The 56785-nt window shown below is 66.1% G+C and carries 52 protein-coding genes (2 of these 52 running past the window's edge); 34 read left to right on the top strand and 18 right to left on the bottom strand.

Annotated features, from left to right (window positions below):
- On the bottom strand, nucleotides 1–185 hold the 5' portion of the coding sequence (locus tag ACXAGF_RS17360) for a hypothetical protein (protein ID WP_475018621.1). The gene continues 112 nt to the left of window position 1, outside the view; only the first 185 of its 297 coding nucleotides appear in the window; the start codon lies at nucleotides 183–185; the stop codon falls past the left edge of the window.
- 1142 nt (nucleotides 186–1327) lie between these two features.
- Between ACXAGF_RS17360 and ACXAGF_RS17355 the strand changes: the two genes are divergently transcribed.
- Nucleotides 1328–1456: a hypothetical protein gene (locus tag ACXAGF_RS17355; protein WP_475018620.1), complete on the top strand. Its 129-nt coding sequence runs from the start codon at nucleotides 1328–1330 to the stop codon at nucleotides 1454–1456.
- Between the two features lie 555 nt (nucleotides 1457–2011).
- Nucleotides 2012–4360 (top strand): YecA family protein, encoded by a 2349-nt coding sequence (locus ACXAGF_RS17350; RefSeq protein ID WP_475018619.1) that lies wholly within the window; start codon nucleotides 2012–2014, stop codon nucleotides 4358–4360.
- An 800-nt stretch (nucleotides 4361–5160) separates the two neighbouring features.
- On the opposite strand, the gene ACXAGF_RS17345 is transcribed toward ACXAGF_RS17350, so the two are convergent.
- The gene (locus ACXAGF_RS17345) at nucleotides 5161–5364 is read right to left on the bottom strand and encodes a hypothetical protein (protein WP_475018618.1); all 204 of its coding nucleotides are present in this window, start codon (nucleotides 5362–5364) and stop codon (nucleotides 5161–5163) included.
- A gap of 305 nt (nucleotides 5365–5669) precedes the next feature.
- On the opposite strand from ACXAGF_RS17345, the gene ACXAGF_RS17340 reads away from it, so the two are divergent.
- Entirely contained in the window at nucleotides 5670–6107 is a 438-nt protein-coding gene (locus tag ACXAGF_RS17340) for a DUF262 domain-containing protein (RefSeq protein ID WP_475018617.1), read from the top strand.
- A gap of 15 nt (nucleotides 6108–6122) precedes the next feature.
- On the opposite strand, the gene ACXAGF_RS17335 is transcribed toward ACXAGF_RS17340, so the two are convergent.
- Nucleotides 6123–7064 (bottom strand): IS3 family transposase, encoded by a 942-nt coding sequence (locus ACXAGF_RS17335; RefSeq protein WP_475018616.1) that lies wholly within the window; start codon nucleotides 7062–7064, stop codon nucleotides 6123–6125.
- Nucleotides 7065–7409: 345 nt separating this feature from the next.
- Here ACXAGF_RS17335 and ACXAGF_RS17330 point away from each other — a divergent pair, with 345 nt between their 5' ends.
- The 7 genes from ACXAGF_RS17330 (at nucleotide 7410) to ACXAGF_RS17300 (ending at nucleotide 13144) form a co-directional block, all read left to right on the top strand.
- Nucleotides 7410–7751: a hypothetical protein gene (locus ACXAGF_RS17330; RefSeq protein WP_475018615.1), complete on the top strand. Its 342-nt coding sequence runs from the start codon at nucleotides 7410–7412 to the stop codon at nucleotides 7749–7751.
- A gap of 91 nt (nucleotides 7752–7842) precedes the next feature.
- Nucleotides 7843–8070 (top strand): hypothetical protein, encoded by a 228-nt coding sequence (locus ACXAGF_RS17325; RefSeq protein ID WP_475018614.1) that lies wholly within the window; start codon nucleotides 7843–7845, stop codon nucleotides 8068–8070.
- Entirely contained in the window at nucleotides 8067–9530 is a 1464-nt protein-coding gene (locus tag ACXAGF_RS17320; protein ID WP_475018613.1) for a TolC family protein, read from the top strand. Before ACXAGF_RS17325 ends, ACXAGF_RS17320 begins: the two co-directional genes overlap by 4 nt.
- Before the next feature lie 14 nt (nucleotides 9531–9544).
- Nucleotides 9545–10894, top strand: coding sequence for a multicopper oxidase family protein (locus ACXAGF_RS17315; protein ID WP_475018612.1), 1350 nt, complete (start codon nucleotides 9545–9547; stop codon nucleotides 10892–10894).
- Between the two features lie 38 nt (nucleotides 10895–10932).
- Nucleotides 10933–11412: a cupredoxin domain-containing protein gene (locus ACXAGF_RS17310; RefSeq protein WP_475018611.1), complete on the top strand. Its 480-nt coding sequence runs from the start codon at nucleotides 10933–10935 to the stop codon at nucleotides 11410–11412.
- 17 nt (nucleotides 11413–11429) lie between these two features.
- On the top strand, nucleotides 11430–11714 hold the full coding sequence (locus tag ACXAGF_RS17305) for a copper-binding protein (protein WP_475018610.1): 285 nt from the start codon (nucleotides 11430–11432) through the stop codon (nucleotides 11712–11714).
- An 83-nt stretch (nucleotides 11715–11797) separates the two neighbouring features.
- Complete coding sequence (locus ACXAGF_RS17300; RefSeq protein WP_475018609.1) at nucleotides 11798–13144, top strand: adenylate/guanylate cyclase domain-containing protein; 1347 nt, start codon at nucleotides 11798–11800, stop codon at nucleotides 13142–13144.
- Here ACXAGF_RS17300 and ACXAGF_RS17295 read toward each other — a convergent pair.
- The 4 genes from ACXAGF_RS17295 to ACXAGF_RS17280 form a co-directional block, all read right to left on the bottom strand.
- On the bottom strand, nucleotides 13060–13425 hold the full coding sequence (locus ACXAGF_RS17295; protein ID WP_475018608.1) for a hypothetical protein: 366 nt from the start codon (nucleotides 13423–13425) through the stop codon (nucleotides 13060–13062). The genes ACXAGF_RS17300 and ACXAGF_RS17295 overlap by 85 nt on opposite strands.
- A gap of 158 nt (nucleotides 13426–13583) precedes the next feature.
- On the bottom strand, nucleotides 13584–14156 hold the full coding sequence (locus ACXAGF_RS17290; protein ID WP_475018607.1) for a hypothetical protein: 573 nt from the start codon (nucleotides 14154–14156) through the stop codon (nucleotides 13584–13586).
- A 93-nt stretch (nucleotides 14157–14249) separates the two neighbouring features.
- Entirely contained in the window at nucleotides 14250–16727 is a 2478-nt protein-coding gene (locus ACXAGF_RS17285) for a heavy metal translocating P-type ATPase (RefSeq protein ID WP_475018606.1), read from the bottom strand.
- A gap of 146 nt (nucleotides 16728–16873) precedes the next feature.
- Nucleotides 16874–17329 carry a DUF411 domain-containing protein gene (locus ACXAGF_RS17280; protein ID WP_475018605.1) on the bottom strand — a complete coding sequence of 152 codons (456 nt, stop codon included), beginning with the start codon at nucleotides 17327–17329 and terminating at the stop codon, nucleotides 16874–16876.
- Between the two features lie 667 nt (nucleotides 17330–17996).
- Here ACXAGF_RS17280 and ACXAGF_RS17275 point away from each other — a divergent pair.
- Complete coding sequence (locus tag ACXAGF_RS17275) at nucleotides 17997–18218, top strand: heavy-metal-associated domain-containing protein (protein ID WP_475018604.1); 222 nt, start codon at nucleotides 17997–17999, stop codon at nucleotides 18216–18218.
- A gap of 133 nt (nucleotides 18219–18351) precedes the next feature.
- Here ACXAGF_RS17275 and ACXAGF_RS17270 read toward each other — a convergent pair whose 3' ends face one another.
- Nucleotides 18352–18807, bottom strand: coding sequence for a DUF305 domain-containing protein (locus ACXAGF_RS17270; RefSeq protein WP_475018603.1), 456 nt, complete (start codon nucleotides 18805–18807; stop codon nucleotides 18352–18354).
- A gap of 1363 nt (nucleotides 18808–20170) precedes the next feature.
- Between ACXAGF_RS17270 and ACXAGF_RS17265 the strand changes: the two genes are divergently transcribed.
- Nucleotides 20171–20710, top strand: coding sequence for an ion channel (locus tag ACXAGF_RS17265; protein ID WP_475018602.1), 540 nt, complete (start codon nucleotides 20171–20173; stop codon nucleotides 20708–20710).
- 751 nt (nucleotides 20711–21461) lie between these two features.
- Nucleotides 21462–23540, top strand: coding sequence for a right-handed parallel beta-helix repeat-containing protein (locus tag ACXAGF_RS17260; RefSeq protein WP_475018601.1), 2079 nt, complete (start codon nucleotides 21462–21464; stop codon nucleotides 23538–23540).
- A gap of 76 nt (nucleotides 23541–23616) precedes the next feature.
- Here ACXAGF_RS17260 and ACXAGF_RS17255 read toward each other — a convergent pair whose 3' ends face one another.
- The gene (locus ACXAGF_RS17255; protein ID WP_475018600.1) at nucleotides 23617–24822 is read right to left on the bottom strand and encodes an adenylate/guanylate cyclase domain-containing protein; all 1206 of its coding nucleotides are present in this window, start codon (nucleotides 24820–24822) and stop codon (nucleotides 23617–23619) included.
- Nucleotides 24823–24911: 89 nt separating this feature from the next.
- On the opposite strand from ACXAGF_RS17255, the gene ACXAGF_RS17250 reads away from it, so the two are divergent.
- Both ACXAGF_RS17250 and ACXAGF_RS17245 read left to right on the top strand, forming a co-directional pair.
- Nucleotides 24912–25178, top strand: coding sequence for a BON domain-containing protein (locus ACXAGF_RS17250; RefSeq protein ID WP_475018599.1), 267 nt, complete (start codon nucleotides 24912–24914; stop codon nucleotides 25176–25178).
- Nucleotides 25179–25249: 71 nt separating this feature from the next.
- A complete protein-coding gene (locus ACXAGF_RS17245; protein ID WP_475019335.1) occupies nucleotides 25250–26905 on the top strand; it encodes an AMP-binding protein in 1656 nt (551 codons plus the stop codon).
- Nucleotides 26906–26910: 5 nt separating this feature from the next.
- Here the strand turns inward: ACXAGF_RS17245 and ACXAGF_RS17240 are convergent, their stop codons facing one another.
- Entirely contained in the window at nucleotides 26911–28176 is a 1266-nt protein-coding gene (locus ACXAGF_RS17240; RefSeq protein WP_475018598.1) for a GNAT family N-acetyltransferase, read from the bottom strand.
- Nucleotide 28177: 1 nt separating this feature from the next.
- Nucleotides 28178–29596 carry a lipopolysaccharide biosynthesis protein gene (locus ACXAGF_RS17235; protein ID WP_475018597.1) on the bottom strand — a complete coding sequence of 473 codons (1419 nt, stop codon included), beginning with the start codon at nucleotides 29594–29596 and terminating at the stop codon, nucleotides 28178–28180.
- 106 nt (nucleotides 29597–29702) lie between these two features.
- Here ACXAGF_RS17235 and ACXAGF_RS17230 point away from each other — a divergent pair, with 106 nt between their 5' ends.
- Complete coding sequence (locus ACXAGF_RS17230) at nucleotides 29703–29984, top strand: hypothetical protein (protein WP_475018596.1); 282 nt, start codon at nucleotides 29703–29705, stop codon at nucleotides 29982–29984.
- Nucleotides 29985–30026: 42 nt separating this feature from the next.
- On the opposite strand, the gene secA is transcribed toward ACXAGF_RS17230, so the two are convergent.
- The gene (gene secA, locus ACXAGF_RS17225; RefSeq protein ID WP_475018595.1) at nucleotides 30027–32744 is read right to left on the bottom strand and encodes a preprotein translocase subunit SecA; all 2718 of its coding nucleotides are present in this window, start codon (nucleotides 32742–32744) and stop codon (nucleotides 30027–30029) included.
- 233 nt (nucleotides 32745–32977) lie between these two features.
- On the opposite strand from secA, the gene ACXAGF_RS17220 reads away from it, so the two are divergent.
- The 6 genes from ACXAGF_RS17220 to ACXAGF_RS17195 all read left to right on the top strand — a co-directional run bounded on the left by ACXAGF_RS17220 (nucleotide 32978) and on the right by ACXAGF_RS17195 (nucleotide 37155).
- Nucleotides 32978–33865 (top strand): peptidylprolyl isomerase, encoded by an 888-nt coding sequence (locus tag ACXAGF_RS17220; RefSeq protein ID WP_475018594.1) that lies wholly within the window; start codon nucleotides 32978–32980, stop codon nucleotides 33863–33865.
- A 55-nt stretch (nucleotides 33866–33920) separates the two neighbouring features.
- Nucleotides 33921–35162 (top strand): bifunctional glutamate N-acetyltransferase/amino-acid acetyltransferase ArgJ, encoded by a 1242-nt coding sequence (argJ, locus tag ACXAGF_RS17215; protein ID WP_475018593.1) that lies wholly within the window; start codon nucleotides 33921–33923, stop codon nucleotides 35160–35162.
- Nucleotides 35163–35224: 62 nt separating this feature from the next.
- A complete protein-coding gene (locus ACXAGF_RS17210; protein ID WP_475018592.1) occupies nucleotides 35225–35992 on the top strand; it encodes a GNAT family N-acetyltransferase in 768 nt (255 codons plus the stop codon).
- Nucleotides 35989–36405 carry an 8-oxo-dGTP diphosphatase MutT gene (gene mutT / locus ACXAGF_RS17205; RefSeq protein ID WP_475018591.1) on the top strand — a complete coding sequence of 139 codons (417 nt, stop codon included), beginning with the start codon at nucleotides 35989–35991 and terminating at the stop codon, nucleotides 36403–36405. Before ACXAGF_RS17210 ends, mutT begins: the two co-directional genes overlap by 4 nt.
- Nucleotides 36406–36598: 193 nt before the next feature.
- Nucleotides 36599–36922 (top strand): hypothetical protein, encoded by a 324-nt coding sequence (locus ACXAGF_RS17200; RefSeq protein ID WP_475018590.1) that lies wholly within the window; start codon nucleotides 36599–36601, stop codon nucleotides 36920–36922.
- 62 nt (nucleotides 36923–36984) lie between these two features.
- A complete protein-coding gene (locus ACXAGF_RS17195) occupies nucleotides 36985–37155 on the top strand; it encodes a Flp family type IVb pilin (RefSeq protein WP_475018589.1) in 171 nt (56 codons plus the stop codon).
- A gap of 34 nt (nucleotides 37156–37189) precedes the next feature.
- On the opposite strand, the gene ACXAGF_RS17190 is transcribed toward ACXAGF_RS17195, so the two are convergent.
- Complete coding sequence (locus ACXAGF_RS17190) at nucleotides 37190–38068, bottom strand: methyltransferase domain-containing protein (RefSeq protein WP_475018588.1); 879 nt, start codon at nucleotides 38066–38068, stop codon at nucleotides 37190–37192.
- A 127-nt stretch (nucleotides 38069–38195) separates the two neighbouring features.
- Between ACXAGF_RS17190 and ACXAGF_RS17185 the strand changes: the two genes are divergently transcribed.
- Genes ACXAGF_RS17185 through ACXAGF_RS17165 form a run of 5 tightly spaced genes read left to right on the top strand, consistent with a single transcriptional unit; the run spans nucleotide 38196 to nucleotide 41119 of the window.
- Nucleotides 38196–38930 carry a ComF family protein gene (locus tag ACXAGF_RS17185; RefSeq protein WP_475019334.1) on the top strand — a complete coding sequence of 245 codons (735 nt, stop codon included), beginning with the start codon at nucleotides 38196–38198 and terminating at the stop codon, nucleotides 38928–38930.
- Between the two features lie 37 nt (nucleotides 38931–38967).
- Complete coding sequence (grxC, locus tag ACXAGF_RS17180) at nucleotides 38968–39225, top strand: glutaredoxin 3 (protein ID WP_475018587.1); 258 nt, start codon at nucleotides 38968–38970, stop codon at nucleotides 39223–39225.
- 12 nt (nucleotides 39226–39237) lie between these two features.
- Nucleotides 39238–40095 carry a carbon-nitrogen hydrolase family protein gene (locus ACXAGF_RS17175; protein WP_475018586.1) on the top strand — a complete coding sequence of 286 codons (858 nt, stop codon included), beginning with the start codon at nucleotides 39238–39240 and terminating at the stop codon, nucleotides 40093–40095.
- Nucleotides 40092–40520, top strand: a complete 429-nt coding sequence (locus ACXAGF_RS17170) for a DUF1178 family protein (protein ID WP_475018585.1) — start codon at nucleotides 40092–40094, stop codon at nucleotides 40518–40520. Before ACXAGF_RS17175 ends, ACXAGF_RS17170 begins: the two co-directional genes overlap by 4 nt.
- Nucleotides 40521–40522: 2 nt before the next feature.
- Nucleotides 40523–41119, top strand: a complete 597-nt coding sequence (locus ACXAGF_RS17165; protein WP_475018584.1) for a DUF3291 domain-containing protein — start codon at nucleotides 40523–40525, stop codon at nucleotides 41117–41119.
- A 70-nt stretch (nucleotides 41120–41189) separates the two neighbouring features.
- Here ACXAGF_RS17165 and ubiG read toward each other — a convergent pair whose 3' ends face one another.
- Together ubiG and ACXAGF_RS17155 are read right to left on the bottom strand one after the other, a co-directional pair.
- Complete coding sequence (gene ubiG, locus ACXAGF_RS17160) at nucleotides 41190–41939, bottom strand: bifunctional 2-polyprenyl-6-hydroxyphenol methylase/3-demethylubiquinol 3-O-methyltransferase UbiG (RefSeq protein WP_475018583.1); 750 nt, start codon at nucleotides 41937–41939, stop codon at nucleotides 41190–41192.
- Nucleotides 41940–42006: 67 nt separating this feature from the next.
- Nucleotides 42007–42426: a hypothetical protein gene (locus ACXAGF_RS17155; protein WP_475018582.1), complete on the bottom strand. Its 420-nt coding sequence runs from the start codon at nucleotides 42424–42426 to the stop codon at nucleotides 42007–42009.
- Between the two features lie 709 nt (nucleotides 42427–43135).
- On the opposite strand from ACXAGF_RS17155, the gene ACXAGF_RS17150 reads away from it, so the two are divergent.
- A complete protein-coding gene (locus ACXAGF_RS17150) occupies nucleotides 43136–44899 on the top strand; it encodes an adenylate/guanylate cyclase domain-containing protein (protein WP_475018581.1) in 1764 nt (587 codons plus the stop codon).
- A gap of 11 nt (nucleotides 44900–44910) precedes the next feature.
- On the opposite strand, the gene ACXAGF_RS17145 is transcribed toward ACXAGF_RS17150, so the two are convergent.
- The gene (locus tag ACXAGF_RS17145) at nucleotides 44911–45525 is read right to left on the bottom strand and encodes a GNAT family N-acetyltransferase (protein ID WP_475018580.1); all 615 of its coding nucleotides are present in this window, start codon (nucleotides 45523–45525) and stop codon (nucleotides 44911–44913) included.
- Nucleotides 45526–45536: 11 nt separating this feature from the next.
- Complete coding sequence (locus ACXAGF_RS17140; protein ID WP_475018579.1) at nucleotides 45537–45938, bottom strand: YybH family protein; 402 nt, start codon at nucleotides 45936–45938, stop codon at nucleotides 45537–45539.
- Between the two features lie 247 nt (nucleotides 45939–46185).
- Here ACXAGF_RS17140 and ACXAGF_RS17135 point away from each other — a divergent pair, with 247 nt between their 5' ends.
- From ACXAGF_RS17135 to clpB, 6 genes are all read left to right on the top strand, one after another.
- Entirely contained in the window at nucleotides 46186–47460 is a 1275-nt protein-coding gene (locus ACXAGF_RS17135) for an aspartate kinase (RefSeq protein WP_475018578.1), read from the top strand.
- Nucleotides 47461–47529: 69 nt separating this feature from the next.
- Nucleotides 47530–49797: a phosphoenolpyruvate--protein phosphotransferase gene (gene ptsP / locus ACXAGF_RS17130; protein WP_475018577.1), complete on the top strand. Its 2268-nt coding sequence runs from the start codon at nucleotides 47530–47532 to the stop codon at nucleotides 49795–49797.
- Nucleotides 49798–49913: 116 nt separating this feature from the next.
- Nucleotides 49914–50996, top strand: a complete 1083-nt coding sequence (gene prfA, locus ACXAGF_RS17125; protein WP_475018576.1) for a peptide chain release factor 1 — start codon at nucleotides 49914–49916, stop codon at nucleotides 50994–50996.
- 2 nt (nucleotides 50997–50998) lie between these two features.
- Entirely contained in the window at nucleotides 50999–51862 is an 864-nt protein-coding gene (gene prmC, locus ACXAGF_RS17120; protein ID WP_475018575.1) for a peptide chain release factor N(5)-glutamine methyltransferase, read from the top strand.
- A gap of 343 nt (nucleotides 51863–52205) precedes the next feature.
- The gene (locus ACXAGF_RS17115) at nucleotides 52206–52859 is read left to right on the top strand and encodes a DUF4167 domain-containing protein (RefSeq protein ID WP_475018574.1); all 654 of its coding nucleotides are present in this window, start codon (nucleotides 52206–52208) and stop codon (nucleotides 52857–52859) included.
- A 332-nt stretch (nucleotides 52860–53191) separates the two neighbouring features.
- Nucleotides 53192–55807 (top strand): ATP-dependent chaperone ClpB, encoded by a 2616-nt coding sequence (gene clpB, locus ACXAGF_RS17110; RefSeq protein WP_475018573.1) that lies wholly within the window; start codon nucleotides 53192–53194, stop codon nucleotides 55805–55807.
- A gap of 150 nt (nucleotides 55808–55957) precedes the next feature.
- On the opposite strand, the gene ACXAGF_RS17105 is transcribed toward clpB, so the two are convergent.
- Nucleotides 55958–56785, bottom strand: the final stretch of a protein-coding gene (locus tag ACXAGF_RS17105; protein ID WP_475018572.1) for a M23 family metallopeptidase. Its footprint extends 1152 nt past the window's final position; only the last 828 of its 1980 coding nucleotides appear in the window; its start codon lies beyond the right edge, outside the window; the stop codon is at nucleotides 55958–55960.

Below are 56785 nucleotides of genomic sequence, written 5' to 3'. Positions count from 1 at the left end.
GTCCCTACTGCCTTCATGCGTAGGATGGTCATGCATTGCGTTTTCAGGGCGACAAGGAGCGCATTCACCTCGACATCAGTGATTGGCACCTTGGAAAGGTCGGCGCGGATTTCGCGGACGTCAGATCGTTTTGACCTTCTAATGTCCTTTTGGTGGAATGGCTTGTGTACCACCACGCCCTGCATTCTTCTTCGATATCCGTGGCGAACAGAGCCGGACTCTGTGCCTATATATGCCGGGACGCGGGTCCTGACGAACCTTCTCTCGGCAATGTGTCTCCATCGTCGATAGCAGCCATGTCAGCCACTCCAGCTAAGTACGATTGGCAGAACGGAGCTGCCCCACTTGAGGGGTTGGTTTAGCCGTCCTATCGCGGAAATCGGCGACGCCTATTCCCTGGCGATATGTAAGTAATCGCCCCGCCAAACCCCGGGACTAATCCCGGATTGTATGTCATCGATGAAGTCGTCTGTGACGTACCATCCCGTAGCCGGCCAAGATCTTGGCACGCCGCGGTTTGTCTGCTCGAAGGGACGTCTCTGATTTTTCAGAAATCCTGCAGTAGACGACTGCTGTCTTCGGGGCGCCCTTGTGATCTGAAACAGCCAAGGGGAGTCTGTTGTCGGTCTCGTCCTTCACGGCCAACCTCTATCTTAGGTTTCTCGCCACCCATGTGGGGTGTAAGAGCTTATCTGTTATTAAGAGATAAACAAGTATGATTCGCATAAAAAGCGAATGCGCGATTTCGCGGAAAATATTAAAGTAGCATATATGGGGGAATGGTAAGATTCGGTGCTGAGTCCCTGAGATCAATGCATTGCAAAGGACTAAATTCTTTAAGAGGGAGCGTGATTCATTAGTTCCATATCGAGAATCGATATAATTTTCCGAAATTGAATCCTTAGATTTACATGAAAAATGCCGAAAGTGGAGCGCATCACGTTTCCGTGATCGGAGTGGTGCATGTGTCCCTAAATTCCTGACTGCGCGACGCAGTTGCATTCCGTTACCTGTGGTTGTTTTTGACTCCTAAAGCTCGCGCTGAAAGATTAGATGCTCACTGGGTGAGCATTTCATCTCACAATACAGCTTATGGTGGCGCTCGGCGTTCGGAAAGAGTCACTTCTTCGGAGCGTATTGTTGACAATGCCCCAAGGACTCAGGCTTGCTCCTGGAATGGATACGATTCTCTCCCTAATGCGATTGATGAGAGCTGCTCGCACGCTCACGGGTGCAAGCCTCTTGAGCGGAAGTCGGTCATCTTCATTCCTTCGACTGCTGAGCGCGGGCCTGGTGTAGCGCTCTCGAAGTGACGATCGAGGTTTCCGTGAATAATCTGGTGATTACCAGCATCGGCATGAAGATTGCGCCGAGCCCTTGCTCGGCCGGCCACAGTCAGATCGGGTTTCCGGCGATAGCGGCCGCGTTCAGCGTCGCCCGCTGCTATCAGCAATGAAAGCGAATCCGTGTTGGGCGAATCCTTCCTGCCCGACTGAGGCCTACAGGAACCACCCGTCCGCACCACGACGCAATGCGTCGGCGACGCCTGATCCGATCGAACCGAGTTGCCGCTCGTTGGCGAGTGGCCCCATGTCCACTCCTTCTTCCAGCCCGTTTCCTACTTTCAACCGATCTGCGAGTGAACCTTCACTGCCTGTCCGACATCTGAGTCGTCGAAAATTTCCGCGGGCGCGCCTCACGTTGGCCGAATTTACCCACGCCGTTGGCTACGTCTCCTCTGAGCGGGGGAACGTCGAAGGATTCATCAGGACCACGCATGGTCCCCCGTCCTTCCGACCACCGGCGCCGCGAAGTTCAGCAATCTGCAGGAACTGTAAACACCTCGCCAAACACATGGGGACCCTCGATCCAGCCCAAGGCGTCCATTCCGCAGTCGGCAGCGCTGGCAAGCTCCAGAGAGCAACTATCATGTAATACACCCTCCATCTCGTGAGCAGGTCGGCAGGTGCGTCTCATAGATTGTGCGCTACGATGAATGCAGGAGGGCCATATGCAAAGCTCTGAAAATGCTGCAACACAACGCGAGAAAGCCGCGTCGACCCTGCTCAAAGACATGGAAGCGACTGCCGCGCGAATGCGCGATCTGATCGTCGCCATGCCGGCGCATGATCTGCTTGGCTACTTCTATGCGCAACATATGATGAAATCATTCGCTGATGCCCGTGGGGCGTCAGGCGACCCAGAGACCGACGGCCCGGACACTGGTATCGACGACAATCAGTTCCTGCTTGAATACGTTCATGCGGTACTCGCATCTGACGCGGAGCCCGAACATATCAAATTTGACCAAGCTGCCTGTGCGGAACTGTTCGCACTTGGCCGCAAGCTCAAAGAACAGTCGTTGTTCTTCGCGATGGCCACATCGGCCGATACCAAGGACGGACTCTTCGGTCCTGATACGGCCGATATCGAATTCCACGCCAAAGCGAGTTGGGTCCTGCTGCGCGGAAAGCGCTACCAGGTTCTTGAAGGCCAGTTTTACAGGTTTGTGCTGGCACCTCACGACGATGTCCTCAAAGAGGTCTATGGTGTTGGTGCCGCTGAAATTGCAGCAGGTTTTCAGGACATAGCCGATGCTGCTCGCACCGGCCAAGTCTACGCCATTGAAGTAATGATGAAGCAGTTCAAGGCGGCTCGTGATTTCGCCGCGGCAAAAGGTAGGCCGCTTGAAGACGTCATGGAAGAGTGGGTCGCAGCAAACGCGGAGCAGTCGGAGGCCGCGGGACAAGCCATCGACGACATGTTCCGGGGTGGCGTAGCGAACGTCAGCCGTCACTCGAAGCTGCCAGCAACCCTGCTTGCCGACCTTGCGTACCAACGCGGCGAAGAAACGGAGTTTTTCGCTGCGGGAGAGTATGCGGGGACCCCCTACAGGACGCTGCCCGCCCGCAAGAAGCCGCTGATCCAGCTTGGGACAGATTACTACGCGGTTGATCCCTGCTTCACCCGCGATGCCGGGTATCGGGCCTTGTTATTCAACCTGCTGCGAAGGAAGCCGGATTATAAAAAGACCTTCGAGGACCGGCAAAAAGCGATGAGCGAAAGCGCTTTTGCCGATGTTCTGACTGCCCAGTTACCGGCAGCAACCATCCATCAGGGGGTCTACTACAAAGATCCCTCGACAAAGCAATGGTCTGAAAACGATACACTAATCCTCATCGATGACGTGCTTCTTCTCGTCGAAGCCAAAGCGGGAGCCGCAGCGACGATTGCGTCGCCGGCGCTCGACTTCAAGCGTCACGCCCAATCGGTACAAGACCTGGTAGTCAAGGCATATAAGCAGTGCGAACGGTTCTTCAATTATCTGAACTCGGCGGCCGAGGTTCCGATCTACCATCTGGTGGACGGGAAATACGAACAGTGCGACCGAATTCGGCGCGCTGACTACCGCGTGATGATACCCATCGGGTTGACGGTGGAATCGTTTTCGCCTTTTTCCACGTACACCAAGAATTTGCCGCAGATTCAGCCGCTGCTTGGAGAGCACCCCTTCATTTCGATGTCGATTGATAACCTATTCGTCCTCCAGCGGTTTCTCCCCACACCGGGGCAATTCGCGCATTATATGGAGGTGCGTCAGGCCATGGCTGGCATACGTGGCGCGCTTCTTTTTGATGAGTTTGACCACCTTGGCGCATACCTGACCAAGAACCGGATCGATCTCGAAACCGCAGACCGCATGAAGGAAGGCAAAGCCGACATGCTCGTGTGGGATGGCATGTCCCATGTCGTGGACCGAAGTTTTGAAGGAGAGGACTGGGACAGCCGGCCGTTGCCCGGACAACAGTTTCCGGACGAGGTGCTGAAGTTGCTTGGCGCGCTGCACACCACCCGCGCCCCGGGTTGGCTTTCAGCGGAGAGCCACATACGCGATTTTGATGAAAAAGGCAGGCAGGATCTTGCGAATATTCTGCAGTACATGCGGAAATCGCTCGACCGGCACCCGGCACGCCACTTCATCCTCGCCGGAGACGGCAAATCACTCTTCGTATGGCTGGAGCAACATGGTCAGGCGACTGACTGGAGCAAAGTCAATGACAAAGCCAGCGCTGCTGCCCTGGCTGTGAGAGCTTCGAGCATCGTCGGCGTGATGGCAACGGTGCTTGCAAACGGGAGCTATCAATCGGCAAAGGCTTTCACTGTCACCAAGCCCACGGTTCGGACCGAAGCAAACGCCCACATCTTCGAGGATGCCGCTCGAATGGCGCAGCCTGCTAGAGCGATAAATCTGAAGGAAGCGGTAAGGGTTCTGAAAGCGGCCAATGGAAGAAAGCCGGGACGCAACGCTCCCTGTCCTGGCGGCAGCGGACAAAAATTTAAAAGGTGCCATGGTAGGTGAAACTCAGGTCGCAAATCCCGCCTGACGAAAACTAACTCGGTGCTGGATAGGGCGTGAAGCCGCCGCTAACGTGCCGCGGAACAACGGACAGCGGCCATCGTGGCGTCAGCTACCGCCCACAGGACTAGTCGCCGGATGGCTGGGGATGGAAGCCGCAATCGGGCCATGGCTGAATGTCGACAACGTGAGGATGCCGTCCAGTTGGGAATGAGGGACGGCGGTTGGTCGACTACCGGAACGAGGTGGAAACACTGCGCATATTTGGGCGTTTCGCTCATAGTGGAGTGAGCCGAACTGGCGCGGCTCTCTCGGCTGGCGCGGGCGCGACCTCAAGCCGCAGTCCGCCCGCGACTTCTTGCAGCAAATATATTCGTCCTATGCGGACGATCCGTGAGTGTGAGGCTTGCGTCTGCCGGAGATACGACCCTTTCCACTGCAGGCCGGATATCGAACGCAACCGAGGAAAGGGCCGTAGCGACCGGTTCGCTCAACCAGCCACCCATCCTGGTCTGACCAGCCTCACAGCACCATCACCTCCTAAAGCACATATGCCCCGTAGGGGCGGTAGCTGTGCGGTGGCAAATGGCAGCAAAGGCTGAAAGAACGTCAGCTTCTGCCGACTGACATGGCGCCGCAAAGCTGTCCTAGCAAATTGGGCTTTTAGGTCCGCTTCGGGCCGACGCCGGCCATGTCACAGAAGGCCAGAAGCGGACCCAACGCAAGTTCATCAAGACCAGTGTGATATGTGGAGGTGTGGAGTGGGGCGGCGCAGGCTATGAGGAGAGTAATAGCGTCGCACATTATGCGCCCTTTTCTGCAGCGGCGCGCTCAGCCTCGTCCTCAGCGTCGAGCAAATCATCGTAAGGCTTCTTGAGCAGGTCGAAATCAAGAGGCGTGATGACCAGATGCTGATTGTTGTCCGGCCAAGTAACCCATTTGCCTTTGCTCAGGACCGTTTCGTACGCCTTCAGCATCGCCAGCTTGGCTTCGATCACCGTGTCCATATGGTCCTTTTTTGTGGGAGTTGCACACCGAATCGGATGCCCAGGTCCGAAGCTCGCCGATGTCACCGCTTGGGCAAATACCTCCCCAAACTCCGGCTTCAGCACCTTGGACCCAGCATCACAGCGACTCTCCGTCTTATCAGCAGCCGTTTTTTTACGCGAATTTCGAGTCGAACTGCAATCCAAAGTTATTGTCTATTTCGGGCCAATGAGGTTTCATGACGTAGTTGGCCAGCACGTGGCGCTGCTCCGGGCGGAGGGGCGTCGCGGGGGCGGTCTGTGTCGAGTGAGATAATGGTGATGGTATGAAGGCTGGCCCGGTCGAAATTGGCACGCTCCTACAGAATCGCAATCGCTACTGTGTTCCCATCTATCAACGCCGCTATGTCTGGACAAAAAACAAACAATGGGAGCCGTTCTGGCAAGATATTCGGACCAAGGCTATCGAACGTCTGGCGGGAAGGGAGCGGCGCTTTTCACATTTTATGGGGGCAGTCGTTCTGGAGAGCCGTGCGAAACCGAGCGTGCGGCAAGTGCCCTCGTTCCAGGTCGTTGATGGGCAGCAGAGGCTCACGACCTTTCAGATATTTCTGACAGCAGCGCGTCACTATGCGCAGAGGATCGGATATTCCACTGCCGCCTCGAACATTCAGCGCTTCGTCATGAATAGCGATCCGCAACTGATGGAGAACCCTGAAGTTGAGATCTACAAGGTCTGGCCAACGCAGGGCGACAGGCAGTGACCTTGCCCCCAAGTTTTATCCAGTTTTGAGTTCGCTCCAGCGGTTTTGGGTTGCAACACTTGGGGCGGTAGCGGCGGGTTGCGGTGCGGAGCCTTTTCGGCCGCGCAGCACCGCATCACGTCGCGGGTTGATGGTCCGAGCGTACTCGGCAGGTGTCAGCCAGCCGAGGCCAGAGTGCGGTCGGTGATCGTTGTAGTCGCAGCGCCAGTTTGAAAGCGCTGATCGGGCATGGGGCAGGGACGAGAAGAGGGTTTCATTCAAGAACTCGTCTCGCAGCCGCCCATTGAAGCTTTCGATGAAAGCGTTCTGGATCGGCTTGCCCGGCGCGATGTAGTGCCAATCCACCTTGGCCCGGTCCGTCCATTGCAGGATCGCGTTGCTGGTGAACTCGCTGCCATTGTCGCTGACGATCATCTTCGGTTTGCCACGCGCCTCGACAATCCGGTCAAGCTCACGGGCAACCCGCAGGCCGGAAAGCGACGTATCGGCGACGAGAGCGAGGCATTCCCTCGTGCAATCGTCGACGACCGTCAGAACCCGGAACCTGCGTCCATCGGTGAGTTGATCTGACACGAAGTCGAGCGACCAACGATCATTGGCGGCCATCGGGATCAGCATCGGCGCTCGTGTACCGATCGCTCGCTTTCGACCGCCACGTCTGCGTACCGTCAGCTTCTCCTCCCGATAGAGCCGGAAGAGCCTCTTGTGGTTCACAAGGTGGCCCTCGCGTCTGAGCAGCACATGAATGCGTCGATAGCCGAAGCGGCGGCGTTCATGCGCCAGCGCCTTCATCCGCTTGGCTTCCGACACGTCCATGCCGCCGAACTTGGTCTTCCACTTATAGATGCTGGCATCGCTGACGCCGTGCTTGCGGCAAAGCTCCGAGACCGGCATGCCCGCCTCATGCTCCTTCAGAATGCCGACGATCTGTTCGTCTGTGAAACGGTTGCGCTTCATTCCCTGGTCCTCTCAATGGCCAGAGCTTACTTCAAAATGGATTAGGTCAGCGGGGCAAGGTCATCCCAGTTCGCCCGTTTCCGTCCATCTGTGTGGTTCCGGGGGATGCGCTAGGGAGCGCAAGGGACAATGCCGGGCCGTCAGTATCGGGAGCACCTGTAGCGGTTGACCTTGCCATCATGGCAAGGTGTAGAGAGGCAGTCGGCTTCCAGAGCGGCATCATCAACGGCGGCAAGAAGACCACACTTCCGGCCGAATGATGTGTTCAACGAAGCGAGCAATTGACAACGATTGGACCGGTGGTAGTCATCAGGCATGGGCATGTTGCGAGTCGCATTCTTGAAAATGCTGGTTCTGCTTCGCTTGCTGACCATTGTGTCGCTGGCGGGGTACTCGCTGCCGGCCGCTTCGGCCACCATGCATGGAACCTGGGCCGTCGCGGCCGTCGAACAGGTCGGCGACCACCATGTCGCATCGAATGACCACGACCACGGCGATCATCATTCCGAACAGGAAGGCAAGAAGCACTCCAGCCAGGAATGCTGCGGTGCCTTCTGCGTAAGCCTGGCAATTGTCGTCGACGGCGACCTTCTTGGTGGCCGGCGTCTCGCCGTGGACCGTGAATTCGTCGATGACGCCCGGGTCGAAAGCGGCGTCTTGCCGTTCTATCGCCCCCCCATCCTCTGAATAGGCCCTGCCCGCTGCGGCGGGATTGAGCGTGGGATTGCGAGCGTACGGCGCCGCAGCCACCGTTGTCAGTTCCTATTCGGACTTTACCATGAGACCTTTTTTCTCCGTGGTCGCATTGCCGCTCCTGGCGAGCGGATGCGCTACAACCTTGCCTCCCGATATTGTCGCTTCGAACCAGCCCGGCCCGGCCCAGGCATCCGTGCGCCCGGCGGGTTATGCCAGCCCGCTCTCGGGCTACGTCCATCGCGTGCCCGTCGATCCCAAGCCGTGGCGCCGGCAGAACGACGCGCAGTCTCCTGAAGGAGATGCGTCATGAGCAAAATAACGTCGAAGATCGCCGTGGCGGCCGCCTTTCCGCTGATACTCGCCGGTTGCGCGTCCACCAACGAGTACGCCGCGAAGGACGCCGGATTTACGGCCGTCGCCGCAAGAACGGCCGAAGGCGCAGGCAAGCAGACTGTGTGGATACAGAACCAGCAGCAGGCGCGCGCCGCGGCCGAAAGGACGAAATCCTTGATGGCCAGGAAGACCGTCGATGTCGAAACGGCCGTTCAAGTCGCGCTCCTGAACAACAAGGGACTGCAGGCCGCCTATGCCGACCTCGGTGACGCAGCGGCCGACGCGTGGCAGGCGACGATGTTCCTCAATCCGACCGTCGGGATTGGGTTCAATGGCGTCGGAACGCCGGGCGTTGAGGCGTTCAAGTCCGTCGAGGGGGTCATTGCCGCCAATCTTCTGGCTCTGGCAACCCGTGCCCGCACGGTGGGCATCGCCGACACCGATTACCGGCGCGCCCAGTTGGCGGCTGCCCAGCGAACCCTCCAGCTGGCTGCCGACACGCGGCGCGCCTGGATCGACGCGGTCGCGGCCTGGGAAACGGTCGCACAGCTCAATCAGGCGCAGGCCGCGGCCGATGCGGCGTCGGAACTTGCCGAAAAGCTTGGCGAGACGGGGGCGATGACCAAGGCCAGCCAGGCGCGGGAGCATGTGTTCTATGCCGAGCTGTCAGGCCAGACCGCCAAGGCAAGGCTTGAGGCCCGGCTCCGCAAGGAGGAACTGACGCGCCTGATGGGCCTGTGGGGGGGCGATATCGACTACCAGGTCCCCAACCGTCTGCCGTCGCTGCCAAAGGGGCTGATGAAGAAGGACTTGATCGAGGCCGAGGCGCTGCATCGCCGGGTCGACCTGCAGATGGCGAAGCTGGATCTCGAGGCGGCGGCCAGGTCGTACCGGCTGACGGAAGCGACGCGTTACGTGACCGACCTCGAACTGCTCGGCGGCGTCGAGATCGAGCGGGAGAGGGAAGACGGCGACACGAAGCACGAGACGACGGCGATCGCCGAACTGGAGTTCGTCATACCGATCTTCGACAGCGGCAAGGCGCGCATGCGCAAGGCGGAACTGGCCCATATGCGGGCGGCAAACCTCCTCGCCGAAAAGGCCGTCAACGTCCGGTCCGAGGCGCGCTCCGCCTACCAGGCGTACCGTGCCAACTACGATATCGCCCGGCACTACCAGAACAATGTGGTGCCGCTGCGCAGCAAGATCGAGGAGGAGTCCCTCCTCACCTACAACGCGATGATCACCAACACCTTCGAGCTGCTCGCGGACAGCCGCGAGAAGATCAACTCGATCCTGCTGGCCGTCAACGCCAAGCGCGACTTCTGGCTGGCCGAGGCAAACCTCGCGCCCGCGATCTATGGCGGCGGGGCCGGAGCATCCGCCGGCGCGGCCGAAGTTGCAACCGTTGCCGAGAGCGGCAGCGGCGGTCACTGACAAGGAGGCGAACGATGTTCAACAGAAGACAATTGCTCGGTGCCGGTGCCGCGCTCGTATCGTCCGCGGCCTGGGCGAAAACATCAAACATGGGATTGCCGGAAGCGGCGATCATGGAGACGGCGGAGACCCAGCCGCCTGTCCGCCCGACGTCCGGTCCCGACTACAACCCGGTCGTCACCCTGAACGGCTGGACCCTGCCCCATCGGCTGAACAACGGCGTCAAGGAGTTCCACCTCGTCGCCGAGCCGGTCGAGCGCGAGATGGCGGAGGGCATGACCGCCTATCTCTGGGGCTACAACGGCCAGTCGCCGGGGCCGACGATCGAGGCGGTCGAGGGCGATCGCGTGCGCATCTTCGTCACCAACAAGCTGCCGGAGCACACGACGATCCACTGGCACGGCATGATCCTGCCGTCCGGCATGGACGGCGTCGGCGGCCTGTCGCAGCCGCACATTCCCGTCGGCAAGACCTTCGTCTACGAGTTCGACCTCGTGAAGTCGGGCACGTTCATGTACCACCCGCATTCCGACGAGATGGTACAGATGGCGATGGGCATGATGGGCTTCTTCGTCGTCCATCCCAAGGACCCGACGTTCATGCCGGTCGACCGGGACTTCGTCTTCCTGCTCAACGCCTATGACATCGATCCCGGCTCCTACGTGCCACGCATCATGGAGATGACCGATTTCAACATGTGGTGCTGGAACAGCCGGATCTTCCCCGACATCAGCCCGCTTGTCGTCGCCAAGGACGACCGGGTCCGGGTCCGGGTCGGCAACCTCACCATGACCAACCACCCGATCCACATGCACGGCTACGACTTCGAGGTGACCTGCACCGACGGCGGCTGGGTGCGGCCGGAGGCGCGCTGGCCGGAGGTGAGCATCGACATCCCGGTCGGGGCGATGCGGGCCTACGAGTTCGACGCCAAATATGCCGGCGATTGGGCGATCCATTGCCACAAGTCGCATCATACGATGAACGCCATGGGCCACGACATCCCGACCTTCATCGGCGTGGACAAGACAAGGCTTGCGGAGAAGATCAAGAAGCTTCGCCCGGAATACATGCCGATGGGCACCAAGGGCATGGCCGACATGGGCGAGATGGAGATGGAAATCCCCGAGAACACTGTCCCGATGATGACCGGCTGGGGGCCGCATGGCCCGATCGAGATGGGCGGCATGTTCTCGGTCGTCAAGGTCCGGGAAGGGATCTCGGCCGGCGATTACAGCGACCCCGGCTGGTACGAAAACCCGCCCGGCACCCAGGCCTGGGAATGGACGGGTGAACTACCCGACTGGACCAAGGCGTCGGACGCGAAGACCCGGATCACGCCAAAGCACAAGAACCACGGCTGATCGCCCATACCATGTTCAACCACACAGAGGACTATCCAATGAAGCCTGCAATTCTGGCGTTTCTCATCACCGCTCTCGCCACTCCGGCGCTCGCTTCCGGCAACCATGCCGGCGGCCACGGTGAGGCCATGGCGGTCGGCGAACCCGGCAAGAAGGCCGAGGCCACCCAGACGATCCGCGTGACGATGACGGAAACTGAGGACGGCAAGATGATCTTCACGCCGTCGTCCTTCAAGGTCCGCAAGGGCCAGACCGTACGCTTTGCGATCAGGAACGCCGGCGAGCTCGACCACGAATTCGTGCTCGACGACCACGACAAGATCATGGAGCACAAGGCCGTGATGGAGAAGTTCCCGGAAATGGAGCACGACGACCCGAACGCGATCCGGCTCGCGGCCGGCGAATCCGGCGAGATCGTCTGGAAGTTCACGAACGACGGCACGTTCAAGATCGCCTGCCTTGTTCCCGGCCATTACGACGCGGGCATGCATGGCGACCTCACCGTCGCCAAGAAGTAACCCGATCGGAGTCTGACATGAAAGCGCTCATCAAGCTCACCCTCGCCGCCGCGCTGTCCCTGGCTTCCGCCCAAGGCGCGTTGGCAGAGGAATTCACCAAGGGCACGGTCAAGAAGGTCGACACCAAGGCGAAGAAGGTCACGCTGATCCACGAGGAACTGAAGGACCTCGAAATGCCGGCGATGACCATGGTGTTCCGCGTGGAAGACGACGCCATCCTCGAACAGCTCAAGGAGGGCGCGAACATCGAGTTCATCGCGGAACGCGTGAACGGCAAGCTGACCGTGACCCAGGTCAAGTGACCCGGCGCGGGGCGTGGCCCGGGCGCCGCGCCCCCTGCCGCCCCGCAGGCGGGGCCCTCACTCCAACGAAAAAGTCGATCGACATGAAGCCCCCACTCCAACCCGACCGGGATTTTGCCCGCGAGACACGCTCGATCCTGCTTCGATTCGTGGCCCTCGCCGTCTTGATCGGCAACCTCGTCCTCGTCGGCGATGAGGGAACGGCGCTGGCCCATCTGGTGGTGGTCTTCAGTTATCTCGGGATCAGTGTCGCTTCCATCGCGACCGCGCGGATCCTGCCCGGCAGCGGCTGGCTGAAGACCGTGTTTGTCGTGCTGGACGCGCTGCTGGTCGCACTTCTCCTTTACGCGCACATCTTGAGCGGGCCGGTTACCGAGAACCATAACCTGACAACCTCGGGCCTGGTCGTGGCCTTCATCCTGCTCGTCCAGATCGGCCTGAAGCAGGATCGGCGGCTGGTGCTCGTCTTCTCCGCAATCGTTCTGACCTCCTGGGTGGCAATGCTGGCGATCACCGCGGTCCGCCACGCGGCCGACGACCTGGTCTCCTTGCTGGCGTCGTTCCTGAACCAGGACCTTGGCCTCACCGTCAGCTTCGGCTTCACCGCCTTCGCGATCTATCTGCTCGCCAGGGATCACGACCGGACACGCCGCGAGGCTATGAGGGCGGATCAGCGGCGCCTCAACCTGTCGCGCTTCTTCTCCCCGTTCGTGGTCACGGAGTTGCAGGACCACGGGCAGAGCTTCGGTCTGCAACGGCGCAACGTCGCGATCATGTTTGTCGACCTGCGCGACTTTACCCGCTTCGCCGAAACCGCCGCCGCGCCTGAGCTGGCATTCGTGCTGGGGGAATATCGGCAGCTTGTATCCCGGGCCATTTTCGACCACGGCGGCACGGTCGACAAGTTCATGGGCGATGGCGTGATGGCGGTCTTCGGGCATCCGAAGCCGTCCCACGACGACGCCGATCGCGCGCTGGCCTGCGCCCTTGAGCTTGTCGACGTCCTCGACAAGTGGCGCCGCGACAGCGGCCGAAATGGCCTTCCCGCGCTTCATGCCGCGATCGGCCTGCATTACGGAAGCGTGGTCGGCGGTGTCCTTGACAGCGGCTGCCACAGCGAGTTCACCGTCATCGGCGACACCGTCAACGTGGCGCAACGGCTCGAGAAGATGGCAAAGTCGCTGGCGACGTCCCTGGTCGTGTCTTCCGACCTGATGTCGGGGCTGCACGCGCCGGCGCCGCGCGCCGGCTGGATCAGATATCCGCATGCAGCCCTTTACGGCCGGCAGGAGCGGATTGACGTCTGGTATCTCGATCCCGCGGCCGGGGGACCGGCCGACCGGTCCTACGACATCGGAGGGCTGCACACCGCGATCCAGAGATCGACCTTCCAGTCGGCACCCCGGATCAGCGATCCCGGCATTGCATAGGAAACGCCGCGGACCTTGACCTCGGCTGGCGCGGAGCACCGCACCAGCGCATGATGCCGGCCCGGATCATGGTAGACCGCGCCATCCCTGGAGCTTTGCTGCGAGATCGAGATCACGACGTCGTAGTCGTAGCCGGGGCTTGCCGCGAGCGCGTTGCTCACCAGGGCGAGCGTAACGATCGAATCGTCCGCAAAACGTGCCGAGTGGAAGGGTGTCCGATCCGACGCCAAGACGGACGAAAACAGCAACGGCAGAATGGCAACAACAGCACCCCCGCGCATTTCGCCCTCCCGTGGAATATGCCAGCCAAGAAGTCTAGCACAGGTGCGGCGCCAAGTCCGCCGAATCGGAAACCGAGCTGGCGACCGCGCGAGGTTCGGACGCCTGCGGCTGCCGGGGTCGGACCGGCCTGCGATCCGGCCCCGGCTTGTCGCAGGACCTACGGCCGGCCGTGGAAACGACCGGGAGGACTGCGCAGGAGTGCCTCGAAATCGTGCGCCGGCAGCGGGCGACTGAAGTAATAGCCCTGAAATTTGTCGGCTGCCTCGCCTCCGAGGCGGGATCGATCCGGCAGCCTCGACGGTTCGCCATGTGGCGCGAGGGTGCCGTGCGCCCGGCTTTGCGCGATCGCGACGCTGGCGAGCTGGGCCGCGGCTGCGATCACGCGGTGCGTCAGTGCAGTCAGGACCTCCAGCTCCGCGTGGACGGCGATGGCGTCAAGCACCTGCCGGTCGCGCGACAGGATTGGCGAGGAGCAGGAGCCTAGCTGCACGGGTTCGCCCGGATCCGCCATGCTCGGACACGCCTCGGCCTCCGGGCGCCATGGCCGCGAATACCCGCGGTCATCGTTGCGCAGGTTGATAGAGACCACGCCTCCGGCCAGCGCCGCTTCGCACTGCCGGACAAGCTCGTCGAGGATTTCGCCGAGCGGCTCCCCTGTGACGATCATGTCCAGCAACCGGATCTGGCCCTCAAGCAGTCGCGCCACGATCGCACGGCGCTGCTCGAACATCGTTGTCATGCAGGTAATCTCGACTTCGTTAAGGCCCCGCAGGCGGGCGGAGCCGATACCGCTCCCGCATCGCAAGGCGCGGGAGCGGTGTCGTCAGGCGGGTCTGAAGGCACTGAGCCGGAGCGCGTTGGCGAGCACGAAGACGCTCGACATCCCCATCGCCGCCGCCGCCAGGATCGGCGAGAGCAAAGTCCCGCTCACGGGATAAAGCAGGCCGGCGGCGACCGGTATCAGAACCACGTTGTAGGCAAAGGCCCAGAACAGGTTCTGCTTGATGTTGCGGATCGTCGCCTGGCTGAGCGCGATGGCGCGCGATACACCCGTCAGCTCGCCCGACATCAGCACCACGTCGGCGCTTTCGATCGCAATATCGGTGCCGGTGCCGACGGCAAGGCCGACGTCGGCCTCGGTCAGGGCCGGGGCATCGTTGATGCCGTCGCCGATGAACGCCACCGAGCGCCCCCCCGCGCGAAGGCGCTTGACGGCGTCGACCTTCCCGTCGGGCAGGACCTCGGCGACGACTTCATCGATCCCGAGCTGCCCGGCGATGGCTTGTGCGGTGTGGGCGTTGTCACCGGTGATCATGGCCACCTTGAGGCCGAGCGCGTGGAGCCCGCTGATCGCCTCCGGCGTCGAACTCTTGATCGGGTCTGCGACGGCGATGATGGCGGCGAGCCGGCCGTCAACGGCCGCATAGAACGGCGAGCGGCCGAGGCTCCCGAGCGCCCTCGCACGCTCCGCGAAGACCGCGACGTCGATGCCGGCGCCGGTCATCGCCCGGTCCGCACCCACCACCACCGTATGGCCATCGACAACGCCCGTCACGCCGAACCCGGGTCGGGCCTCGAACCCGGAGACGTCACCGATGGCAATGCCCTCCGCCTTGGCGCCGGCGACGATCGCCTCGGCGATCGGATGTTCTGAGCGTGTTTCGACGCTGGCGACCAGACGCAGCACCTCGTCTCGCCGATAGCCTTGCGCAGCATGGAAGTCCGTGAGTTCCGGCCGTCCCTTCGTCAGCGTGCCGGTCTTGTCGAACGCGACGACCTTCACGTCACGCAGGCTCTGCAATGCCTCGCCCTTGCGGAACAGGATGCCGAACTCGGCGGCGCGGCCGGTGCCGACCATGATCGAGGTCGGGGTCGCCAGACCCATGGCACAGGGGCAGGCGATGATCAGCACCGCGACCGCGTTCACGAGGGCGTAGGTGAGCGCGTGGTCCGGGCCGAACACCAGCCAGGCGCCGAAGGTGACCGCGGCGGCGGCGATGACAGCGGGCACGAACCAACCCGTCACCTTGTCCACCAGCGCCTGGATCGGCAGCTTCGAACTCTGCGCCGCCTCCACCATGCGGATGATCTGGGCGAGCAACGTGTCGCCGCCGATCTTGGTGGCCCGGAATGTGAAGGACCCCGTCTTGTTGATGGTGCCGCCGACGACTTCAGAGCCTGCAGCCTTTCTCACCGGTACCGGCTCGCCCGTGATCATCGCCTCATCGACGTAGGAGTCGCCGTCGACCAGGCATCCGTCTACCGGTATCCGCTCGCCCGGCCGGATGCGCACCAGATCGTTCCGGCGCACGGCGGCAACGGCCACCTCGATAAATTGCCCGCCGCGCTCGACAAAGGCGATCTTGGGCTGGAGCCCGATCAGGTGCTTGATCGCCTGGCTGGTCTTGCCCTTTGCGCGCGCTTCGAGGAAGCGGCCGAGCAGGATCAGCGTGATGATCACCGCGGCAGCCTCGTAGTAGACGTTGTCGGTTCCTTCCGGCAGCGTTCCAGGGGCAAACGTCGCGACCACGGAATATGTCCAAGCAGCCGACGTGCCGAGCACGACGAGCGAGTTCATGTCCGGCGTCCAGCGCAGGAGGTTCGGGACCCCTTTGCGGAAGAAGCGCAGGCCCGGGCCGAACAGCACCAGCGAGGCCAAGGCGAACTGCAGATAGCGGGTCCCCTCCATGCCGAGAGTTTCCATTGCCCAGACATGGACTGCGGGAACCAGGTGGGAGCCCATCTCCAGCGCGAAAAGCGGCAGCGTGAACACGGCAGCGAATGCGAGCGACAGGCCGAGCCCCCGCATTTCTGCGGCCTTGCGGTCTTGCTGCGACACGCTATCGGCCTCTTCGCCCGCCCGAATCACATCGTATCCCGCCTTGCGGACGGCGGCCTCGAGCGCGGTCACATTGTCGCCGGTGAAGCGTACCGTCGCCGTTTCCGTGGCGCGGTTGACGGCTGCCTCCAGCACGCCGGGGACGCCCGCAAAGGCCTTCTCCACCCTGCGGGCGCAGGACGGAAAGGTCATGCCTTCGATCGAAAACTCCCGAACCTCAACGCGCGGGTGGTATCCGGCTGTCGAGATCGCTTTGAGCACCCCGTTGGCCGCGGGCGCGCCGCCATAGAGGACCGTGGCCCGTTCGGTTGCAAGGTTGACGCTTGCGGAAATGACGCCGGGAACGGCGGCGATCGCCTTCTCAACCCGGCGTACGCAAGATGCGCAGGTCATCCCGTCGATGCCGAATTCGGCCCAGGCAGAATCCGATTCCTGTTCTTCCAGCTTCGTGAGTGCAGCCATGGGAGGGTCCCCTGTCGTTAACTGCACACGGGGATAATCCTTCCAATCGTGGCAAGGTCAAGCGAGTTTTTGCCCGCCGACGCCCCAAGATTCCTCGCCCCCCACCGGGCGACGGAAACCGCCGCCGCCCGGTGGCCGCACCATGATCATTGCGGCCTGACGGCCTGGAAGACTGCGGCGGTGCCGTCCCTTTTCATCGCGAACACGTCGTAGCTCGCCCCGGGATCGTCGCCCATGCCGAGGGACCCACTCGGCATGCCGGGGACGGCGAGCCCGGCGATGGCGGGCTTTTCGGACAGCAGCCTCGTGACGGCGTCCACAGGCACGTGCCCCTCGACATAATATCCCGCGACAGTCGCGGTATGGCAGGCCTGCATGTTCGCCGGAATGGCGAAACCCCGCTTGATGGCGTCGAGGTCGTCCACGTCCCGTATTTCGACGCTGAAGCCGGCCGTCTTCATGGCCTCCGCCCAGGCATGGCAGCAGCCACAATTCGGGTCCTTGTAAACGACCATCGGCTCGCCGGCCGCGGACGCCGCCGGCGCTGCGAGGACAACCGTTCCCGCGGCGGCGATGGAGAGCAAGAATTCTCGTCTTTTCATCTGGTGACTCCTTGAATGTTCCGCCCCGCGCCTGAGCGCCAACCGAACGCTGCATGGCGACAGCAGGCAATGTCTTCGCATGACCGGCGAGGGCGACAGTCGGTTCGAGCAATGGCCGTGCCGGCCGTGAAATGTCGGAATCAGGTCCTTGGCGGCCGTTCCGGCGGCGCTACGAGTGCCGAGGCGGGCGGCCTCTCCTGCATGGGCCGCGGCGCGGGGCCCGCAGCTGTGCAGCCGATGCGCCACGCGACCGCGCCACGCCCGTCAGCAACAGGGGCACCGCACTGCGGCGCAAGAGCGCAACTCAAGCCGCAGGGCTTTTGCACCGGCTGTCGATCCGGGCAGCAGGACATGTCGCCTTCGTTTTCCATGCCCGCCGCGGGCAGGGCCTGGAGAGCATGAAGGGGGGGCGACCCGGTGGCCGCGCCTGCCGGGCCGGCGACGAGCCCGAGCACGGCAAGGGCCAAGAGCAAACGCAAGAGCGCGGCAGAGAACATGACCTCATGCTGGCATAGACCGTCCTGGTTGGGAAGTCCGAGCGCCCTGCGACCGACTGCCCCATCAGATGGCGGGTGACAGGCGATGGCAGGACTTTTGCGCAAGGCTCTTGACCTTGCCATGGTGGAAAGCTGCATGGTCACGCGGTCAAGTCCTAGAGGAGATATCCGTGTTCCACCTCAACATTCCCGAAATCACTTGCGGCCACTGCGTCAATGCGGTCGAGAAGGCCGTGAGGTCTGTCGACCCCAAGGCCGAGGTTGCCGTCAATCTGGAGACCAAGACCGCGTCAATCGCGTCGGAACTGGCTTCCGACGCCTTTGTGACCGCGATCGCAGCCGCCGGCTATGACGCGACCTTCAAGAAGTCGTGCTGCTCGCACGTGGCATGACGCAGCAGGCCTCCCCACGCGCCGGGCGGCGGCGCGTGGGGCCCTGACCCATATCGTCCGGCGCCGGCCAGCGGTGGCTCGCCGCCGCGGGGAACCGGCGTCGCAGCCCGTCCCAATCCGGTGCGCTTGCCCGTCATTCCCGCCTCTCCAGATCGTCGATGAGGGCCTTCATCTCGGCAATCTCGCGTTCCTGCGCCTTGATGATGTCGTCGGCCAGCTTGCGTACGCGCGGGTCGGAGATCTGTGCCCGCTTGCTGGTCATGATGGCGATCGAGTGGTGCGGGATCATCGCGCTCATGTATTTCGTGTCGTCGATGGTGATCTGGCTTCGGACGAGCGAAAGCGAAAGCGCCAAGACAAGTGCGGCCCCAACCAGGATGGCGATGTTCAGCGTCCTGCTCTTGTACATCTCGAACATGAAAGCCAGCATGACGACGGCCATGGCCGAGCCCATCAGCAACGCCATCCAGGCCCGGGTTTCGCTCCAGTAAGCGTGCTCCAAGGCATAGGTGTTCAGATACATGAGGCCGTACATGACGACCGTCGAGGTTGCGATCATTGCTGCGAAGCGCCAGTAGGACATTTTCATCCGTGCCTCCTCATTGCCGCGACAGCCCGGGCCTCCCGGCCGTCGAGAGCCAGGCCATCGCCTGCAAGTCCAAGGCCTGCAAGTCCAAGCGCATGGCACCGGAGCAATGGCCGACCAGGCATCAACATCGCTGGGTGCCGCAACGCGCTGTGCTGGCCGGCAGGGGGCGCCACCGCTGTGTGGTCCGTCTCGTTGAAAACACCCCTTCCAAGCGAAAGTTCCGGCGAAAACGCGAAGAGATGCGAACGGAGAGCAAGCTCCGGGGACGTGTGAGACCGCCGGTCGTCCGGGTGAGCCCGCGGTGGGCCCGAGCACTCGGCGGCAAGAGAAACTCGCCGCGCGGCGCGACGTTGCCCATCGGACGGCGGCGCCGAAGTTCGGCTCCACGAAGATGCCGTAGTACACTTGCGTAGAACACAGGCCGGCCGGTGGCGTGGCACGCAATGAAGGCGGAAGACATTCGATGGCGCAGTCACGCATCCTGCTGATCAACATCTGCTGACGGGCGCGTTCTATATCGCCAGCTTCGTCGCCGCGCGGGTCGTTTCCGACGCTCGATTCGAGCGGCCAGCAGATCGCCCGGTGGTTCTCCGACCACGGAATGCGCGGCTGCACGCCTGGACGGGCGTCTTCATTTCGCTGGGGTTCGCGACCTTCGCCGGACAGGTCGCGGCCCTGCTCCCCAGGCCAAGCCGGTCCATCTTCTTCGGCGGCGCCCTTGCCGGCGTTGTCACGGTCCGGGCCAACGCCTGGTTCTGGGCGGGGCTGGCCTCTCCCCGCAAGGCCTCGAACCGGCGCGCACCGTCTTCAGTATCGCGTGCAATTGGCGGGCGCTGTTCGACGGGTCGACAACGGCCGTGGCAGCGCCCGTCGCCGCGCCCGGCATCGCCGCATCGCCCGCCATTCCGACCTGGCTCACATGACTGAGCGTCGCTTTCTTGCCGAGCAGGCCGTCGAGACCGTCACCAACTGTGGAGGAGCCGGCCTTCTCGGGTCGGGCGGCACGATGAACGTGTCTCGCGGCGGAACGCTGGGCTTGCTGTGGGTCGGCGGGGTCGTCCGCCGGGCCATGCGGCGCTTGGACGGGGCGGCGCGGTCAGGAACGGCAATAGAGCCTACGCCGAGGAGTGCACGGGCGCCGCCTGAGGCCGGTCAGGAACTGGCGGTGCAGCTCGGACCGCTCCGGGCGGCCGACATCGGGGCGGCTGCCGGCGCGCTCGACGCCCTACGGGGCGCGGGTTAGGATTTGCCCGGCTCATGCTGCGACTTCTGCAGCCGTTGCCGAGGCGCCGATGCCGTCAGGCCCGGCTCGACCGGCGGCGACAGTCGATCGATCACCCAATCCGCCGGAAGGACGCAAGCGATGGATGAACTGGCAGCCCCCAATCCCGTCGTCGAGATCATCCTCGGGACATTGACGATGGTCGCCATCATCTTCGTGCACGGCGTCGGCATCCGGGCGATCAACCGGCGCTTCAGCGACGCATGGATCCGTGTCTCCGACAGGACGCCGCTCTGGCGGCTCGACCTGCTGCTTGCGCTGACGATCGGTTCGCTGGCGGCGCTGCACTTCGCCGAGACGCTGCTGTGGGCGGCCCCGGTGGTGGCACTGGGCCTGATTCCAACGATGCGCGACGGCTACTACTATGTCCTGCAGAGCTACACCACGCTCGGCACCGGTCCGGTGGCGATGCCGGACCACTGGCGGCTGATCGGCCCGATCATCGCCATGTCGGGCCTGTTCACCTTCGGCTGGACCGCCAGCGTCCTCGTCAGCATCATGACCGAGTTCAGCAAGGTCGACAGGGCGCGGGCCGAACGCAGGAAGGGCAAGGGTGCCAGCGAGGCGACGACCTCGGATCGGCGCGCAGAGGCGCAAGGCGCCCCCGGTCTCGGCGATTGACGACACGTCGTCGGCAGTGGCGACCGGCGGGCCTCGACGCAACAGTCTCGCCGGACGGTTCCCTCGAAATGGCTGAGGCCGTCGCCCGATCGTTGGCTCCGCACTCGCCCCCTCTGGCACCCGTCCGGGACCCCTGCCGGACCCCGGGCTTCGCCGCCGCGGTTACTGACGCAGGAGGCCGCGCGGGGGGCGTGCGCGGCGCCGCAAACGCTGCGGGTTCGGCCCGTTGCGGCCGTCATTCCGGCCACGGAGAGCTGCCCGAACCGGTGGAAGTGATTCGCTTTCCCACCCGTCAAAGGCGAGAATCGCGGCATTCTGCGATTGAAATCGACCTCGACCCCATCCAAAAGGTGTAAAATTGCGATATTCATGAAAAAAATTTTAATTTCACCTTTGGCGGGAAAATTTCGTTCCCGCTTATGACGTTTGTCTAATGTTTTCAATGGGGGCGTATTGCTCGTAGTTGTGGGGTCGGCCGGACCCCGAACGGAGTGATCGTTTTACTGCCCCAATTTGGGCCACCACGATTTCTGCAAATAATTCAAAAAGCAAATCCGTGCGATTTTAGATATTGTGGCAGCAATATGGCTTTTTATCTCAAGCACTTACTGCTTCCTGCTGTTGCGCGCTCCAGAAAGCTGAACTATTAATCCCGCCGTAACGCCGGATTAACTAAAAATATTAACCGGTCCTTGCAAAGCAGATACCACCATCTCCAAAGGGTTTAGGGTGGGGAGAAAGGCAAAGAGCAGTGACAAGCACAATTCGCGATGTAACCAAAGCCGGAGTCCAGGCTGAAAAGACCTATGTCGACCTTCTCGGCAATGCCATCAACGAAAACGGCCAGACTGCAGCTCTGACCCTTGATAAACTGTTCGACCTGCTGTCGAACATTGCCGAGACCAATACAGAGCTTGGCCGTAACACTGCCGACCGCGTCTTCAACGCCGTTGAAGATGGCGGCTGGAAGCGTGGCTGGCAGCAGAACGACAAGCGCGGCTGGGGCGACGAGTCCACCGACGACGGCGACGCCACCACCACCGAGGTCGACCTCGGCTCGACCGACCTTGGCACGACCGATACCGTTGCCACGGCCGGCACCCTCGGCGTGACCGATTCCCGGTCGGCGACGCTGGAAACGGCCGCCGATGCGCCGGTCGCCGCCGCGGCCCCCGCGCCGGCTGCCGCCGCCGCCGCAGGGAGCGGCTTCCCGGATGCCTCGACGACGGGCGTTCCGGCCGGCACCGCGCTGAAGACCTATTCCGGTCCGATGACGATCACCAAGGCCGGCACCGTGATCGAGAACATGGTCATCAACGGCACGCTTCGCGTCACCGCGCCGGACGTCGTGATCAAGAACTGCGTCATCAACTATAGCGGCACGTGGGGTATTGACGCCGAAGGTGCCAAGAACATCACCGTCCAGAACTGCGACATTACCGGGCCGGGCTACAACGGCATCGCCAATGCCGCGATCCTTGGCAGCGGTAACTTCATCGGCAACGATATCTCGAAGTCGGAAAACGGCATCGTCCTGCAGAATGGTGCCAGCACGGTGAAGGGCAACTTCATCCACGACCTTCAGGCTGCCGGTTCCGATCCGCACTATGACGGCATCTCCGTCCAGGGCGGCCAGAACGGCGTGCTGATCGAAGGCAACACGGTGATCAGCCGCGACACGTCCAACATCTTCATCAAGAACGACTTCGGCCCGATCTCCAACGTCACCGTCAACAACAACCTGCTGCTCGGGACCGCGGGCTACAACGTCTACGTCGACGGGCGGGCCAACGGCGGTGCGATCACCGGCGTCAAGATCACCAACAACCATGTCGAGAAGGGCTACTACGGCTACTATTCCGTCGACAAGTCCTCGCCGGTGATCTCCGGCAACTTCGAGTATCCGCGCGGCGAGGCCCCGCAGCCGGGCGACGGCTCGGTGTCGCCGACACCTCCGACGACGCCGACCGAGCCGGAAGTCCCGACGACGCCGACCGAGCCGGAAACCCCGACGACGCCGACCGAGCCGGAGACCCCGACGACGCCGACCGAGCCGGAAACCCCGACGACGCCGACGAACCCGACGACCAAGGTCTACACCGGCACCAGCGGCAACGACATCATGCCGGCAGCGGGCCAGTCCAACAGCGGCAACGAGACCTTCAAGGGCCTCGGCGGCAACGACCTGCTGAAGGGCGGCGCCGGCGCGGACGTGCTTGACGGCGGCAGTGGCCGGGACACGGCGACCTATGCCGGCTCCGGCGCAGTCAACGTCAACCTGGCGACCGGTGCCGCATCGGGCGGCCATGCTGCCGGCGACAAGCTGGTCAGCATCGAGAACCTGACCGGCTCCAGCTACAACGACGTGCTGACCGGCAATAGCGGCCGCAACGTCCTCGACGGCGGTGCCGGTGCGGACAAGCTCGACGGCGGTGCCGGCCGGGACGTCATCATCGGCGGTGCCGGGAAGGACATCATGACCGGTGGTGCCGATGCCGATACCTTCGCCTTCCATGCGCCGACGGAAACCGGCTCCGGCTGGAACCGTGACGTGATCACCGACTTCCAGAAGGGCGTCGACAAGATCGACCTGTCGGCCATCGATGCCAATGGCTCGGCGCGGGGCGACGGAAGCTTCCACTTCATCGCCCAGGACAACGGCAAGTTCGACAAGGTCGCGGGTGCGCTGGCCTGGCGGACCGAAGACAACGCCGGGACGGCCAACGACATCACCGTGATCCAGGGCGACCTGAACGGCGATGGCGTCCACGACTTCGAAATCCAGCTGCAGGGCCTCGTCAAGCTCTCGGCCAGCGATTTCATCCTGTAACGACCTTAGTCGCGGCGGTCGCAAGGCCGCCGTGACGGTTCGCACGGACCCGACGGGGCCCGCCATCCGGCGGGCCTCATCGCGTTTCCGGATCCGGCGTGAAAAGCTCGGTCGCCCGGCGCACGCCGCGCAGCGCATAGCGCCCGAGCGCGACCATCCCGTCGGCCAGCTCCCGCGGGCAGGCGTCGACGAAATCGCGCGACATCAGAACGTCGCGGTCGACCGAGGTGCACAGCGAGGCAATCCGGCTGACCTGGTTGACGGCGGGGCCGACAACGGTGAAGTCCAGCCGCACCCGGCTGCCGATGTTGCCGTAGAAGACCTCGCCGACATGCAGGCCGAGATAGACATCCGTCGCCGGCAGCCCGGCGCCCAGACGCTTGGCATTCAGGTCCGCAAGGTTGCGGCGCATCGCCCGCTCCGCCGCCAGTGCTGCCTGGCAGTCGGCCTGCTGGTCGTCGGAGCGGAAGATCGCCAGTACCCCGTCGCCAATCAGCTTCAGCACATTGCCGCCGTGGTCGTGAATGGCCCCGATCACAAGCTCGGCATAGTCATTGAGGAACGGAATGATCTGCTCGGGTTCGGACGAATCCGAGATCGGGGTGTAGTTGTGCAGGTCGGAGAACCAGATGACGGCGCCGATCTTCTCGACCGCGCCGCGGTTGATCTGGCCGCTGACGACCTTGCGGCCCGCGTCGGGGCCGAGATAGACCTCCGCAAGGGTGCTGATGATGCGGATCGATGAGACGCACTTGATGGCCAGCGCCAGGGTCGGCACGAGAACCCGCAGCGCATCGAGGTCATCCTCGCCGAACCCCTCGGCCTCGCGCGTCGTCCAGCTCGAGAAGAAGGCGTCCATCTCGCCGACGCGGCCCTGTTCGGTGAAGCGGTGGATCATCGCCACATAGTCGGTGTGGCCCGCTTCCCGCAACTCGACCATGTTGGAGTAGTCCGTCGGCGCCCCGCGGCAGAAGGGGCGGCGAACCTCGTCGCTGCCCTCGGTCATGAGATGGTAGAAGACGGAAGCGTGCCAGGCCTCCCTGTCGGTGGTCGCCTGGTATTCGAGCACGGGCTCGGGCACGGGCGTGGCGCTGTCCCAGCGGAATGCGCGGCCCTCGAGATCGGGATGCAGCGTGTCGATCAGGCACAGCGCCCGCGCGATCTTCGTCCCCGCGGCGTTGCAGCGCTCGCAGAAGCCGGCAATCAGGGCCGTCTCGTCGGTCCCCTCGTAACCCTGCCGGGATAGCCACAGGGTGATGTCGCGCAGGGCCTGACCGTCCATCGTCGTTCCGCCTGGGGTGTTGAGCGCCAAGAATTGCAGGTAAGATCGCGATTGTATACCTCAGCCCGCGCATCGTGTCGGAGGCTCGTATGGTTTTCAAGGAAGGAACATTTCACGGCGAGATGCCGGAACATTTCGACGGTCCGGACCCGGCCCTGCTGGAGACGGCCGTGGCCGACGCGCTGGCGGCGGCGGCTACGCTCGACCCGTCCGACATCGCCGTGACGTGCAAGGACGGGACTGTGTTCCTGACCGGTCGGGTCGGCACGCCGGAGGAGATCGAGCGTGCGGTTGCGATCGCCCGCTCCGTGCCGGGGGTGACGGCGGTCGAGGCGAAGCTTTCCGCCGGGCCCTGAGAAGCCGAAACCGTTGCCGGTGGCGCCGGGAAAATGATACTGCAATGCAGCGAACAGGACTGCATTGCACCATGCTTGGCGAACGGACGACCTACGACGACCTATACCGCGACTTCCGCTGGGAGGTTCCGGCACGCTTCAACATCGGCACGGCGGTTGCCGATGCCTGGGCCGCGCGCGAGCCGGACCGGGTTTGCCTCCAGCACTTCTCCCCAGACGGCGATCACCGGGGCCTGACCTATGCGGAGCTGGCGGCCCGGTCCTCTGCCTTTGCGCGCGGGCTGGCGGCGCGCGGCGTATCGGCGGGAGACCGCGTCGCGATCCTGCTGCCGCAAGGCTTCGAGACCGTGATCGCGCATGTCGCCATCTACAAGCTCGGCGCGATCGCCCTGCCGCTTGCGCTTCTCTTTGGCGCCGAGGCGCTCGAGTTCCGGCTGCGCGACGCTAACGTCAGGGCGCTGGTCACCAATGGCTTCGGTCTCGAGCGGCTGGCACCGGTGCGCGAGCGTCTCCCCGGCCTCTCACTCGTCGTCCTCGCAGAGGAGGCCGCGGTCGCCGGCACGGTGCCCTTCGCCGCGGTCGAGGCCGAGACGGGGCCGCCGTTCACCGCCGTCGACAGCAGCCCTGACGACCCGGCCCTGATGATCTACACCTCCGGCACCACCGGTCCACCGAAGGGAGCGCTGCACGGCCACCGGGTGCTGCTCGGCCATATCCCCGGCTTCCAGATGCACCATGAGTTCCTGCCGCAGCCGGGCGACCGGATCTGGACGCCAGCCGACTGGGCCTGGGCCGGCGGGCTGCTGAACGCGCTGCTGCCGGCGCTCTTGCTCGGCGTTCCCGTCGTCTCCTCGCCCGGCCAGAAGTTCGATCCGCACATGGCCTATCGCATCATGGCGGAGATGGAGGTGCGCAACGCCTTCATCCCGCCGACGGCGCTGCGGCTGATGAAGAGCGTCGAGGACCCGTTGGCGCACTACCGGCTGAACCTGCGCACCATCGGCACGGCCGGGGAGTCGCTTGGCCGGGAGACCTGGGAGTGGGTGCGCCGCACGCTCGGTATTACCGTCAACGAGTTCTACGGCCAGACCGAGTGCAACATCGTCATCGGCTCGATCGGGCGGTTGGGCGTGTCGCGCCCCGGTCCGATCGGCAAGGCGGTGCCCGGACACACCGTCGCCATCATCGACGCCGAGGGGCGGGAGCTGCCGGCCGGCACCATCGGCCAGATCGCGGTGCGCCGCCCGGACCCGGTGATGTTCCTCGGCTACTGGAACAACGCGGCCGCCACCCAGGCGAAGTTCATCGGCGACTGGATGACCACCGGCGACATGGGACGCATGGACGGCGAAGGCTACATCACCTTCTTCGGCCGCGACGACGACGTCATCACCTCGTCCGGCTATCGCATCGGTCCCAGCGAGATCGAGGACTGTCTCGCCGGCCATCCGGCGGTCCAGCTCGCGGCGGTGGTCGGCAAGCCCGACCCGGTGCGCACCGAGATCGTCAAGGCCTACGTGCTGCTGCGGCCCGGCCATCCGGCCAGCCTGGAGCTTGCGGCCGGCATCGGCGACTGGGTCAAGACGCGGCTGTCGATGCACGAGTACCCGCGTGAGGTCGAGTTCGTCGACAGCCTGCCGCTGACGACCTCCGGCAAGGTGATCCGCCGCTTGCTGCGCGAGCGCGCGGCACGGGAAACCGAGAGCCTGGAGCCGGCCCCGGGCTGAGCGCGCTATCGCTTGGCGAGCGCGCGGATCTTGTCGCGCAGCAGGCGCGCGATGTTGCGGGTGTTGCGGTAGAGGTGCAACTGCGTCGCCACCTGCCGCACCTCGCGGTCGCGGTTCTGTTCGAGCCCGATCACCAGCGTGCCCATCTCCTCGCGCTCCTGCCAGAAGCGGCTCATGACCGGGTGGTCCGGCACCGCGCAGGAATCGGAACGGACGATGTTGGCGTCGTCGAGGTGCCATTCCGTCAGCTGGGCGACCAGCAGCTTGCCCGGCGAGTAGCGCGCATAGGATTCGTCGTAGGCGGTTTTCCAGGTGTAGGCCTCGCCGTGGCTGAGAAACACGATCATCGAGGCGATCGCCTTGCCGTCGAGGTCGAGCGTGTGGATGCGCACGCCGTCGGTTTCGGCGAGGTTGGTGACGGCCTCGCGGGCGAAGGCGGCGCGGTAGCGGTCGTTGATCATCGCCGAGCGGTTTCGTCCCTTCCAGCCGGCCGCTTCCAGCAGCAGGAACTGTTCCATCCGCAGCTGGATCTCGCCCGGCTGGCGGGCAACGTTGTAGGACAGGTCGCCCAGCATCTCGAGCTTGCGCCACTGGCGGTGCAATTCGCGCAGATGCTGGGGCGAGATGGCCTGGCTGATGTAGCCCGGCCCGTCGAGCAGGCTCTCCAGCATCGGCCGCTGGTAGGTGTCGGTCACGGTCAGCGGCAGGTTGCGGCCGAGCGCGACGGCGCGCGCCAGCGCCGCCAGCGGCCCCTTCAGGCGCAGGTCGGGCAGAACGAGCACCGGCGGCAAACCGTGTCCGGCCGTTGCCAGCGCCTCGTAGAGGTTGTCGAGCGTTTCCGCCGCGTCCTCGGCGTCGACCAGCGGCGTGCCCAGCGGGCCGAACGGATTGGACCAGGCGCGGATGATGCCGGCCCCGACGGAAAAGCCGGGCCGCTCGATCGAGAACGGCATCAGCAGGCGGATGCGGCTGCGGTGCGCGTCCTCGTCACGGATCAGCGCCAGCCGCACCGTGCGGTCCTCCAGCCGCGGCATCGCCGGCGCCAGGAAGCGCCCGGTGAAGAACACGTTCGGCTCCAGCGCGCGATGGGAGAGGAAGTCGAGCTCCTGTTGCAGTTCATAGCCGGCAATGGCCGGATAGAGCGACAGCGAGCGCCCCGGCCGGCCGAGGGCGATACGGTGCTCGGCCGCCGGCGCCTTCGGCTCGAACGGCGGGGCCGTCGCGGTCGACGCGTCGGCGGTGTTGACGCCCGATCCGGAAACAAAGGTCATGTCAGTCCGTCCTGTCGCCGCGCGCCGCAGCCCTTGCCGGCGCGGCCAGCGCAAAGAGGGAGATGCCGAGCGTGCGCCGCACCGCGATGTGGAGCAGCAGGGCCTCGAGTGCCATGGCGCCGGCCGTGGCCGCGGCGGCGCCGGTGATGCCAAGGGCCGGAATCAGGGCGATGCTGAGGCCGATGTTAACCGTCAGCGCCGCCGCATAGACCAGCACGCACAGCTTCTGCTGCCCCGCCATCGTCAACAGCACCTCGCCGGGGCCGACGGCGGCCTTGACCAGGATGCCGAGGAACAGGATCACCATGACGGCGTAGCCGGCGGTGAAGGCGGGGCCGAACAGCGACAGCAGAAACTCGCCGGCGAGCAGCACGCAGAGGCCGACGGCAAGCGAGGGCCAGAAGCTCCAGCGCACGGTCTCGGCGGCGAAGGCGGCCAGCTGCCTGCGTTCGCCATGGCCGTAGAGGGCGGCAAAGCGCGGGGCGGCCGCGGCCTTGACCGAAAACAGCACGAAATGGACGAGCGCCATCGTCTTGGCGGCGGCGAAGTAGACCGCGACGCTGTCCGGGTCGAGGAACAGCCCGACGACGACGACGTCGGAATTGGTGAGCAGGAATCCGAAGCCCTCGATCAGGAAGATCGGCAGCGCCATGCCGGCCCAGGCCCTGAACTCGGTCCGCCGGCCGCCGCGCTGGTAGGTCCGGCGCAGCCGGAAGGCGACGTTGAAGAATTGCACCACCGACGTCAGGTAGGTCGCCACCAGCGCAGCGGCCATCGCCGTCTGTGCCGTCCTTGGGGCACCGAGCAGCACCGCCGCGACGAGGCAGACGAGGATCAGTAGCGGCCGGACGATGTAGGTCGGACTCAGCGCCACCACGGCCCAGCTGTGGGCCCGGGCGGTGCCCTCGAGCACGTCGCCGAGCGCAATCATCGGCAGGCAGAAGATGCCGAGATAGACCGGAACCAGATAGTAGGATTCGATGCGGTCGGACAGCAGCCAGAGGCCGAGCAGGCCGAACCCCGCCAGCAGGCTGGCCGACACCATCGCGAAGGTGCGCGCGGTGGCGGTCAGGCCACGGATCTCGTCGAAGGCGCCGCGGGCGCTGTACTGCGGCAGGAACCGCACCACGGTCGAATGGAAGCCGAGGCAGGAGAGGTTGCCGAAGATGACGACGAGCACCCAGACGAAGACGAAGATGCCGTACTCGAACTCGCCCATCAGGCGTGCCATGATGACCTGGGAGACGAAGGCGATCGCGGCGCTGACAATGCGGATGACGAAGGCGATCAGCGCCATGCGCTGGGCGCGGCTGCGGGGGTCGTCGCCGGCCAGGGACTCGGCGAAATGGCGCGCCAGCGGGGCCACCCTGCGGCGGAGCCCGTTTGGCAGCAGCTTTTCCGCCGACTGAATGACCGCCATGAACACAGGAACCCGCAGCAACGCAAAACACACCCGGCCAGTCTTGTCAGGCCAGGGTTAACAAAACGTGCCGGGGGCCCGGCAAGACAGGGAAAAGGCAGGGAATATGGCCATCGATCCGCAGGAGCGGGCGCGCATGCTCAGGGCCTATTCGATCGGGCCGACGATGATCCGCTATCTCGAGGAAATCGGCGTCGAGCGCCTGTCGGACCTGGTCGGCGCGAGCGCCGGGGACCTCGCCTTCCGCATCGACGTCGCGCTCGGCCGCCGGCACATGAACCGCCTCGGGGTCGAAGCGCTCGGTAACCTGATCGCGCTGGCCGAGGCCGAATGCGGGCACAGCCCGGCGGGGCCCTTCACGACGATGCCGCCCGAGGGCGGCATCTGAACACTTTGCTGAGCTGACCGTTCCGGCGCGGCGGTGCCGCGGCTAGACCTGCTCGAAGGCGCCGTGGCAGTGCTTGTACTTCTTGCCCGAGCCGCAGGGGCATGGCTCGTTGCGGGCCACCTTGCCCCAGGTCGAGGGGTTCTGCGGGTCGCGGTCCTCCGGATTGACGCCGACGGCCGTGAAGCCGCCCTCGCCGAAATCGTCCTCGCCGGTGGTGCCGTCGATGTGGTGCCCCTCCATCTCCGGCAGCGACGGAGCCGGGGCTTCGGCCGCCTCGCGGACGAGCTCGACGCGCATCAGCTGCGCGGTGACGGTCTGGCGCAGGTTCGCCAGCAGCGCCTGGAACAGTTCGAAGGCCTCGCCCTTGTACTCCTGCAGCGGGTCGCGCTGGGCGTAGCCGCGGAAGCCGATGACCGAGCGCAGGTGGTCGAGGTTGACGATGTGCTCGCGCCAGAGATGGTCGATCGTCTGCAGCACGACCGACTTTTCGACATAGCCCATGATCTGCGGTCCGAAACGCTCGGCCCGGTCGGCGGCGGCCTTGTCGGCGGCGGTCTTCACGCGCTCCAGGATGTCGGCCTCGTCGATGCCTTCCTCGGCCGCCCACTGGTCGACCGGCAGGTCGAGATTGAGGTGCTGCGCCACGCCCGCCTTCAGGCCGGCGACATCCCACTGCTCGGCATAGGCGTTTTCGGGGATGTGCAGCCTGACGAGGTTCTCGATCACCTCCTGGCGCATGTCCTCGACGATCTCGCTGATGCTCTCGGCATCCATCAGTTCGAGCCGCTGCTCGAAGATGACCTTGCGCTGGTCGTTCAGCACGTCGTCATATTTCAGGAGGTTCTTGCGGATGTCGAAGTTGCGCGCCTCGACCTTCTTCTGCGCCCGCTCGAGCGCCTTGTTGATCCAGGGATGGACGATCGCCTCGCCGTCCTTCAGGCCGAGCTTCTGCAGCATGCCGTCCATGCGGTCGGAGCCGAAGATGCGCATCAGGTCGTCCTGCAGCGACAGGTAGAACTTGGAGCGGCCCGGGTCGCCCTGGCGGCCGGAGCGGCCGCGCAGCTGGTTGTCGATGCGGCGGCTTTCGTGACGCTCGGTGGCGAGCACGTAAAGCCCGCCGGCGGACAGCGCCTTCTCCTTCAGCAGCCGGACCTCCGCGGCAATCGCCTCGCGCCGCGCGTCGCGCTCGGGGCCGGCCTCGAGGTCGGAGAGTTCGCGCTCGAGGCGCATGTCGAGATTGCCGCCGAGCTGGATGTCGGTGCCGCGGCCGGCCATGTTGGTGGCGATGGTGACCGCCCCGGGCACGCCGGCCTGGCTGACGATATAGGCTTCCTGCTCGTGGTAGCGCGCGTTCAGCACCTGGAAGTTCTTCACCCCGGCCGCCTTCAGCCGCTCGGCCAGGACTTCCGACTTCTCGATCGAGGTGGTGCCGACCAGGATCGGCTGGCCGCGCTGCTGCGCGTCCTTGATCTCCTCGATGATCGCCTTGTACTTCTCCTCCGCCGTCCGGTAGACCTCGTCGTCCTCGTCCTTGCGCTGGATCGGCAGGTTGGTCGGCACCTCGACGACCTCGAGGCCGTAGATGTTGCCGAACTCCTCGGCTTCGGTGGCCGCCGTGCCGGTCATGCCGGCGAGCTTGTCGTACATGCGGAAGTAGTTCTGGAAGGTGATCGAGGCCAGCGTCTGGTTCTCCGCCTGGATCTGCACCTTCTCCTTGGCCTCCAGCGCCTGGTGCTGGCCTTCCGAATAGCGCCTGCCCGGCATCATGCGGCCGGTGAACTCGTCGATGATGACGATCTCGCCGTTGCGGACGATGTAGTCCTTGTCGCGGGTAAAGAGCTTGTGGGCCTTCAGCGCGTTGTTGATGTGGTGGACGATCGCGACGTTCTCGACGTCGTAGAGCGACTCGCCCTTCAGCAGCCCGGCATCGCGCAGCAGGTTCTCGAGCTTCTCGGTGCCGACCTCGGAGAAATTGGCCGAGCGCTGCTTCTCGTCGATCTCGTAGTCCTCGTCCGACAGCATCGGGATGAAGGCGTCGATGGTGGTGTAGAGATCGGAGCGGTCGTCGAGCGGGCCGGAGATGATCAGCGGCGTGCGCGCCTCATCGACCAGGATCGAATCGACCTCGTCGACGATCGCGTAGAAGTGGCCGCGCTGGACCATCTGGGCGCGATCATATTTCATGTTGTCGCGCAGGTAGTCGAAACCGAGCTCGTTGTTGGTGGCGTAGGTGATGTCGCAGGTGTAGGCGGCGCGGCGCTGGTCGTCGTCGAGGCCGTGCACGATCACGCCGGTCGAAAGCCCGAGGAAGCCGTAGATCCTGCCCATCATCGCCGCGTCGCGGCGGGCGAGGTAGTCGTTGACGGTGACGACATGGACACCGCGGCCGGCCAGCGCGTTCAGGTAGACCGGCAGCGTCGCCACCAGCGTCTTGCCCTCACCGGTCTTCATCTCCGCGATCGACTTCTCGTGCAGGATCATGCCGCCGATCAGCTGGACGTCGAAGGGCCGCAGGCCGAGCACGCGCACGGCCGCCTCGCGTGCGACGGCGAAGGCGGGCACCAGCAGGTCGTCGAGCGACTTGCCGTCGGCCAGCTGCTGGCGGAATTCCGCGGTCTTGGCCGTCAGCTGCTCGTCGGACAGCGCCTTCATCTCGGCTTCGAGGGCATTGATGGCGTCGACCCTCGGCTTGTAGGAACGGACGCGGCGGTCGTTGGACGAGCCGAACAGCTTGCGGGCGATGCCGCCGAGACTGACCATCGGGATGGTCCTTTCTTTTGTGTCAGGGGCGCTTCAAGGGGGCATGCAACCAACGGCGCAAACCCGCGAAACGCCCGGAAACGTTCTGGACGCGAGATTGCGTGACAGATAAGAGGGGGGTCGAATGATGTCAACGGCGCAATCGGTTACAGAACCGCCACATTCCGGTGCTGTTCAACCGATTAGAAGCCTGTTCCGTCACGAACCCGGCCGTCTGTGAAAGGTTTATGAGAATGTTCAAGTACAGCAAGATGGCAGCCGTTGCGCTGATCGCGATCGCGGCCGCCCACGGTGCTGCCGTCGCCCAGGATGCGACCGACCCGGTCGTCGCCAAGGTGGGCGACATCGAAATCCACCAGTCCGAGGTCGATCTCGCGACGGCCGGCCTCGATCCGCAGCTCGCCAACCTGCCGCCGGAGCAGAAGACGGTCGCCGCGCTTTCGGCGCTGATCGACATGAAGCTGCTTGCCGCCGGCGCGTCGGAGGAGGGGCTGCAGGACGACGCGGCGTTCAAGCAGCGCATCGCCTACCTGACCGACCGCGAGCTGCACAACGCCTACTTCAAAAAGCACGTCGTCGACATGGTCACCCCAGAAGAGGTCAAGGCGCGCTACGACAAGGAAGTCGCCGCGATCGAGCCGCAGCAGGAGGTCCGTGCCCGCCATATCCTGGTGAAGACCGAGGACGAGGCGAAGGCCGTCATCGCCGCGCTCGACGAAGGCAAGGACTTTGCCGAGCTGGCGAAGGAGAAGTCGACCGACGCGGCCTCGGAAGGCGGCGATCTCGGCTACTTCACCAAGGGTCGCATGGTGCCGGAGTTCGAGGCGGCGGCGTTCGGACTCGACACCGGCACCTACACCAAGGCCCCGGTGAAGACGCAGTTCGGGTTCCACGTCATTCTCGTCGAGGACAAGCGCGACCAGGCCCCGCCGCCGCTGGCGCAGGTCGAGCCGCAGGTTCGTCAACTCGTAATGCGGGACAAGTACATTGCGCTGATCGAGGCCGCCAAGGCGGACGCCCCGGTCGAGATCGAGGATCCGGCGCTGAAGAAGTCCTACGACGAGGCCACCAAGGCGCAGCAGGCCGAGCCGGCGCCCGACGCCGCCGCGCCGAAGAACTAGCGCGCCATCGGCCCGCCGCCCGGCGGCGGGCCCTTCATGATCAATGGGAAGTGCCATGTCCGGTTCCATTTCTCCGCTTGCCCCAAAATCCTTCGCCGCCATGCCGCCCGTGCGCGGGGTCCGGATGGCCACCGCCGCCGCGGGCATCAAGTACCAGGGCCGCACCGACGTGCTGATGATGGTCTTCGACGCCCCGGCATCGGCGGCCGGCGTGTTCACCACCTCGAAGTGCCCCTCGGCCGCGGTCGATTTCTGCCGGGCCAACCTTCCGGCCGGCACGGCGAGGGCGGTGGTCGTCAATTCCGGCAACGCCAACGCGTTCACCGGGCGCAAGGGGCGCGAGGCGACGGCCATGACCGCTTCGGCGGCGGCCAAGGCGGTCGGCTGCGGCGAGGGCGAGGTGTTTCTTGCCTCGACCGGGGTGATCGGCGAGCCGCTCGACGCCACCAAGTTTTCCGGCGTCCTCGACAGGCTGGCAACCACCGCGCAGGAGGACTTCTGGTTCGAGGCGGCGAAGGCGATCATGACCACGGATACCTATCCGAAGGTCGCGACGCGCACCGCCAGCATCGGCGGCGTCACCGTGCGCATCAACGGGATGGCCAAGGGCGCCGGCATGATCGCGCCCGACATGGCGACGATGCTCGCCTTCGTGGTGACCGACGCCGACATCCCGGCCGGGGTGCTGCAGGCGCTGCTGTCGGACGGCGTCGGGCCGACGTTCAACGCCGTCACCGTCGATAGCGACACCTCGACGTCGGACACGTTGATGTTGTTTGCCACCGGCGCGGCGGCCGCCGACGGGCAGCCGGCGGTCACCGGCTCCGCCGACCCGGCCCTTTCCGGGTTCCGCTCCGCGCTGAACGATCTGCTCAAGGATCTGGCGCTGCAGGTCGTGCGCGACGGCGAGGGCGCACGCAAGATGGTCGCCATCACGGTCGACGGCGCCGAGAACGACGCCGCCGCCAAGCGTATCGCGCTCGCGATCGCCAACTCGCCATTGGTCAAGACCGCGGTCGCCGGCGAGGACGCCAACTGGGGGCGCGTGGTGATGGCCGTTGGCAAGTCCGGGGAAATGGCCGACCGCGACCGCCTCGCCATCTGGTTCGGCGACGTTCGTGTCGCCGTCGACGGGGAACGCGACCCGCATTATTCGGAAGCGGCCGCCTCGGCGGTGATGAAGGAGCAGGACATTGCGATCCGCGTCGACATCGGCCTCGGCTCCGGCACCGCGACGGTGTGGACCTGCGACCTCACCAAGGAATATGTCGAAATCAATGGCGATTACCGCAGTTGAGCGCCGGGACGGACCGATCGATGACGAAAATCGCCTCCACCGGGTCGAGGGAGTGGAACGCCATGGCTGATCTGCCCAGCGTGCGCCGGCTCGAGGCCGTCGGCTTCCGCGCCTGGCCGGCCGCATCCACGCAGTACGACGGCAGCTGGCTGGTGCGCTTGACCGCCGGCCACCCGTCGCGGCGACTGAATTCGGTCAATCCGCTTGATCCCTCCGATACCCGCGACATCGCCGCGCGCCTCGAGAAGGCGGCCAAGCGCTTCGCCGACTACGGGCGGCCGCTGCTGGTGCGCCAGACCCCGCTTTCGCCGCCGCCGCTCGTGGCGTTCATGGACGCGGCCGGCTGGAGCGGCGTCGGCGAGACGTCCGTGATGATGGCAGATCTTGCGGAAGTCCCGGCGGCCGAGAGCACCGACGGCGTCGAGCACCTGCCGAGCCGTGACGTCGGCCGCTTCGTTGACGCCCGCATCAGGGTCGCAGGCGACGATACCTCGCTCAAGCCGGGTCTGACCGAGATCGTCAACGCGATCAAACCGGAGACCGGCCTGTTCATCTTCGAGGCGCCGGATTTCGGCCCCACGGCGGTGTCGCTGACGGTTCAGGACAACGACCTCGCCGGGATCCTGCAGCTTGCCGTGGCGCCGGACCTGCGCGGCCGGGGCATCGGCACGGCGATCCTGCATTCCTCGATGCGCTGGGCGCGGCTGCGCGGCGCGAAGCGGGCATGGGTGCAGGCCGAGCTCGACAACGAGCAGGCGGTGGCGCTCTACCGCAACGCCGGCTTCCGCGAGGTTTACCGCTACGTCTACCGCGGGCCGGAGCAGCCATGACCGAGCCGGCCGCCCGCAAGCTCCTGCTCGTCGCCGCCTGCGCCCTGGTCGACGCGGACGGGCGCATCCTTCTGGCACAGCGGCCGGAAGGAAAGACGCTCGCCGGCCTGTGGGAATTCCCCGGCGGCAAGGTCGAGGCCGGCGAGACGCCGGAGGAGACGCTGATCCGCGAACTCGAGGAGGAACTCGGCATCACCACCAAGGCGGCCTGCCTCGCGCCGCTGACCTTTGCCAGTCACACCTACGACGACTTCCATCTTCTGATGCCGCTCTACATCTGCCGCCGCTTCGAGGGAACGGCGCACGGCCGCGAGGGGCAGGCGATCAAATGGGTCCGGCCGAAGATGCTGCGGGACTACCCCATGCCGCCAGCCGACGAGCCGCTCATTCCCTATCTCATGGACCTTTTGTGAACGCGCGTTTGCGCGCGGGCATTTCGCCGTTCGTTAATCCATCGTTTATATCCGCCGGCCTATTATAGCTCGTGCGAGAGCGTGGCTGCGTCTCGAGACGCGGGAACGTTTCGGCACTTCATCCGGTGCGTGAAGCGCTGCGGGCAGTGGCGCAAGGCGCACCAGTGTAGAATTCCTTCGAGAGTTACGGGAAATGCGGGACGACGAATTCTGGCAAGCAGTTCAGGACAAGGAACTGACGACGGTCTCCGGCAATCGCCGCACCGGCGTTCTCAACCTTGCCCTGCTGTTCGGCACGGCAGCGATCGCGCTAGCGCTGGTCCTGACCCCCGTGCTCTCCTCCAAGACCAATACCCGCGTGATGGCGCATTCGCCGGACGAGTTCGACATGATCTCGACCGGGTCGGTGCCGAAACGCGGCGAAGGCAAGCGCTATACGGTTCGCCGAAGCGTGCTGCAGGAAATGCCCGGTGCAATCTGCATCGTCGACGGGAACGGTGTCTCGAGCGGCTGCTGATACGGCAGGCGACCTCGCGCATCCCCGGCAAGTACCCTGAAGTTCAAGGGAGCGAGGTCGTAATGCGTATGCTCAAATCCTTCATGCAGGACCGTAGCGGTGCCACCGCGATCGAATACGGCCTGATCGCGGCCCTGATCGCCATCGGCCTGCTGGCCGGGCTCACCGCCTTCAGCGACGCGCTGCTGGCGACGCTGACGCTGATCAGCGACACCATCATGGGCGTGGGCTGACGGTCCCGGCGGAGCTCCGGACGGGCCGGGCGCCCTAGCCGGTCGTCCGGGCCTTGAGCGCTTCGGCCAGGCTCGCCTTTGCCGATCCGGGCTTGAGCGGCTTCTGCTGGCTCTCGTGCGGCGCCCAGCCGGACGCGTAGATGATGGAAAAGGTGGCGCGGATGCGGCCGTCCGGGTCGGAATGGCGCTCGGCATAGAGCTCGGCGGCGCGCAGGAAGAACGCCCGCGACAGCGGCCTGCGGCTGCGGGCGACCAGCGGATTGGCCATCCCCATGGCGCGCAGGTCGCGCATCAGCGGAAAGATCGAATCATAGCGGACCGTGTAGGTCTCCTTGTCGGTGACCGGCAGCGCGAAACCGGCGCGCTGCAGCAGGGCGCCGATGTCGCGGATGTCGGCAAAGGGGATGACGCGCGGACTGGCGCCGCCGGTCAGTTCGGCCTCCGCCTGCAGCAGCACCTCGCGCAGCTCCTGCAGCGTGTCGGCGCCGGGGATGGCGGCGAGGAACAGCCCGTCCGGCTTGAGCGCCCGGCGGATCTGCACGAACACCCCCGGCGTGTCGTTGGTCAGGTGCAGCGACAGCGGCGATACGGCGAGGTTGACCGAGGCTGGCGCCAGCGGCAGCCGTTCCAGCGGCGCGCTGGTGAAGCGTTCCTCGCCCGGCGCGGCGAAGCGGGCATCGGTCTCGATGCGCGCGACCCGACCGACCTTGCCCGTCGCCGGCAGCGCCCGCGCCACGAGGCCGCTATAGCCGTGGATCTCGACCGCGTCGTCGAAGCGGCGCTCGATCACCGCCAGCCGTTCGGACAGCTCCTCGGCCGCCAGTTGCAGCAGGAAGTCGGCCGGCGGGGGCGGCGACCCTAGCGCGCGCAGCCGATTTTTCTCAACCAGGGCTTGATCGAAGATCGCTTCCAAGGAACACTTCCGTCTCTGGGCCGCGGCGTTCGCCGGCGGCGGGTGCTGGGCGCTGCAATGGCGCCATGGAGATAGGAATGTCAACCGCGTGACGCAAACCGCGCTCGCCAGATTTCACGACATCCTGATGCGCGGGCGCACCGCGGCCGCAGCGGCGATCGACTTCGTCTATCCGCCGTGCTGTCCCGGTTGCCAGGTGCTGCTTGGCCGCCATGCGGGCGTCTGCGGGCGCTGCTGGGCGTCGCTGCGCTTCATCGAGCGGCCCTACTGCGAGGTGCTCGGCCTTCCCTTCACGCACGACCTTGGCGCCGGCATCCTCAGCGCCGACGCCATCGCCGGTCCGCCGCCGTTTGCGCGGCTGCGTTCGGCGGTGGTGCATGACGGCCTCGCCCGGGCGCTGGTGCACCGGCTGAAGTATGGCGACCGGACCGACCTCGCGCCGATGATGGCGGCCTGGATGCTGCGCGCGGCCGACGGGATGATCGAGGGCTGCGACGCGATCGTGCCGGTGCCGCTGCATCGCTACCGCCTGCTGGCCCGCCGGTACAACCAGGCGGGCGAGCTGGCGCGGGCAATCGCCCGGCAGACCGGAACGCCGCTGGTCGTCGGCGCGCTGCAGCGCACGCGCTCGACCCGGCACCAGATCGGGCTCGGCGCCCGAGCCCGGCAGCAGAACGTCCAGGGGGCGTTCACAACGACCGCTGCCGGCAGGGCGCTGCTGTCCGGCAAGCGCGTCGTCCTCGTCGACGACGTCTACACCACCGGGGCGACGGTTTCCGCCGCGACGCGGGCGCTGCGGCGTGGCGGCGCGGCCGAGGTCGGCGTTTTGACCTTTGCAAGGGCGCTTGCCGACCATATATGAGGGTGAAGGAACCAGTGCTTACGGAGACATTGCAGGCATGGCATCGGTAGTGATCTACACGCGGCAGGCTTGCGGCTATTGCTCGGCCGCCAAGCGACTTCTCGAGACCAAGGGCGTCGCCTACACCGAATTCGACGCGACCGGTGCGCCGGACCTGCGGCAGGAGATGATGCGCAAGGCCAACGGCCGCAGCACCTTCCCGCAGATCTTCATCGACGACGCCCATGTCGGCGGCTGCGACGACCTGCACGCGCTCGAACGCGAGGGCAAGCTCGACGTGATGCTGGCGGCCTGAGAGGAGATAACGATGTCCGTGAAGATTGCCGCCATCCAGATGTGCTCCGGCACCGACCCGCAGGAAAACGCCGAGGCGATGGCGCGCCTGGTGCGCCAGGCCGCGGCTGCGGGTGCGACCTACGTGCAGACGCCGGAGATGACCGGCGCTGTGCAGAAGGACCGGGCCGGGCTGCAGGCGGTGCTTACGGGCGAGGACGAGGACGTCGTGGTCCGCACCGCCGCCGGCCTTGCGGCCGAGCTCGGGATCTATGTCCATGTCGGCTCGACCGCGATCGCCGTTGCCGACGGCAAGATCGCCAACCGCGGCTTCCTGTTCGCCCCCGGCGGCGCGCGCATCTGCAGCTACGACAAGATCCACATGTTCGACGTCGACCTCGACAATGGCGAGAGCTGGCGCGAGAGCGCGGTCTACAGCCCCGGCAGCGTCGCGCGGCTGGCGGACCTGCCGTTCGGCAAGCTCGGCTTTGCCATCTGCTACGACGTGCGCTTCCCCGAGCTGTTCAAGGCGGAAGCCCAGGCCGGCGCGCAGATCATCTCCGTGCCCGCCGCCTTCACCCGCCAGACGGGCGAGGCGCATTGGGAAACGCTGCTGCGGGCCCGCGCCATCGAGAACGGCGTGTTCATCGTCGCTGCCGCCCAGGCCGGCCAGCACCAGGACGGGCGCGAGACCTTCGGCCACTCGATCATCATCGACCCGTGGGGCCGGGTGCTGGCGATTGCCGGCGGCACCGGCGAGACGGTGATCACCGCCGAGATCGACGTCGGCGCGGTCAAGGCCGCGCACGACCGCATCCCCAACCTGAAGAACGGCCGAGGCTTCACGGTGGAGGAGGTCGTGCCGCCGACGACGGGAGGCGTTGCCGCTTGATCCGCTACGAACTCGTCTGTGACAACGCCCACGAATTCGAGGCGTGGTTCGGCTCCGCCGACGATTTCGACCGGCAGAAGCAGCGCGCGCTCGTCAGCTGCCCGGCCTGCGGCTCGCCGCGGGTGACGAAGAAGCTGATGGCGCCGTCGGTGTCGACGGCGCGGCGCAAGGAGGCGCGGCGCCAGGCGGTGATGAACGCCCACAACAGGGAGGTCGTGGACAAGATGCGCGAGCTCGTCGCCACCATCAAGGCCAACTCCGAGGACGTCGGCGAGCGCTTCCCCGAGGAGGCGCGCAAGGTCCACTACGGCGAGAGCGAGCAGCGCGGGCTGATCGGCAAGGCGACCCCGGACGAGGCGCGCGCGCTCATCGAGGAGGGCGTCGAGATCGCCCCGCTGCCGGTGCTCCCCGACGACAAGAACTGAACATGATGCCCGGTCGCCGCGTGTCAACCCATCATCTGGCGATCTACAATTTCGGGCTTCACGTCGACGACTACGACAGTGCGGCCGTGGAAGGCTTCCGTCTTCGGGAAGCGGCGAACTTCGACGCCGCGGCGCTCGCGGACGGCTTCCTCGGGCGCTCTGGCTATGGCGAAGGCGACGAGCCGGAGAGTTGGGGGCCGCAGGTCTTTCCACGCTACATCCGGGGGACCGGCTTCGAAACCGCACCCTCATCGCTGTCGCTCTGGCGCGACATCGAATCGTTGATGGCCTTCGCCTACAACGGTGTCCATGCCGACGCGCTGAAGCACGCGCGCAACTGGAACCGCAAGCAGGACTGGCCGCCGCTGGTGCTCTGGTGGATCGAGGCCGGACGCCGGCCGGAATGGGCGGACGGCGTCTCCCGGCTGGAACATCTTCACGATCACGGCGCAAGCCCGCAGGCCTTCACCTTCAAGGACCCCTTCACCCCGTCGGGCGAAGCGACGACGGTCGACCGGCTGCGCGTCCGGGCCATCGCCATCGCCAACGCGGCGGCCCAGGCGCCGCTGCTGGCCCACGTGCTGTCACTGAAAGCCTAGCCCGGCAGCCCGGCGGGATGGCGCCGCCCGAGGGCCCGTCACCGCGGCTGCGGCCGGACCCGGACCGCGCTCACAGCTTCGGGCGGCGGGCGACCAGCATGTAGTTCACGTCCATGTCCTTCGACAGGCTCCACTGGTTGGAGAGCGGGTTGAAGAACACGCCGGTGCGGTCGGTGACCGCGAGGCCGGCGGCGGCGAGCGGCCTTTCGATCTCCTCGGGGCGGACCAGCTTCTCGTACTGGTGGGTGCCGCGCGGCAGCCAGCGCAGCACGTTCTCGGCGGCGAAGATCGCAAGGGCCGCCGCCTTCAGCGTGCGGTTGATCGTGGCGACGAAGATCATGCCGCCGGGCCGGACCATCGCCGCGCAGGTGGTGAGGAAGAACTCGACGTCGGCGACGTGCTCGACCACCTCCATGTTGAGAACGATGTCGAAGCTCTCGCCGGCCTCGGCCAGCGCCTCGGCGGTGACGGCGCGGTAGTCGACCTCGACGCCGCTGCCGGCGGCATGCGTCCTGGCGATGCCGATGTTCCGTTCCGAGGCGTCGGCGCCGAGCACGGCAGCGCCCATGCGCGCCATCGGCTCTGACAAGAGGCCGCCGCCGCAGCCGATGTCGAGCACGCGCAGGCCCTCGAGCGGCCGCGGGGCCTTCGGATCGCGGCCGAAGTGCTCGGCGGCGAGGTCGCGGACATAGGCCAGGCGGACGGGGTTGAACTTGTGCAGCGGCCGGAACTTGCCGGTCGGATCCCACCATTCCGCCGCCATCGCCGAGAAGCGGTCGACCTCGGCCTGGTCGATGGTCGTGCGGGCGGTCTCGCTCATGAAGGCTCTCCCTTGTTCGTTCAGGTGCTGAAGTCGGACGATTGCGGCGCGAAGTCAAGGGACCCGGTCATGCCGGCGGCCGCCGGAACCGGCGCAGGCGCCGACGTTGCGTCACTACCGGCCGGTCGGCGAACTCGATACGGATCGGCGGCTGGTGCCAGGGGCGGTCGTCCGGCCCATGGCGGGCGGGATCCGGCACGCGGCCGGCCTCTTCTCCCCGGGCGGACCGCGCGATCATATGCGAGACGGTTTCGCAGAACAGGCTGAACCGGTCGAGCGCGGCGGCGGCGGCGCAAAGCGGCAGTTCGAGCAGGGCGCCGTCATCTCGAAACCGCATCGGCGCGACCCGGCCGAGGCAGGTGCGGTTGCGGCGGCAGCGGCGTCTGCGGCAGGCGACCTGCGGCAACAGCAGCTCGGTCGCGGCCAGCCGGCAGAACCGGCGCACCTCGGCCGGCGGCAGGGGGCCCGGTTGCTTCGTCTCGTCCATTGCGGCCTCCGATCGCGCGCGGCTGCGTTCACGCGGCGCAGTCTGCGTCCGTGTCGTGCCTCTTCCCATCTCGATCCCGATCCTTCGACCGGGGCATTCGGCCGGGACACGTCCTGTGCCGACAGCTAGAACGAAAAGGTGACACACGACGTGCCCCGCTTCAGTGTCTTGTGCCACGGCAACTTCGGCTTCTCTGCGCGGATGACGGCGCCTTTTCCAGGGTGGGCTCGCGGGGCGTATTGCTTCTTTTCAGCCCGCGGCGCGCACGAAAGGGCAAGCGCCCAGTCGCCGGTCCAGCTATGTGTGCCGCACAGGCACGCCCCGCCCGCAAGGGCGAGGGGGAAGCCATTTTCTGCCGGGCCCCCGGCCGAGGGCGCGCGTTTCCGCCATGCAGCCGGGGCACCGGTCCCGCCTCGCCGGCAACGCTTTCCGGTGTATCCAGCGGCGGGACGGCACTATCCTAGGCGCACGGCGACGGGCGGGGATCCATGGGGCCGGAATGTTTTGACAACCGTTTGTAATCACGACTGATTTTTTTGGCCGTAGCGGCCCTGCCGTCCCCGCCCCGGGGGCGCAGGGGCGAAACCGGACGGGGACCTGCGAGCGGCGCCGGCGGGGACGGCGCCGGCCGGAATTCGATTCCGCTTGCCGGGGTTATGCGCTAGGCTGTGCGGGCTCTGGCAACATGCCGAGGGAGGGGCGGGTCCCCTTGGAACGCACGCTAGCCGTCATTCTCGCCGCCGACGTTGCAAGCTACAGCCGCCTTGTCGCTGCGGACGAGGAAGGAACGCTCGCGACGCTGCACACCTACCGCATCACCATCGCCGACCTGATCGCCGAGCATGGCGGCCGGATCTTCTCCTCGGCCGGCGACAGCGTCGTCGCGGAATTCCACAGTGCCGTGCAGGCGGTGCGCGCCGCCGTGGCGATCCAGCGGGCCCTCCATCGCCGCAACGCCGACCTGCCGCCCGAGCGACGGCTGGAACTGCGCGTCGGCATCAATCTCGGCGACGTGGTGAGCGAGGGCGACAACCTGCTCGGCGACGGCGTGAACGTCGCGGCGCGCCTGCAGGACGTCGCCGCGCCGGAGGACATCTGCATCTCCGGGGCGCTGCGCGAGCAGATCGAGGGCAAGCTGGATTTTCCGCTGGTGCCGCTCGGCGCACGGCGGTTGAAGAACATTCCCCGGCTGGTCGCGGCGCACCGCGTCGACTGGCAGAACGCCGAACCGGACGCTCCCAGGACGCTGAGCCGGCCACTGGCGCTGCCCGACAAGCCTTCGATCGCGGTGCTGCCGTTCGTCAACCTGTCCGGCGACCCGGAGCAGGAGTTCTTCGCCGACGGACTGACGGAGGACATCATCACGGCGCTGTCGCTCTACCGCTGGTTCTTCGTCATCGCCCGCAATTCCTCCTTCGCCTACAAGGGCCGGGCGGTGGACGTGAAGCAGATCGGCCGCGAACTCGGGGTGCGCTACCTCGTCGAGGGCAGCGTGCGGCGGGCCGGAACGCGGATCCGCGTCACCGGGCAACTGATCGAGGCGGAGACCGGCGTGCATCTCTGGGCGCAGCGCTACGACCGCGAATTCTCCGACATCTTCGCGATCCAGGACGAGCTGACGCAGAACGTGGTCGGCGCGATCGAGCCGGAGATCATGATTGGCGAGAGCCGGCGGGTGCTGCTGCGGGGGACGCAGAACCTCGACGCCTACGAGTCGCTGATGCGCGGCACGTGGCTGCACAACAAGCAGGACACGGCGCAGACCTTCGCCGAGGCGATTGCGTGGGACCGGCGCGCCATCGCGCTGGACCCCGGGTTCAGCCGGGCCTACATGATGCTGGCGCGCGCCATCTATGCGCGTTGCTTCTTCGGCTTCAGCGACGATCACGCGCGCGACTGCGCCGAACTCGGCTCGGCCGCGGCGCTCGCCGTGGAGCTGGACGAGCGCGATCCCTATGCCCACTACGCGATGTGCCTCGCCCGCTTCGCCCAGGAACGGGCGGCGGCCGCGGTCGAGGAGGCGCAACGCGCGATCGACCTGAACCCGAACTGCGCGCTGGCGCACATGGCGCTCGGCTGGGCGCGGATCTTCGCCGGCCACTTCCAGGAGGCGCTCGGCCCGCTGCACACGGCGCGCCGGCTCAGCCCCCACGATCCGCTGACCTACCTGTTCCGCAACCGCATCGCGCTGGCGCAGTACCATCTGGGGGACTACGAGGAGGCGCTGCGTTCGGCCGAACGCGCCCTCTCGTTGCGCAGGGGCTACTTCAACCTCGTCGTCGCGCTGGCATGCCTCGGCCAGCTCGGCCGCGGCGACGGGCTGGAGCAACTGGTGGCGGACGCACGGGCCGCGGCGCCGGCCGACCTTGCCGGCTACTGGCGGATCTTCGCGCCCTATGCGCTGGCCGAGCACCGCGCGCATTTCCTCGACGGGCTGCGCAAGGCGGGGCTGGCGATCGCACTGCAGGCCTGACCGGAGGCGTCTTACCGTACCGCGCCGGCCATCTCGACTGCCGGAAGCACCAGGCCGGGGGCGATGACGATGTCGCGCGGGCCGAGCGCGGCGAGGCCCAGCCGCGCGTAGAACGGCACCGCGTTGAGGCTGGCATAGACATGGAAGGCGGTGATGCCGGCGGCCGAGGCGGTGCGCGCGCACTCGCGGTAGAGCAGCCGCCCGACGCCGCGGCCGAGGTGATCCGGATGGGTGGCGAAATGGCGAAGATGGGCCGTGCCGGGCGGCAGCGCCACCCCGCCGGGGCCGGTGTCCGACCACCCGCCGCAGCCGAGCGCGCCAGACCCCGCCCGTTCGACCAGGAAATAGCGGCCGGAGGCGATCAGCACCGGGTTGGCCTTGGTCAGCAACGGCAGCGCCCGCGCCAGCAGCGCCTCGTCATAGGCGGGCGCGAACAGCCGGCCGTAGCTGGCCGAGAGCAGCGCGCCGATGGCGACGGCATCCGCCGGCGTCGCGGCGCGGACGCTGGCCGCGGGAGCGTCGGTCGCCCGGGACAAGGACGGCGGGGACAAGGACGGCGGGGACAAGGGCGGCGGGGACGGCGAGTCCTCGGGCAAGGGGGCCTCGGGCGATGGGTGCTGGGGCAAGGGGGGCTTCCTCAGGCCGTGTCGCACATGTCGGCGTGGCGGTGGACGAGCTGCCATTGCTGGTTCGTGCGGCGGAAGATCTCGGTGACGCGCAGGCGCATGGGGATCGGATCGGGAACGCCCTTCAGCCGGGCCCTGGCGTTCTGGTAGCCGACCCAGTAGCCGAACTTGCCGTCATGGCCCATGTGGATGATCTCGATGTCGCTCTCGCCGCCGTTGTCGAAGGCGGCGGCGTCGCCGACATAGCGGGCGAGCACCTCCACGGCGCCCTCGACCACCGGCCCCATGGGATGGAAGAAGCTCGCCGGCGAATCGGCCACGGCGATCTTCTCGAGCGGGCCGGCGTCGCCGTTGACATAGGCGCGCGCGACCTCCTTGCGTTTCTGGATGAAGGCGTGGAAATCGTCGGTCATGGTATCTCCGTGCCCCGCGCGCCGGCGCTCCGGGCGCGGCGGCGGTGTTCTCGCCAGACTGGTGCGGGGCATGATCGGCCGTTCTGCGGGCCGATGCAACCGTGCCCCGGCCGAATAGCGCGGGCGCAGAGCCTGCGCCGCGGCGCTGCCGCCCGGCTTGCCATTGCGCCCCGCGCCCGCTTCCGCTAAGAGAGCCCGCGACTTTTTTGCGCGCGTTTCGCGCGACCACCAGACCGGCAGAAGAGACATGGCACGCATCGTGATGAAATTCGGCGGGACCTCCGTCGCTGACCTGGACCGCATCCACAATGTCGCGCGCCACGTCAAACGCGAGGTCGACGCCGGCCATGAGGTCGCGGTGGTCGTGTCCGCCATGTCGGGCAAGACCAACGAGCTGGTCGGCTGGGTGCAGGGGATGCCGAAGGCGACCGGCGCCAACTCGCCGTTCTACGACGCCCGCGAATACGACACGATCGTCGCCTCGGGCGAGCAGGTGACCTCGGGGCTGCTGGCGATCGCGCTGCAGTCGATGGGCATCAACGCCCGCTCCTGGCAGGGCTGGCAGATCCCGATCCGGACCGACAACGCCCACGGCGCCGCCCGCATCCTCGACATCGAGGGCGCGGAGATCGTGCGCCGCATGGGCGAGGGCCAGGTCGCCGTCGTCGCCGGCTTCCAGGGGCTCGGCCCGGACAACCGCGTCGCCACGCTCGGCCGCGGCGGCTCGGATACCTCGGCGGTGGCGATCGCCGCGGCGGTGAAGGCCGACCGCTGCGACATCTACACCGACGTCGACGGCGTCTACACCACCGACCCGCGGATCGAGCCGAAGGCGCGGCGGCTGAAGAAGATCGCCTTCGAGGAGATGCTGGAAATGGCCTCGCTGGGCGCCAAGGTGCTGCAGGTGCGCTCGGTCGAGCTCGCCATGGTGCACAAGGTGCGCACCTTCGTGCGCTCGTCCTTCGAGGATCCCGATGCGCCGGGCATGGGCGATCTTCTGAACCCGCCCGGTACGCTGATTTGTGATGAGGATGAGATCGTGGAACAGGAAGTCGTAACCGGCATCGCCTATGCCAAGGATGAAGCGCAGATCTCGCTGCGGCGCGTCGCCGACCGGCCCGGCGTTTCGGCGGCGATCTTCGGGCCGCTGGCGGAGGCCCACATCAACGTCGACATGATCGTCCAGAACATCTCCGAGGACGGCTCGAAGACCGACATGACCTTCACCGTGCCGTCGGGCGACGTCGAGAAGTCGATCAAGGTGCTGGAAGGGGTGAAGGAGACGGTCGGCTTCGACGTGATCCAGCACGAGGCCGGCCTCGTCAAGGTCTCGGTCATCGGCATCGGCATGCGCAGCCACGCGGGCGTCGCCGCCTCGGCCTTCCGAGCGCTGGCCGACAAGGGCATCAACATCAAGGCGATCACCACCTCGGAAATCAAGATCTCGATCCTGATCGACGGCCCCTACGCGGAACTGGCGGTCCGTACTTTGCATTCCGTCTACGGTCTCGATAAGAAGTAAGAGGCCGGATTCGCCGGGCGTCCGCCCGGCCATTCCAGGATGGGTTCATTTTTCGGGAGACGCCACGCGATGAGAGACCTCTCCGCGGGTCCGCGCGTACTTCTCAAGCGGCTGCGCGAACTGATGGCGGAGCCGCTCGAGCCGCAGGAGCGCCTGGACCAGATCGTGCGCCAGATCGCACAGAACATGGTCGCGGAAGTGTGCTCGGTCTACGTGCTGCGGTCCGACGGCATCCTCGAGCTGTACGCCACCGAAGGTCTCAATCCCGGCGCCGTCCACCTGGCGCAGCTGAAGATGGGGCAGGGCCTGGTCGGCACGATCGCCGCCTCGGCCCAGCCGCTCAACCTCTCCGACGCGCAGTCGCACCCCGCCTTCCGCTACCTGCCGGAAACGGGCGAGGAGATCTACCACTCCTTCCTCGGCGTTCCCATATTGCGCACCGGGCGCGCGCTCGGCGTTCTCGTCGTGCAGAACAAGGCAAGCCGCACCTATCGCGAGGACGAGGTCGAAGCCCTGGAGACGACCGCCATGGTCATCGCCGAGATGGTGGCGACGGGGGAGCTGAAGAAGATCACCAAGCCGGGTCTGGAGCTCGACCTGTCGCGCCCGGTGACGATCGACGGCGCCAGCTTCGGCGAGGGCATCGGGCTCGGCTATGTCGTGCTGCACGAGCCGCGCATCGTCGTGACCAACCTGCTCAACGACGATTCCGAGCACGAGCTCGGGCGCCTGGCCGAGGCGCTCGGGTCGCTGCGCATCTCGATCGACGACATGCTGTCGCGCCGCGACGTGCCGGTCGAGGGCGAGCACCGCGAGGTGCTCGAGACCTACCGCATGTTCGCCCACGACCGCGGCTGGGTGCGCAAGCTGGAAGAGGCGATCCGCAACGGCCTGACCGCCGAGGCGGCGGTCGAGCGGGTGCAGAGCGAGACCAAGGCGCGGATGATCCGCCTGTCCGATCCCTACCTGCGCGAGCGCATGCATGATTTCGACGACCTCGCCAACCGGCTGCTGCGGCAGCTGACGGGCTATGGCGCCAAGCTGTCGAGGGCGAGCTTCCCGAACGACGCGATCGTCGTCGCGCGCGCCATGGGCGCGGCCGAGCTGCTCGACTATCCGAGCGAAAGCCTGCGCGGGCTGGTGCTGGAAGAGGGCGCGGTGACCAGCCATGTGGTGATCGTCGCCCGCGCCATGGGCATTCCGGTCACCGGCCAGGCGGCCGGCGCGGTGGCGCTGGCGGAGAACGGCGACGCGATCATCATCGACGGCGACGAGGGCAAGGTGCACCTGCGCCCGGTGCAGGACCTGCAGCGCTCCTACGAGGACAAGGTCCGCCTCAGGGCGCGCCGGCAGGCGCAGTACCGCGCGCTGGTCGCGGTCGAGCCGGTGACGAAGGACGGCAAGCACATCAACCTGCAAATGAACGCGGGCCTCCTGGTGGACCTGCCGCACCTGGCCGAATCGGGGGCGCTCGGGATCGGCCTGTTCCGCACCGAGCTGCAGTTCATGATCGCCTCGACCATGCCCAAGGCGGAAGAGCAGGAGGCGTTCTACCGCAGCGCGCTGAAACAGGCGGGCGGCCGCCCGGTGACGTTCCGCACGCTCGACATCGGCGGCGACAAGGTCGTGCCCTATTTCCGCAGCGCCGCCGAGGAGAACCCGGCGCTCGGCTGGCGGGCGATCCGGCTGTCGCTCGACCGGCCCGGACTGCTGCGCACGCAGCTGCGCGCCTTGCTGCGGGCGACCGCCGGCAGCGAGCTGCGGCTGATGCTGCCGATGGTGACGGAGGTCGCCGAGCTGCGCGAGACCCGCGCGCTGCTGCAAAAGGAGATCGAGCGGCAGTCGAAGATCGGCGAGCAGCTGCCAAACCGGCTGCAATTCGGCGCGATGCTGGAGGTGCCGGCGCTGCTGTGGCAGCTGGACGAGCTGATGGCCGAGGTCGACTTCGTCTCGGTCGGCTCGAACGACCTGTTCCAGTTCACCATGGCGGTCGATCGCGGCAACGCCCGCGTCTCCGACCGGTTCGACACCCTCGGCCGGCCGTTCCTGCGGGTGCTGCGCGACATCGTGCGCGCCGGCGCGCGCCACCAGACGCCGGTGACGCTGTGCGGCGAGATGGCGGGCAAGCCGATCGCGGCGATGGCGCTGCTCGGGCTCGGCTACCGTTCGGTGTCGATGTCGGCGACGGCGCTCGGGCCGGTCAAGGCGATGCTGCTCAACCTCGACACCGAAAAGCTTGCGGCCGTCCTCGACGCGGCCCTGGACGAGGCCCGGCCGACGCAGACGGTGCGCCAGATCCTGACCGATTTTGCCGCCGACAACGGCATTCCCTTGTAGCGATCGATGCGCCCTTGCGGGCGCGTCGTTTCGCCCGATCGTCAACATCCGCGCACGGGTCCCGGCAATCGCCTTCCGGCCTGCCGCCGCGCGCGGGGATATCCTGGAGTTCTACGGTGGCGAAGCTTCCGGTTGAAAAGATGGCTGAGCTCGAGCGCCGCTTCGGCGAGATCGAGGCGCGCATGTCCGCCGGTCCCGATTCGGAGACCTATGTGCGGCTGGCGTCCGAATATTCCGAGCTGCAGCCGGTGGTGGCGAAGATCCGCGACTACCAGAAGGCGCAAACGGAGATCGCCGGGCTCGAGGCGATGTTGGCCGACAAGGGCACCGACCGCGAGATGCGCGAGCTGGCCGAGATGGAGCTGCCGGAGCTGAGGACCCGGCTGGAGGCGCTGGAGCAGGACATGCAGATCCTGCTGCTGCCCAAGGACGCCGCCGACGAGAAGAGCGCGATCCTGGAAATCCGGGCCGGCACGGGCGGCTCGGAGGCGGCGCTGTTCGCCGGCGACCTGTTTCGCATGTACGAGCGCTTTGCCGGCGCGCGCAGCTGGAAGGTCGAGGTGCTGTCGGCGAGCGAAGGCGAGGCCGGCGGTTACAAGGAAATCATCGCCACGATTACCGGCCGCGGCGTGTTCGCCAAGCTGAAGTTCGAATCCGGCGTGCATCGCGTGCAGCGGGTGCCGGAGACTGAGGCGAGCGGGCGCATCCACACCTCGGCGGCGACGGTGGCGGTGCTGCCCGAGGCCGAGGACATCGACATCGAGATCCGGCCGGAAGACATCCGCATCGACACGATGCGCTCGTCGGGCGCCGGCGGCCAGCACGTCAACACCACCGATTCGGCCGTGCGCATCACCCACCTGCCGACCGGCATCATCGTCACCAGCTCGGAGAAGTCGCAGCACCAGAACCGCGCCAAGGCGATGCAGGTGCTGCGCTCGCGCCTCTACGACATGGAGCGCCAGCGCGCCGAGAGCGAGCGCTCGGCCGACCGCAAGAGCCAGGTCGGCTCGGGCGACCGCTCCGAGCGCATCCGCACCTACAACTTCCCGCAGGGCCGCGTCACCGACCACCGCATCAACCTGACGCTCTACAAGCTCGACCGGATGATGGAGGGCGAAATCGACGAGGTGGTGGATGCCCTGCTGGCCGACTACCAGGCCGGCCAGCTGGCGCAGCTGGCCGAACAGCGGGGCTGACCATGGCGGCGCTGACGGTCGCGGACGCGTTCGCCGAGGTGCGCCGGCGCCTGGCCGCCGCGGGCATCGACGATGCGGCCCGCGAGGCGCGGCTGCTCGTCGGCGGCCTGCTGCAGCTGGCGCCGGCCGCCTTCATCGCCGGCGGCGCGCGCGTGTTGTCGGCGGACGAACGCGCGCAGATTGAAGGCGCCGTCGCCCGCCGCCTCGACCGGGAGCCGGTCTATCGCATCCTCGGCAGCCGCCCGTTCTTCGGCCTGACGCTGTCGCTGTCGCCCGACACGCTGGAGCCTCGGCCGGACACGGAAGTCCTCGTCGACCGCCTCGTGCCGCTGGCGCAGCGGATCGTGGCGGAGAAGGGCGGCTGCCGGGTGCTCGACCTCGGCACCGGCACCGGCGCGATCTGCCTTGCCTTGATCGACTCGGTGCCCGGCGTTTTCGGTACCGGCACCGATGTTGCGGCCGGCGCCCTTGAAACGGCGCGGGCCAACGCCCAGCTGAACGGCGTGGCCGATCGATTCGAGACCGCGCTCGGCGCCTGGTTTTCTGCGGTCGCCGGCAGCTTTGACATAATCGTGTCGAATCCGCCCTATATTCGTTCGTCCGTGGTCGACGGGCTCGCCGAGGAGGTGAGGCGATTCGACCCGAGGCGGGCGCTGGACGGAGGCGACGACGGGCTCGATGCCTATCGCGCCATCGCCGCAGGCGCCGCGGGTCACCTCGCGCCGGGAGGGGTCGTCGGCCTCGAGATCGGGTTCGACCAGAAGCAGGCGGTTACGGACCTGATGCTCGGCAACGGCTTCCTGCTGCTCGATGCGGTCCGGGATCTCGGCGGAAACGACCGTGTCCTCGTCTTCGCCGCGAATTGACAGGAATGCGGATAACGCACAACTTCTTTTCGCCGTTGCGAAGATATCGCAAAGAAAAGGCTTGGAATCAGCGGGGAAGCGGGATAGGTTGCAGCTAGGCACCGGGCAAAGGTCATCAAAAGCAGACTCGTTCTGATATGACCGACGCGAAGCTTTCTCTCACAGAAGAGTTGCTGGGGTTCGAAGCTGCTCTGTGCAGGTACCTGTTACTTTGACGTTTAGCGCGACAGGACCACCGACAGGCGTGGTGTGTTCGCCGACGAAATTCGCCCGGACCGGCGTTTGCGGTCGGGCGGTGCAGATACATGATCATCATCAAGACTAGACTTCAGGTGAGTGAAATATGAGGCCAGGACAGCAAAACAAGCGCGGCCGCGGGCGTAACAACAACAATAACAACAATAACAACAACAACTTCCGCAAGGGCGGCAATCCGCTGACCCGGACCTATGACAGTTCCGGCCCGGACGTGAAGATCAGGGGCACGGCGCAGACGATCGCCGAAAAATACGCGGCGCTCGCCCGCGACGCCCAGAGTTCCGGCGACCGCGTGATAGCGGAAAACTACCTGCAGCACGCCGAGCACTACAACCGCATCATCCTTGCGGCCCAGCAGCAGATGCAGGAACGCCATCAGCGCGACGATCGCAGCGACCTTGCCGACCGCGACGGGTTCGACCGGGACGACGACGGCGATTTCGCCGCCGACGAGGTGCCGACCGCCGCTTCGACTCCGGCCGCGGCGCCTGCCGCGCCGGCTCCGGCCGCCGTCGCGGTGACGGAAGCGGTGATCGATGGCTCCGGCCCGCAGCCGGTCATCGAAGGCACGCCGGCGGAGGTTTCGCTGGAGGAAGAGGCTTCGGGCGCACGCCAGCCGTCGCGCCGGCGCAACGCCCCGCGCCAGCGGCGCCCGCGCCGCGGCGAGGGCCAGCAGGGCGGCGAGGACCCGGCGCCGGCCACCGATGGCCCGGTGCTGGAAGCGACCGGCTCGGAGTGAGCCAGGGCCGGGCCGCAACTGCGCGCCCGACAGGATCAGGAACCGCCCGTGGCACGCCGCCGCGGGCGGTTTTTCGTTTGCCAGGGCCGGTCGGCGATCGGATCGCAGAACCGTCGCGGGCGAAGGGTGCGGCCGTGCGCGCCGGCAATCTTTGCGGCCGGGCAGCGGTTGTCCTCCCTTTAATTTCGCTACCGCCACCCCATATTCGGTCCGAATGTTGGGGCAACGCAACGCAACTGCGTTTCGCCAATGACAGGCTCGCCTGACGGGGGCCTGATCCTGAACCGTCGACCGGTGCCGAAGCGGGCCGGCCGAGCTATGGAGGTCATATTATGAACATCGAGAAATATTCCGAGCGCGTCCGCGGCTTCCTGCAGTCCGCCCAGACCAAGGCGCTCGCCGACGGCAATCCCCAGTTCACGCCGGAACACGTGCTGAAGGTCCTGCTCGACGACGACCAGGGCATGGCGTCGTCGCTGATCGAGCGCGCCGGCGGCAACGCGCGCGAGGCGCGGCTTGCCACCGAGGCGGCGCTCGCCAAGCTGCCGAAGACGTCCGGCGGCAACAGCTCGCTGTCGCTGGCGCAGCCGCTCGCCCGCGTCTTCGCCACTGCCGAGGAGGCGGCCAAGAAGGCCGGCGACAGCTTCGTCACGGTCGAGCGCTTGCTGCTGGCGCTGGCGATCGAGAAATCGGCTGCGACCGCCGACATCCTCGCCAAGGCCGGCCTTACGCCGCAGAAGCTGAACCAGGTGATCAACGAGGTGCGCAAGGGCCGCACCGCCGACAGCGCTAACGCCGAGCAGGGCTTTGACGCGCTGAAGAAATATGCGCGCGACCTGACCGCGGAGGCGCGCGAGGGCCGGCTCGACCCGGTGATCGGCCGCGACGACGAGATCCGCCGGACGATCCAGGTGCTGTCGCGCCGCACCAAGAACAACCCGGTGCTGATCGGCGAGCCCGGCGTCGGCAAGACCGCGATCGCCGAGGGCTTGGCACTGCGCATCGTCAACGGCGACGTGCCCGAGAGCCTGAAGGACAAGCGGCTGATGGCGCTCGACATGGGCTCGCTGATCGCCGGGGCGAAGTATCGCGGCGAGTTCGAGGAGCGGCTGAAGGCGGTGCTGAGCGAGGTGCAGGCCGAGAACGGCGAGATCATCCTGTTCATCGACGAGATGCACACGCTGGTCGGCGCCGGCAAGGCCGACGGCGCGATGGACGCCTCCAACCTGCTGAAGCCGGCGCTGGCCCGCGGCGAGCTGCACTGCGTCGGCGCGACCACGCTCGACGAGTACCGCAAGCACGTCGAGAAGGATGCCGCGCTCGCGCGGCGCTTCCAGCCGGTATTCGTCGAGGAGCCGACGGTCGAGGACACGATCTCGATCCTGCGCGGCCTGAAGGAGAAGTACGAGCAGCACCACAAGGTGCGCATCGCCGATTCGGCGCTGGTGGCGGCGGCGACCCTGTCGAACCGCTACATCACCGACCGCTTCCTGCCGGACAAGGCGATCGACCTGATGGACGAGGCGGCCTCGCGCGTGCGCATGCAGGTGGACTCCAAGCCCGAGGAGCTGGACGAGCTCGACCGGCGCATCATCCAGCTGAAGATCGAGCGCGAGGCGCTGAAGAAGGAGACCGACCGTTCCTCGGCCGACCGGCTGGAGAAGCTTGAGCTCGACCTTGCCGCGCTCGAGGAGGAATCGGCCGCGCTGACGGCGCGCTGGCAGGCGGAGAAGAGCAAGCTGGGCCTTGCCGCCGACCTGAAGAAGCGGCTCGACGAGGCCCGCAACGAACTGGCGATCGTGCAGCGCAAGGGCGAGTTCCAGCGCGCGGGCGAGCTGACCTACGGCGTGATCCCGCAGCTGGAGAAGGACCTGCAGGAGGCCGAGGGCCAGGACGGCGGCCAGGACAAGGGCGAGGCCGCCTCGATGGTGCAGGAGGTGGTCACCGCCGACAACATCGCCCAGGTCGTCTCGCGCTGGACCGGAATTCCGGTCGACAAGATGCTCGAGGGCGAGCGCGACAAGCTGCTGCGCATGGAGGACGAGCTCGCCAGGTGGGTCGTCGGCCAGGGCGACGCGGTGCAAGCGGTCTCGCGCGCGGTGCGCCGCGCCCGCGCCGGGCTGCAGGATCCGAACCGGCCGATCGGCTCGTTCATCTTCCTCGGACCGACCGGCGTCGGTAAGACCGAACTGACCAAGGCGCTGGCGCGGTTCCTGTTCGACGACGAGACGGCGATCGTGCGCATGGACATGTCGGAGTACATGGAGAAGCATTCCGTCGCCCGGCTGATCGGCGCTCCGCCCGGCTATGTCGGCTACGAGGAGGGCGGCTCGCTGACCGAGGCGGTGCGCCGGCGGCCGTACCAGGTGGTCCTGTTCGACGAGATCGAGAAGGCGCATCCGGACGTGTTCAACGTGCTCCTGCAGGTGCTCGACGACGGTCGCCTGACCGATGGCCAGGGCCGCACGGTCGACTTCCGCAACACGCTGATCATCATGACCTCGAACCTCGGCGCCGAATACCTGACCCAGCTCGGCGAGGGCGAGGACAGCGACACGGTGCGCGAGGAGGTGATGGCGGTGGTCAAGGCGCACTTCCGGCCGGAGTTCCTCAACCGCGTCGACGACATCATCCTGTTCCACCGGCTGCGGCGGTCGGAGATGGGCGCAATCGTCGACATCCAGCTGCAGCGGCTGCGGCATCTGCTGTCGGAGCGCAAGATTACGCTGGAGATGGACGAGGACGCGGTCCACTGGCTGGCCGACAAGGGCTACGACCCGGTCTACGGCGCGCGCCCGCTGAAGCGCGCGATCCAGAAGTACCTGCAGGATCCGCTCGCCGAGAAGATCCTGTCGGACGAGATCCCGGACGCCTCGACGGTGAAGGTCGGCGCCGGCTCCGACCGGCTGCTGTTCCATGTCAGGGGCAGCAAGAGCGAGGCGGCCTGAGCGCCTTCCGGCCGCCAGCAGACAGGCGGCGCGCGAGCAAGAGCCCCGCGCGCATTCGCGCGACGGGCATCGGCGCAACGGGCTATCGTACAAAATACGCAAAAGGGGCGATGCGGGACGATCCGGAAACGCCGCGGGGCGGCGCGCGGGCTATTCCTTGGCGGCGACCTCGGCGTCGCCGTCCTTGAGGCCGAGCAGGTCGTCGATGCGCTTGCGCTCGGTCTGGAACTGCGCCAGCGCCTTGCCGTCGAGCGACTTGCCGCCGGGCAGGCGGATCTTCAGCGGGTCGACCTTGTTGCCGTTGACGATCAGCTCGTAGTGCAGGTGCGGGCCGGTCGACAGGCCGGTCGAACCGACCCAGCCGATCACCTGGCCCTGGCGCACCTTGGTGCCGGGCTTGACGCTCTTGGCGATCGCGCTCTGGTGGTTGTAGGAGGAGACATAGCCGTTGGCGTGACGGATCAGGGTCTGGTTGCCGTAGCCGCCCGAATCCCAGCCGGCCCGCTCGACCGTGCCGTTGCCGGCGGCGATGATCGGCGTGCCGCGCGGCGCCGACCAGTCGACGCCGGTGTGCATGCGCGAGAAGCCGAGGATGGGGTGGCGGCGCATGCCGAAGCCGGAGCGGAAGCGGCCGTTCGGCAGCGGGTTGCGCAGGAGGAACTGGCGGATGCTCTTGCCGTCCTGGTCGTAGTAGTCGATCGAGCCGTCGTCCGGACTCTGGAAGCGGTAGACGCGGGTCTCGCTGTCGCCGAAATGGGCGTTGAGGAAGAGCAGCACCGACTCCGCCGTCGCCACGCCGCTGTCGTCGGCGACCGAGAAGAAGGCCTCGAGCGTGTCGCTCGGCCGCAGCTGCGCCTGGAAGTCGACGTTGCTGGCGAGGATGCGGATCATCTCGCCGGTCATGTCCTCGCCCATCCCGTAGGAGAGGGCGGCGCGGTAGATGCCGTCATAGACGCGCGGCAGGTCGCGGCCGGAGGC

It is taken from the genome of Mycoplana sp. ABR4_002 (assembly GCF_056159645.1).
This window is presented reverse-complemented; position numbering and strand designations above follow the sequence as displayed.

Coding starts and splice junctions, on each gene's coding strand:
- ACXAGF_RS17280 (WP_475018605.1), bottom strand. CDS start 17,329: ATGAAAAGACGAGAATTCTTGCTCTCCATCGCCGCCGCGGGAACGGTT.
- ACXAGF_RS17325 (WP_475018614.1), top strand. CDS start 7,843: ATGAGACCTTTTTTCTCCGTGGTCGCATTGCCGCTCCTGGCGAGCGGA.
- ACXAGF_RS17320 (WP_475018613.1), top strand. CDS start 8,067: ATGAGCAAAATAACGTCGAAGATCGCCGTGGCGGCCGCCTTTCCGCTG.
- ACXAGF_RS17115 (WP_475018574.1), top strand. CDS start 52,206: ATGAGGCCAGGACAGCAAAACAAGCGCGGCCGCGGGCGTAACAACAAC.
- ACXAGF_RS17255 (WP_475018600.1), bottom strand. CDS start 24,822: ATGGACGGTCAGGCCCTGCGCGACATCACCCTGTGGCTATCCCGGCAG.
- ACXAGF_RS17165 (WP_475018584.1), top strand. CDS start 40,523: ATGATGCCCGGTCGCCGCGTGTCAACCCATCATCTGGCGATCTACAAT.
- ACXAGF_RS17235 (WP_475018597.1), bottom strand. CDS start 29,596: ATGGCGGTCATTCAGTCGGCGGAAAAGCTGCTGCCAAACGGGCTCCGC.
- ACXAGF_RS17335 (WP_475018616.1), bottom strand. CDS start 7,064: ATGAAGCGCAACCGTTTCACAGACGAACAGATCGTCGGCATTCTGAAG.
- ACXAGF_RS17270 (WP_475018603.1), bottom strand. CDS start 18,807: ATGAAAATGTCCTACTGGCGCTTCGCAGCAATGATCGCAACCTCGACG.
- ACXAGF_RS17245 (WP_475019335.1), top strand. CDS start 25,250: ATGCTTGGCGAACGGACGACCTACGACGACCTATACCGCGACTTCCGC.
- ACXAGF_RS17350 (WP_475018619.1), top strand. CDS start 2,012: ATGCAAAGCTCTGAAAATGCTGCAACACAACGCGAGAAAGCCGCGTCG.
- ACXAGF_RS17340 (WP_475018617.1), top strand. CDS start 5,670: ATGAAGGCTGGCCCGGTCGAAATTGGCACGCTCCTACAGAATCGCAAT.
- argJ (WP_475018593.1), top strand. CDS start 33,921: ATGTCCGGTTCCATTTCTCCGCTTGCCCCAAAATCCTTCGCCGCCATG.
- ptsP (WP_475018577.1), top strand. CDS start 47,530: ATGAGAGACCTCTCCGCGGGTCCGCGCGTACTTCTCAAGCGGCTGCGC.
- ubiG (WP_475018583.1), bottom strand. CDS start 41,939: ATGAGCGAGACCGCCCGCACGACCATCGACCAGGCCGAGGTCGACCGC.
- ACXAGF_RS17200 (WP_475018590.1), top strand. CDS start 36,599: ATGCGGGACGACGAATTCTGGCAAGCAGTTCAGGACAAGGAACTGACG.
- mutT (WP_475018591.1), top strand. CDS start 35,989: ATGACCGAGCCGGCCGCCCGCAAGCTCCTGCTCGTCGCCGCCTGCGCC.
- ACXAGF_RS17330 (WP_475018615.1), top strand. CDS start 7,410: ATGCTGGTTCTGCTTCGCTTGCTGACCATTGTGTCGCTGGCGGGGTAC.
- ACXAGF_RS17315 (WP_475018612.1), top strand. CDS start 9,545: ATGTTCAACAGAAGACAATTGCTCGGTGCCGGTGCCGCGCTCGTATCG.
- secA (WP_475018595.1), bottom strand. CDS start 32,744: ATGGTCAGTCTCGGCGGCATCGCCCGCAAGCTGTTCGGCTCGTCCAAC.
- ACXAGF_RS17345 (WP_475018618.1), bottom strand. CDS start 5,364: ATGGACACGGTGATCGAAGCCAAGCTGGCGATGCTGAAGGCGTACGAA.
- ACXAGF_RS17220 (WP_475018594.1), top strand. CDS start 32,978: ATGTTCAAGTACAGCAAGATGGCAGCCGTTGCGCTGATCGCGATCGCG.
- ACXAGF_RS17195 (WP_475018589.1), top strand. CDS start 36,985: ATGCGTATGCTCAAATCCTTCATGCAGGACCGTAGCGGTGCCACCGCG.
- ACXAGF_RS17185 (WP_475019334.1), top strand. CDS start 38,196: ATGCGCGGGCGCACCGCGGCCGCAGCGGCGATCGACTTCGTCTATCCG.
- clpB (WP_475018573.1), top strand. CDS start 53,192: ATGAACATCGAGAAATATTCCGAGCGCGTCCGCGGCTTCCTGCAGTCC.
- ACXAGF_RS17290 (WP_475018607.1), bottom strand. CDS start 14,156: ATGTTCGAGCAGCGCCGTGCGATCGTGGCGCGACTGCTTGAGGGCCAG.
- ACXAGF_RS17285 (WP_475018606.1), bottom strand. CDS start 16,727: ATGGCTGCACTCACGAAGCTGGAAGAACAGGAATCGGATTCTGCCTGG.
- grxC (WP_475018587.1), top strand. CDS start 38,968: ATGGCATCGGTAGTGATCTACACGCGGCAGGCTTGCGGCTATTGCTCG.
- prmC (WP_475018575.1), top strand. CDS start 50,999: ATGGCGGCGCTGACGGTCGCGGACGCGTTCGCCGAGGTGCGCCGGCGC.
- ACXAGF_RS17155 (WP_475018582.1), bottom strand. CDS start 42,426: ATGGACGAGACGAAGCAACCGGGCCCCCTGCCGCCGGCCGAGGTGCGC.
- ACXAGF_RS17265 (WP_475018602.1), top strand. CDS start 20,171: ATGGATGAACTGGCAGCCCCCAATCCCGTCGTCGAGATCATCCTCGGG.
- ACXAGF_RS17140 (WP_475018579.1), bottom strand. CDS start 45,938: ATGACCGACGATTTCCACGCCTTCATCCAGAAACGCAAGGAGGTCGCG.
- ACXAGF_RS17310 (WP_475018611.1), top strand. CDS start 10,933: ATGAAGCCTGCAATTCTGGCGTTTCTCATCACCGCTCTCGCCACTCCG.
- ACXAGF_RS17295 (WP_475018608.1), bottom strand. CDS start 13,425: ATGCGCGGGGGTGCTGTTGTTGCCATTCTGCCGTTGCTGTTTTCGTCC.
- ACXAGF_RS17135 (WP_475018578.1), top strand. CDS start 46,186: ATGGCACGCATCGTGATGAAATTCGGCGGGACCTCCGTCGCTGACCTG.
- ACXAGF_RS17175 (WP_475018586.1), top strand. CDS start 39,238: ATGTCCGTGAAGATTGCCGCCATCCAGATGTGCTCCGGCACCGACCCG.
- ACXAGF_RS17240 (WP_475018598.1), bottom strand. CDS start 28,176: ATGACCTTTGTTTCCGGATCGGGCGTCAACACCGCCGACGCGTCGACC.
- ACXAGF_RS17300 (WP_475018609.1), top strand. CDS start 11,798: ATGAAGCCCCCACTCCAACCCGACCGGGATTTTGCCCGCGAGACACGC.
- ACXAGF_RS17250 (WP_475018599.1), top strand. CDS start 24,912: ATGGTTTTCAAGGAAGGAACATTTCACGGCGAGATGCCGGAACATTTC.
- ACXAGF_RS17230 (WP_475018596.1), top strand. CDS start 29,703: ATGGCCATCGATCCGCAGGAGCGGGCGCGCATGCTCAGGGCCTATTCG.
- ACXAGF_RS17305 (WP_475018610.1), top strand. CDS start 11,430: ATGAAAGCGCTCATCAAGCTCACCCTCGCCGCCGCGCTGTCCCTGGCT.
- ACXAGF_RS17210 (WP_475018592.1), top strand. CDS start 35,225: ATGGCTGATCTGCCCAGCGTGCGCCGGCTCGAGGCCGTCGGCTTCCGC.